General features: G+C 62.6%; 51 protein-coding genes and 3 tRNA genes (2 of these 54 cut by a window edge). 23 read left to right on the top strand and 31 right to left on the bottom strand.

Going from position 1 to position 56762, the window contains the following annotated elements; all coding sequences use genetic code 11:
• The 5 genes from glyA to NDI72_RS02115 all read right to left on the bottom strand — a co-directional run.
• Positions 1 to 1249: the 5' portion of a serine hydroxymethyltransferase gene (glyA, locus tag NDI72_RS02135; protein WP_113154888.1), read on the bottom strand. 68 nt of this gene lie to the left of the window's left edge; only the first 1249 of its 1317 coding nucleotides appear in the window; it begins with the start codon at positions 1247 to 1249; its stop codon lies beyond the left edge, outside the window.
• Positions 1250 to 1509: 260 nt separating this feature from the next.
• Complete coding sequence (locus NDI72_RS02130) at positions 1510 to 2763, bottom strand: L,D-transpeptidase family protein (RefSeq protein WP_113154887.1); 1254 nt, start codon at positions 2761 to 2763, stop codon at positions 1510 to 1512.
• A 280-nt stretch (positions 2764 to 3043) separates the two neighbouring features.
• Positions 3044 to 3559, bottom strand: coding sequence for a transcriptional regulator LdtR (ldtR, locus tag NDI72_RS02125; RefSeq protein WP_113154886.1), 516 nt, complete (start codon positions 3557 to 3559; stop codon positions 3044 to 3046).
• Between the two features lie 225 nt (positions 3560 to 3784).
• Positions 3785 to 4210, bottom strand: a complete 426-nt coding sequence (locus tag NDI72_RS02120) for a DUF6163 family protein (RefSeq protein WP_113154885.1) — start codon at positions 4208 to 4210, stop codon at positions 3785 to 3787.
• Complete coding sequence (locus NDI72_RS02115; RefSeq protein WP_283799396.1) at positions 4207 to 5250, bottom strand: enoyl-CoA hydratase/isomerase family protein; 1044 nt, start codon at positions 5248 to 5250, stop codon at positions 4207 to 4209. The genes NDI72_RS02120 and NDI72_RS02115 overlap by 4 nt, the downstream gene beginning before the upstream one ends.
• A 186-nt stretch (positions 5251 to 5436) precedes the next feature.
• Here NDI72_RS02115 and hemB point away from each other — a divergent pair, with 186 nt between their 5' ends.
• The 6 genes from hemB (at position 5437) to NDI72_RS02085 (ending at position 11531) form a co-directional block, all read left to right on the top strand.
• Complete coding sequence (hemB, locus tag NDI72_RS02110) at positions 5437 to 6447, top strand: porphobilinogen synthase (protein ID WP_210344103.1); 1011 nt, start codon at positions 5437 to 5439, stop codon at positions 6445 to 6447.
• Between the two features lie 78 nt (positions 6448 to 6525).
• Positions 6526 to 6996, top strand: coding sequence for an RDD family protein (locus NDI72_RS02105; RefSeq protein ID WP_206549223.1), 471 nt, complete (start codon positions 6526 to 6528; stop codon positions 6994 to 6996).
• 123 nt (positions 6997 to 7119) lie between these two features.
• Positions 7120 to 7659: an RDD family protein gene (locus tag NDI72_RS02100; protein WP_206549222.1), complete on the top strand. Its 540-nt coding sequence runs from the start codon at positions 7120 to 7122 to the stop codon at positions 7657 to 7659.
• A gap of 218 nt (positions 7660 to 7877) precedes the next feature.
• On the top strand, positions 7878 to 9683 hold the full coding sequence (locus tag NDI72_RS02095) for an SLC13 family permease (protein WP_113154881.1): 1806 nt from the start codon (positions 7878 to 7880) through the stop codon (positions 9681 to 9683).
• A 125-nt stretch (positions 9684 to 9808) separates the two neighbouring features.
• Positions 9809 to 10555 (top strand): arginyltransferase, encoded by a 747-nt coding sequence (locus NDI72_RS02090; protein WP_206546711.1) that lies wholly within the window; start codon positions 9809 to 9811, stop codon positions 10553 to 10555.
• Positions 10556 to 10685: 130 nt separating this feature from the next.
• Positions 10686 to 11531 (top strand): DMT family transporter, encoded by an 846-nt coding sequence (locus NDI72_RS02085; protein WP_210344102.1) that lies wholly within the window; start codon positions 10686 to 10688, stop codon positions 11529 to 11531.
• Between the two features lie 87 nt (positions 11532 to 11618).
• Here the strand turns inward: NDI72_RS02085 and NDI72_RS02080 are convergent, their stop codons facing one another.
• The 4 genes from NDI72_RS02080 to NDI72_RS02065 all read right to left on the bottom strand — a co-directional run bounded on the left by NDI72_RS02080 (position 11619) and on the right by NDI72_RS02065 (position 19014).
• Positions 11619 to 13958 carry a Tex family protein gene (locus NDI72_RS02080; protein ID WP_283799394.1) on the bottom strand — a complete coding sequence of 780 codons (2340 nt, stop codon included), beginning with the start codon at positions 13956 to 13958 and terminating at the stop codon, positions 11619 to 11621.
• A gap of 558 nt (positions 13959 to 14516) precedes the next feature.
• The gene (gene ampH / locus NDI72_RS02075; protein WP_283799393.1) at positions 14517 to 15671 is read right to left on the bottom strand and encodes a D-alanyl-D-alanine-carboxypeptidase/endopeptidase AmpH; all 1155 of its coding nucleotides are present in this window, start codon (positions 15669 to 15671) and stop codon (positions 14517 to 14519) included.
• Between the two features lie 50 nt (positions 15672 to 15721).
• The gene (gene parC / locus NDI72_RS02070; RefSeq protein WP_206546715.1) at positions 15722 to 17980 is read right to left on the bottom strand and encodes a DNA topoisomerase IV subunit A; all 2259 of its coding nucleotides are present in this window, start codon (positions 17978 to 17980) and stop codon (positions 15722 to 15724) included.
• A gap of 167 nt (positions 17981 to 18147) precedes the next feature.
• On the bottom strand, positions 18148 to 19014 hold the full coding sequence (locus NDI72_RS02065; RefSeq protein ID WP_113154875.1) for an alpha/beta hydrolase: 867 nt from the start codon (positions 19012 to 19014) through the stop codon (positions 18148 to 18150).
• Between the two features lie 175 nt (positions 19015 to 19189).
• Here NDI72_RS02065 and NDI72_RS02060 point away from each other — a divergent pair, with 175 nt between their 5' ends.
• A complete protein-coding gene (locus NDI72_RS02060; RefSeq protein ID WP_283799392.1) occupies positions 19190 to 20383 on the top strand; it encodes an aq_1923 C-terminal domain in 1194 nt (397 codons plus the stop codon).
• Positions 20384 to 20552: 169 nt separating this feature from the next.
• Here the strand turns inward: NDI72_RS02060 and aspS are convergent, their stop codons facing one another.
• The gene (gene aspS, locus NDI72_RS02055) at positions 20553 to 22340 is read right to left on the bottom strand and encodes an aspartate--tRNA ligase (protein ID WP_283799459.1); all 1788 of its coding nucleotides are present in this window, start codon (positions 22338 to 22340) and stop codon (positions 20553 to 20555) included.
• Positions 22341 to 22632: 292 nt separating this feature from the next.
• Here aspS and NDI72_RS02050 point away from each other — a divergent pair, with 292 nt between their 5' ends.
• A complete protein-coding gene (locus tag NDI72_RS02050; protein WP_206554496.1) occupies positions 22633 to 22959 on the top strand; it encodes a hypothetical protein in 327 nt (108 codons plus the stop codon).
• Here NDI72_RS02050 and NDI72_RS02045 read toward each other — a convergent pair.
• Positions 22956 to 23537, bottom strand: a complete 582-nt coding sequence (locus NDI72_RS02045) for a TetR/AcrR family transcriptional regulator (RefSeq protein ID WP_283799458.1) — start codon at positions 23535 to 23537, stop codon at positions 22956 to 22958. The two genes, NDI72_RS02050 and NDI72_RS02045, sit on opposite strands and share 4 nt — an antisense overlap.
• A 217-nt stretch (positions 23538 to 23754) precedes the next feature.
• On the opposite strand from NDI72_RS02045, the gene NDI72_RS02040 reads away from it, so the two are divergent.
• The 5 genes from NDI72_RS02040 (at position 23755) to rnd (ending at position 29315) form a co-directional block, all read left to right on the top strand.
• Positions 23755 to 24756 carry an efflux RND transporter periplasmic adaptor subunit gene (locus NDI72_RS02040; RefSeq protein ID WP_206993545.1) on the top strand — a complete coding sequence of 334 codons (1002 nt, stop codon included), beginning with the start codon at positions 23755 to 23757 and terminating at the stop codon, positions 24754 to 24756.
• A gap of 1 nt (position 24757) precedes the next feature.
• Complete coding sequence (locus tag NDI72_RS02035; protein WP_206546720.1) at positions 24758 to 25999, top strand: ABC transporter permease; 1242 nt, start codon at positions 24758 to 24760, stop codon at positions 25997 to 25999.
• Positions 25996 to 26682 carry an ABC transporter ATP-binding protein gene (locus tag NDI72_RS02030; protein ID WP_206554494.1) on the top strand — a complete coding sequence of 229 codons (687 nt, stop codon included), beginning with the start codon at positions 25996 to 25998 and terminating at the stop codon, positions 26680 to 26682. The genes NDI72_RS02035 and NDI72_RS02030 overlap by 4 nt, the downstream gene beginning before the upstream one ends.
• 150 nt (positions 26683 to 26832) lie before the next feature.
• On the top strand, positions 26833 to 28077 hold the full coding sequence (locus NDI72_RS02025; protein WP_206546742.1) for an MFS transporter: 1245 nt from the start codon (positions 26833 to 26835) through the stop codon (positions 28075 to 28077).
• Between the two features lie 56 nt (positions 28078 to 28133).
• Complete coding sequence (gene rnd / locus NDI72_RS02020; RefSeq protein ID WP_283799391.1) at positions 28134 to 29315, top strand: ribonuclease D; 1182 nt, start codon at positions 28134 to 28136, stop codon at positions 29313 to 29315.
• A gap of 131 nt (positions 29316 to 29446) precedes the next feature.
• Here the strand turns inward: rnd and ppx are convergent, their stop codons facing one another.
• Positions 29447 to 30964 (bottom strand): exopolyphosphatase, encoded by a 1518-nt coding sequence (gene ppx / locus NDI72_RS02015; protein ID WP_283799390.1) that lies wholly within the window; start codon positions 30962 to 30964, stop codon positions 29447 to 29449.
• A gap of 13 nt (positions 30965 to 30977) precedes the next feature.
• Positions 30978 to 33197, bottom strand: coding sequence for an RNA degradosome polyphosphate kinase (locus tag NDI72_RS02010; protein ID WP_206546723.1), 2220 nt, complete (start codon positions 33195 to 33197; stop codon positions 30978 to 30980).
• Between the two features lie 168 nt (positions 33198 to 33365).
• Here NDI72_RS02010 and NDI72_RS02005 point away from each other — a divergent pair, with 168 nt between their 5' ends.
• Positions 33366 to 33608 (top strand): zinc-finger domain-containing protein, encoded by a 243-nt coding sequence (locus NDI72_RS02005; protein WP_113156251.1) that lies wholly within the window; start codon positions 33366 to 33368, stop codon positions 33606 to 33608.
• 15 nt (positions 33609 to 33623) lie between these two features.
• Positions 33624 to 34844 carry an FAD-dependent monooxygenase gene (locus NDI72_RS02000; protein ID WP_283799389.1) on the top strand — a complete coding sequence of 407 codons (1221 nt, stop codon included), beginning with the start codon at positions 33624 to 33626 and terminating at the stop codon, positions 34842 to 34844.
• 114 nt (positions 34845 to 34958) lie between these two features.
• Here the strand turns inward: NDI72_RS02000 and NDI72_RS01995 are convergent, their stop codons facing one another.
• The 4 genes from NDI72_RS01995 to NDI72_RS01980 all read right to left on the bottom strand — a co-directional run bounded on the left by NDI72_RS01995 (position 34959) and on the right by NDI72_RS01980 (position 39350).
• A complete protein-coding gene (locus NDI72_RS01995) occupies positions 34959 to 35762 on the bottom strand; it encodes an amino acid ABC transporter ATP-binding protein (RefSeq protein ID WP_113154863.1) in 804 nt (267 codons plus the stop codon).
• 132 nt (positions 35763 to 35894) lie between these two features.
• Positions 35895 to 37052 (bottom strand): amino acid ABC transporter permease, encoded by a 1158-nt coding sequence (locus tag NDI72_RS01990; RefSeq protein WP_283799388.1) that lies wholly within the window; start codon positions 37050 to 37052, stop codon positions 35895 to 35897.
• 1 nt (position 37053) lies between these two features.
• Positions 37054 to 38244 carry an amino acid ABC transporter permease gene (locus NDI72_RS01985; protein ID WP_283799387.1) on the bottom strand — a complete coding sequence of 397 codons (1191 nt, stop codon included), beginning with the start codon at positions 38242 to 38244 and terminating at the stop codon, positions 37054 to 37056.
• Positions 38245 to 38321: 77 nt separating this feature from the next.
• Entirely contained in the window at positions 38322 to 39350 is a 1029-nt protein-coding gene (locus tag NDI72_RS01980; RefSeq protein WP_113154860.1) for an amino acid ABC transporter substrate-binding protein, read from the bottom strand.
• A gap of 347 nt (positions 39351 to 39697) precedes the next feature.
• On the opposite strand from NDI72_RS01980, the gene NDI72_RS01975 reads away from it, so the two are divergent.
• A complete protein-coding gene (locus NDI72_RS01975) occupies positions 39698 to 40870 on the top strand; it encodes a cystathionine beta-lyase (RefSeq protein ID WP_283799386.1) in 1173 nt (390 codons plus the stop codon).
• Positions 40871 to 40955: 85 nt separating this feature from the next.
• Here the strand turns inward: NDI72_RS01975 and NDI72_RS01970 are convergent, their stop codons facing one another.
• The 5 genes from NDI72_RS01970 to dctP are packed head-to-tail and all read right to left on the bottom strand — an operon-like array spanning position 40956 to position 45765.
• Positions 40956 to 41669 carry an arylmalonate decarboxylase gene (locus NDI72_RS01970; protein ID WP_283799385.1) on the bottom strand — a complete coding sequence of 238 codons (714 nt, stop codon included), beginning with the start codon at positions 41667 to 41669 and terminating at the stop codon, positions 40956 to 40958.
• Between the two features lie 4 nt (positions 41670 to 41673).
• The gene (locus NDI72_RS01965; protein WP_283799384.1) at positions 41674 to 42852 is read right to left on the bottom strand and encodes a mandelate racemase/muconate lactonizing enzyme family protein; all 1179 of its coding nucleotides are present in this window, start codon (positions 42850 to 42852) and stop codon (positions 41674 to 41676) included.
• A 2-nt stretch (positions 42853 to 42854) separates the two neighbouring features.
• Entirely contained in the window at positions 42855 to 44183 is a 1329-nt protein-coding gene (locus NDI72_RS01960; RefSeq protein WP_206546730.1) for a TRAP transporter large permease, read from the bottom strand.
• Entirely contained in the window at positions 44183 to 44779 is a 597-nt protein-coding gene (locus tag NDI72_RS01955; RefSeq protein ID WP_206546731.1) for a TRAP transporter small permease, read from the bottom strand. Before NDI72_RS01955 ends, NDI72_RS01960 begins: the two co-directional genes overlap by 1 nt.
• Positions 44776 to 45765, bottom strand: a complete 990-nt coding sequence (gene dctP, locus NDI72_RS01950) for a TRAP transporter substrate-binding protein DctP (protein ID WP_206546732.1) — start codon at positions 45763 to 45765, stop codon at positions 44776 to 44778. Before dctP ends, NDI72_RS01955 begins: the two co-directional genes overlap by 4 nt.
• A 167-nt stretch (positions 45766 to 45932) precedes the next feature.
• On the opposite strand from dctP, the gene NDI72_RS01945 reads away from it, so the two are divergent.
• Together NDI72_RS01945 and NDI72_RS01940 are read left to right on the top strand one after the other, a co-directional pair.
• Positions 45933 to 46610, top strand: coding sequence for a GntR family transcriptional regulator (locus NDI72_RS01945; protein ID WP_283799383.1), 678 nt, complete (start codon positions 45933 to 45935; stop codon positions 46608 to 46610).
• 303 nt (positions 46611 to 46913) lie between these two features.
• Positions 46914 to 46990, top strand: a tRNA-Arg gene (locus NDI72_RS01940).
• 90 nt (positions 46991 to 47080) lie between these two features.
• On the opposite strand, the gene NDI72_RS01935 is transcribed toward NDI72_RS01940, so the two are convergent.
• Positions 47081 to 48070: a GlxA family transcriptional regulator gene (locus NDI72_RS01935; RefSeq protein ID WP_283799382.1), complete on the bottom strand. Its 990-nt coding sequence runs from the start codon at positions 48068 to 48070 to the stop codon at positions 47081 to 47083.
• A 91-nt stretch (positions 48071 to 48161) separates the two neighbouring features.
• On the opposite strand from NDI72_RS01935, the gene NDI72_RS01930 reads away from it, so the two are divergent.
• The gene (locus tag NDI72_RS01930) at positions 48162 to 48797 is read left to right on the top strand and encodes an HD domain-containing protein (protein WP_283799381.1); all 636 of its coding nucleotides are present in this window, start codon (positions 48162 to 48164) and stop codon (positions 48795 to 48797) included.
• Between the two features lie 84 nt (positions 48798 to 48881).
• Here the strand turns inward: NDI72_RS01930 and NDI72_RS01925 are convergent.
• From NDI72_RS01925 to NDI72_RS01915, 3 genes are all read right to left on the bottom strand, one after another.
• Positions 48882 to 48958 (bottom strand) — tRNA-Arg (locus NDI72_RS01925).
• Between the two features lie 18 nt (positions 48959 to 48976).
• On the bottom strand, positions 48977 to 49282 hold the full coding sequence (locus NDI72_RS01920; RefSeq protein ID WP_113154809.1) for an ETC complex I subunit: 306 nt from the start codon (positions 49280 to 49282) through the stop codon (positions 48977 to 48979).
• A gap of 76 nt (positions 49283 to 49358) precedes the next feature.
• Positions 49359 to 49435, bottom strand: a tRNA-Pro gene (locus tag NDI72_RS01915).
• 166 nt (positions 49436 to 49601) lie between these two features.
• Between NDI72_RS01915 and NDI72_RS01910 the strand changes: the two genes are divergently transcribed.
• Positions 49602 to 50015 (top strand): universal stress protein, encoded by a 414-nt coding sequence (locus NDI72_RS01910; RefSeq protein WP_283799380.1) that lies wholly within the window; start codon positions 49602 to 49604, stop codon positions 50013 to 50015.
• A 57-nt stretch (positions 50016 to 50072) separates the two neighbouring features.
• Here the strand turns inward: NDI72_RS01910 and NDI72_RS01905 are convergent, their stop codons facing one another.
• From NDI72_RS01905 to NDI72_RS01890, 4 genes are all read right to left on the bottom strand, one after another.
• A complete protein-coding gene (locus NDI72_RS01905) occupies positions 50073 to 50288 on the bottom strand; it encodes a hypothetical protein (RefSeq protein WP_113154748.1) in 216 nt (71 codons plus the stop codon).
• 153 nt (positions 50289 to 50441) lie between these two features.
• Positions 50442 to 51119 carry a DnaA regulatory inactivator HdaA gene (gene hdaA / locus NDI72_RS01900; protein WP_113154747.1) on the bottom strand — a complete coding sequence of 226 codons (678 nt, stop codon included), beginning with the start codon at positions 51117 to 51119 and terminating at the stop codon, positions 50442 to 50444.
• Between the two features lie 11 nt (positions 51120 to 51130).
• On the bottom strand, positions 51131 to 52291 hold the full coding sequence (locus NDI72_RS01895; protein WP_328850064.1) for an AI-2E family transporter: 1161 nt from the start codon (positions 52289 to 52291) through the stop codon (positions 51131 to 51133).
• Positions 52257 to 52814 carry a CDP-alcohol phosphatidyltransferase family protein gene (locus tag NDI72_RS01890; RefSeq protein ID WP_113154745.1) on the bottom strand — a complete coding sequence of 186 codons (558 nt, stop codon included), beginning with the start codon at positions 52812 to 52814 and terminating at the stop codon, positions 52257 to 52259. Before NDI72_RS01890 ends, NDI72_RS01895 begins: the two co-directional genes overlap by 35 nt.
• 205 nt (positions 52815 to 53019) lie before the next feature.
• Between NDI72_RS01890 and purM the strand changes: the two genes are divergently transcribed.
• The 3 genes from purM to NDI72_RS01875 are packed head-to-tail and all read left to right on the top strand — an operon-like array spanning position 53020 to position 55191.
• Positions 53020 to 54087, top strand: a complete 1068-nt coding sequence (gene purM / locus NDI72_RS01885; protein ID WP_113154744.1) for a phosphoribosylformylglycinamidine cyclo-ligase — start codon at positions 53020 to 53022, stop codon at positions 54085 to 54087.
• Positions 54084 to 54758, top strand: a complete 675-nt coding sequence (purN, locus tag NDI72_RS01880; RefSeq protein ID WP_113154743.1) for a phosphoribosylglycinamide formyltransferase — start codon at positions 54084 to 54086, stop codon at positions 54756 to 54758. Before purM ends, purN begins: the two co-directional genes overlap by 4 nt.
• A gap of 10 nt (positions 54759 to 54768) precedes the next feature.
• Positions 54769 to 55191 carry a DUF1801 domain-containing protein gene (locus NDI72_RS01875; protein ID WP_283799379.1) on the top strand — a complete coding sequence of 141 codons (423 nt, stop codon included), beginning with the start codon at positions 54769 to 54771 and terminating at the stop codon, positions 55189 to 55191.
• Between the two features lie 253 nt (positions 55192 to 55444).
• On the opposite strand, the gene NDI72_RS01870 is transcribed toward NDI72_RS01875, so the two are convergent.
• Positions 55445 to 56762 carry the 3' portion of a molybdopterin-containing oxidoreductase family protein gene (locus tag NDI72_RS01870; RefSeq protein WP_283799378.1) on the bottom strand. It continues 785 nt past the right edge of the window, so the window shows 1318 of its 2103 coding nt (coding positions 786-2103); the start codon falls outside the window, past its right edge; it ends in the stop codon at positions 55445 to 55447.

Genomic DNA, 56762 nt, shown 5'->3' with positions numbered 1-56762 from the left:
CGACCTGAGCATTGCCTTCGTCGGAGTTGGCGACCTTGAGGCCGTCCAGAACCTCGGCGATCAGCTGGCCGATCTCGCGGAACTCGGCAGCGCCGAAACCGCGCGTCGTGCCGGCCGGCGTGCCAAGACGGATGCCGGAGGTGACGAAGGGCTTTTCAGGGTCGAACGGAATGCCGTTCTTGTTACAGGTGATGTTGGCGCGACCAAGAGCTGCCTCGGCGCGCTTGCCCGTGGCGTTCTTCGGGCGCAGATCGACCAGCATCAGGTGGTTGTCGGTGCCGCCGGACACGATGTCGAGGCCGGTGTCCTTCAGGCTCTCGGCCAGCGCACGGGCGTTGGTGACGACGTTGCGCGCATAGGTCTTGAACTCAGGTTCAAGCGCCTCGCCCAGAGCAACTGCCTTGGCTGCGATGACGTGCATCAGGGGGCCGCCCTGAAGACCAGGGAAGACGGCGGAGTTGAACTTTTTCGCCAGCGCCTCGTCATTGGTCAGGATCATGCCGCCACGCGGGCCGCGCAGCGATTTGTGCGTGGTGGTCGTGACCACATGGGCGTGCGGCAGCGGCGACGGATGCTCGCCAGCGGCCACGAGACCTGCAATGTGGGCCATGTCGACCATGAGCCATGCGCCAACCTCGTCAGCGATCTCGCGGAAACGCTTCCAGTCCCACACGCGCGAATAGGCCGTGCCGCCGGCAAGGATCAGCTTCGGCTTGTGTTCCTTTGCAAGACGCTCCACCTCGTCCATGTCGAGCAGGTGGTCGTCCTTGCGAACGCCGTAGGAGATCGGGTTGAACCACTTGCCGGACATGTTGACCGGGGAACCGTGCGTCAGGTGTCCACCGGAATTCAGGTCGAGGCCCATGAAGCTGTCGCCCGGCTGCAGAAGCGCGAGGAAGACAGCCTGGTTCATCTGCGAACCGGAATTCGGCTGAACGTTGGCGAAGGCGCAGCCGAACAGCTTCTTGGCGCGCTCGATCGCCAGTTCCTCGACGATATCGACATACTGGCAACCGCCATAATACCGCTTGCCCGGATAACCTTCCGCGTATTTGTTCGTCAGCACCGTACCCTGCGCTTCCATCACAGCGCGCGAAACGATGTTTTCCGAGGCGATCAGCTCGATTTCGTGACGCTGACGGCCCAGTTCCTGACGGATTGCGGCAAAGATTTCCTGGTCGCTGTCTTCGAGCGGGCGGGTGAAGAAGGCATCGGCCTCGCTTGAAGCGGCGGCGGTCGCAAGTGCCATGGCGGTTTATTCCCTTCGATGATGGATCAAATGCGGAAGACGGGCATCTAGCATTTTTCCCTCGCCGCCACCACGCCCGCAGACGAAAATTTATCCTCCAAAAACGAAGCAACCGCCCGGTTTCGGGCGGCTGCGGCAATTGACCGTAGGATATTGCGCTCGGGCCGAGCCGCCGTTTTCCGCAGACTCGCATCGGCCCGTCTTCGTTTCAGAAGACACCCTCATGCGCCCGTCAGGCAATGCAGCCCGACGACGACACGCTAAAGCGCCGTCGAGATCTGCAGCTCGCTCGCCCCGTCGCGGGCATAGATGTCGTCGCGCAGATGCACGGCGCCATCGCCGGTCGACCAGGCGGAAATATAGGTGAAATAGACCGGCACCGGATTGGACAGCGCGACGCGCACATCCTCTTCGGTCTGAATGGTCTGCTCGATGCGGCGACGGCCCCAGCCATCGGTCTCGCTCAGGAGCCAGGTCACCAGGTCGCGCACATTCTGCACGCGAACACAGCCCGACGAATAGAACCGGTCGAGATCGCGGAACATGCCCTGCTGGGGCGTGTCATGCATGTAGACCGCATGCGGGTTCGGGAAGTTGATCTTGATCGACGCCATGGCGTTGATCCGGCCCGGATCCTGCCGGAAGCGGTATTTTGCGGCATCATCCGTCGACCAGTCGACCGTCAGCGGATCCACTTCGCTGCCATTGGGCGCGATCAGGCGGATATTGTTGTCGGTCAGGTAACTGGGGTTCTTGCGCATCAGCGGAATGATGTCCTTGCGGACAATCGACACCGGCGCATTCCAGTAGGGATTGATGATGATTTCGTTGATCTTCGAATTCAGGATCGGCGTCTGGCGGTCCACCTTGCCGACAATGGCGGTGTGGCGCAGCACGACGCGGCCCGTATCCACGGCCTCGATCTCGGCGGCGGGAATGTTCACCACCACATAGCGATTGCCCATGGAGCCCGACATGGAGGTGAGCCGGCCCAGATTGGTCTGAAGCTGGCCAAGGCGAATGGCCGCCGGAACATTGAGCGCCGCAAAGGTGTGCGGTCCGGTAACGCCGTCGGCAGGAAGGCCATGGCGGGTCTGGAAGCGCTTGACCGCCGCTTCAACATAGGAATCGAACGACTGCGACATGCCCGCACGCGGCGAGAGATCGCCGGACACCATCAGTCTGCGGCGCAGGACCTCCACATTGGGATCGACCACACCGACCTGAAGCTTTTTGTTGTCGGGAACGCGCGGCCACCCGCCCTGTGACACGATGTTGGAATATTCCATGATCGCGCGCTGAAGGTAGGAAACGGTTTCCTGACTGAAGATGGGAAGATTGGTCGCAACCTTGCCGCCGGCGCTGGCGCGAGCATCAAACTGATCGTTCCAGGCGCCACGCCTTGGCGAACGGATGATCGCGTCAAGAAAGTCCTGGGCGTTGGCGGCTCCGGTCATCGCTGCCGTAGCGGCAGCACCGGCACCGGTTAAAAACATACGGCGGTTCGTCTTCATACGCGTGTCCGAGCTCTCTGTGGCTAGCACCCCTCCGGGAGGGCTGCGGGCAGTGTTGCGGCCTGACCATGCCGCGACTGCGTTAAGAATCCGCGAACCTTATTCAAAAATGGCGCTCGCACGCCAAGCGGCTCCTGCGCCTTAGGTTCCACCGGATTATGACCTTAACGTGACCAGCAGTCACCTATCGCAAAATAACGGATGCGTGAAGGCCGGCGTCCCGCCACGCCGGCCTTCGAATGACTGCACACCGGCGCGCAGTCAGTTTATCAAGGCGAGACTACATACGGTAGGCGATGGAATCGTTCCAGAAGCGATCAAGGCGCTGGAGGGCACGATTCATCTGGCTGAACTCATCGGCGCTGATGCCGCCGACCTGCTCGATGGAGCCGATATGACGGTTGTAGAGACCTTCGACAACCTTTGCCACCTGGACACCCTTCGGCGTCAGGCTGATGCGCACCGAACGACGGTCGACGCGCGAGCGCTGATGGTTGACGAAGCCGAGATCAACCAGCTTCTTGAGGTTGTAGGAAACATTGGAGCCGAGATAGTAGCCACGCGAGCGCAGCTCGCCTGCCGTCAGTTCCGTGTCACCGATGTTGAAGAGCAGCAGCGCCTGAATGGCGTTGATGTCGCTGCGGCCGTTGCGCTCGAACTCGTCCTTGATGACGTCGAGCAGACGGCGGTGCAGGCGCTCCACAAGCTGAAGGGATTCAAGATAAAGAGAACGCAGTGCATCCGAGCGTTCTTCATTCGAAGCGGCAGGTTTCGCCGCGGGTCGCGAAGTATTCATAACTAAAGCCTCTCGTTTGACGCCGGTGATTTTTGTTTTTTGTCTCACCTTGACCCGAACCTAGCGAAGGCATCTAAAATTCGACTTAAACACTAGCCTTAACAACGCCTTACAAAAGCCAACGCTGCTAATACGGCTAACAGGCAGTAAACCCGCCTGTGGACATTCGATGAAAGCTTTAGAGATTAAGGGGATGCGGCTTGTGGCCTGAAACCGGGCCTGCCCCTAAAGCATCGCCTGCCGCTTGCGGCGGTAGCGCGCAATGCGCAAACCGGCATAGGTAATCGCCACGAGAAGGTGAAAACCCAACAGCGGATAATTGTGCCCGAACATCTCTGGCATGAAGCCGTACATGGCCACTTCCGTGCCGGCGCACAGAAACCAGATGACCGCTCCCCATGGCGCGACCAGCCAGAGACCGACGGACGCAAACGGATAAAGCACGGCCAGAACGATGCTCGCCACCTGCCAGTGGATCGGCATCAGGTCGAACCGCCACATGAGCCCGGGATAAAAACCGAGCAGCCGCACCCAGTACACAAGCCCCATGACGAGGCAGACGAGCGCGACAATACGGTGGAACGCGTAATAGGCTGCTTCAAGCTGGGAGGGCCGCGCCGAAGGCAGACCCGAGAGCGTTTCAACTTTCACAGCGCCAGCTCCTTGCCCGGCAGGGGCGCGAAATAGGCGTCAATGTCTTCATCCTTCACGCCGTCGAGCGTATCGGGCTTCCAGTGGGGCGTGCTCCCCTTCTCCACCAGAACAGCGCGGATGCCTTCATAGAAGTCGTGCCCGGTGAGCATGCGGTTCAGGATGCGGAATTCCATATGCATGCACTCGTCCATGGTCAGCATCGCGCCGGCGCGGACCTGACGAAACGCGACGTGAAGACTGGTGGGCGAGCGCCTGGCGATGGTCGCAGCCGTCTTCTGCACCCATTCGTCCTGATCCACGCCAAGCGACTGCAGGACCTCCGCAAGCGTGCCGAAAGAAAAATGGCTGGCAATCGCATGCAGCGCGCCGTCATCCATTTCGCGTTCCGCAGTTCCGGCAAATGCTGCCAGCGTCGCATCCACATCACCGCCCTCGCACAGGGCCTGGGTCAATGCCGGCAGTTCCGCCGCATCGACCGCGTGCGTGGCAAGCCCCGTGGCGCAGGCGTCACCCCTGCGAATGCGGTTTCCGGTGAGCGCCAGATACATGCCGAATTCGCCCGGCGGGCGCGAAAGCAGGAAACTGCCGCCGACATCGGGGAAAAACCCGATACCGACTTCGGGCATGGCGAAGATGGCGTTTTCCGTCATCACGCGATGCGAACCATGGAAGGAGACGCCAACGCCGCCGCCCATGACAATGCCGTCGATCAGCGCCACATAGGGTTTGGGGAAACGGGCAATTGCCGCATTGAGCCGATACTCGTCTGCAAAGAAATCCGGCTTTGCCTCGCCGGCAAGCCCGGCTTTGTAAACATCGAGAATGTCGCCGCCGGCGGAGAAGGCGCGCCCCTCCCCGCGAATGATCACGAGCTTGACCGTGTCGTCCGTCTCCCAGGCGGAAAGCGCGCGGGCGAGCGCCCGAACCATGCCGTGATTGACCGCATTGAGGGAAGAAGGCCGGTTGAGCGTCACGATCCCGGCACATCCGACCTGTTCGAACAGGATTTCCTCAGCGCCACCGAAATCGACTTTCACAGCCACCCCCCAGAACGTTGCAACCACGCGCAGGCCTTTCTAGCTGATTATTAGCCGCTTTTCGCCCCGTCAATGCTATAAGGAACTGCGACCACAGGACACCGGACCCGCACTTGGACCCACAGGGCCTGCATGATAGAGAGGCGCCACACTGGAGTCGAAGCCGTGAACAAGTTTTCCCGCACCATGAACAGCCCCGCCACACGCCGCACCGTCGATGAGATCACCGGCAGCCGCCGCCTGCGCCGCACGCGCAAGGCCGACTGGTCGCGCCGCCTCGTGCGCGAGAACCATCTGACGGTCGACGACCTGATCTGGCCGCTGTTCCTCATGGAGGGCGAGAACCGGCAGGAGCCGCTTTCCGCCATGCCCGGCGTCATGCGCCATACGGTCGACCATGCGGTCCGGCAGGCCGAATACGCCGCAAAGCTCGGCATTCCGGCCATCGCCACCTTTCCCAATATCGACCCGGCGCGCCGCGACGAGACCGGCTCCCACAGCCTCGACCCGGACAATCTGATCAACCGCGCCACCCGCGCCATCAAGGAAGCGGTGCCGGAAATCGGCATCATCACGGATGTGGCGCTCGACCCCTTCACCAGCCATGGTCATGACGGCATCCTGCGCGATGGCGAGATCATCAATGATGAAACGGTCGCCCAGATCGCGGCTGCGGCCGTCGGCCAGGCCGAAGCCGGCGCGGACATCATCGCCCCCTCCGATATGATGGACGGGCGCATCGGCGCCATTCGCGACGCGCTCGACCAGAACGGCTTCCAGAACGTGGCGATCATGTCCTACGCGACGAAATTCGCCTCCGCCTTCTATGGCCCCTATCGCGAGGCCATCGGCACGGGCGGTCTGCTGAAGGGCGACAAGAAGACCTATTACATCGATCCGGCCAATTCCGACGAAGCGCTGCGCGAAGCCGAGCAGGATCTTCAGGAAGGTGCGGACATGCTGATCGTGAAGCCCGGCCTTCCCTATATCGACATTGTCCGCCAGCTGAAGGACACGTTCTCCGTGCCGACCTTCGCCTATCAGGTGTCCGGCGAATACGCGATGATCCGCGCGGCAGCCGCCAATGGCTGGATCGACGGCGAGCGCGCCATGCTGGAAAGCCTGCTTTCCTTCAAGCGCGCGGGCTGCGACGGAATTCTCACCTATTTTGCCGCCGAAGTCGCTGAATTGCTCTGATTTTGCTCGGAAAATCTTGAAGCGCCGTGTGAACGCACCCATTTTTCATTTGTTCGACAAACCAATGAAGGAACGTTCATGACGGCCACAAGGCCCCTCGACGGCGAAATCATCGATCCCGCACGGGATGACTGGCATCTTTACCGCGGCGTTCGCACGCGGCGCATTTTCGCGTTCTGCATCGACTACCTGTTGATCGGGCTGATGATGGTTCCCGTCGCAATCATCGTGGCCCTTCTGGGCGTGATGACGCTGGGACTGGGCTGGCTTCTGTTCGGCATCCTCGCCCCGCTGACCGCCCTTCTCTACGTCGCGATGACCCTTGGCGGTCGCAGACAGGCGACGCTCGGCATGCAATTCATGGACGTCAAACTTGTCCGCCTCGACGGCGGGCGCGTCGATTCCATGCTGGCCGTGGTTCACACGGTTCTGTTCTGGGCCGGCAATGCGGTTCTGACGCCGCTGATCCTGCTCGCAAGCCTGTTCCTCGATTACAAGCGCACCGTCCATGATCTGCTTCTGGGCACGGTTGTGGTGCGAACGAGCTGATAATCGAAATTATCGCAAAAGTTGCATCTTTAACGACGCTATACACTTCTGATTTATCAAAACAAGATCGCTCGCTATCGTGAGGCGTTTTCGAACCCTTCATTGATTATGCGAGCGACTTTGATGACCAATACATTTGACCTTAGCCCCCAGCTGACCGCACCGCCCGGAGACCGGCAACCAGATTTCATCGTGCGACAGGGCACGTGGCTGCATTTGCGGCGATGCCTTGCCTTCCTGTTGGATTACGCCCTGTATGCATTGCTGGCCGTTATTCTGTCCGTTCTGGCAACAATGCTCATGGAGTATGTCGTGTTGCACTGGATTGCACCCGACCGGACGCCGGGAGACATACCGACTGCTCTTTATACGCTTTCCAAGGCCGCGGCCGGAATGGCAACGCTGGTCGCCGTCATTCTCTACATCAGGGCGACACTCGGGGGGCGCTACCAGGCGACCCTCGGCATGCGCGTGTTCAGTCTGCGACTGGAACGGCTCGACAGCGTCGAGATCACACCCCGCTACGCAACCGCACATACCCTGCTAGCAGTCGCTCTCTGCACGCTCTTCAGCCCGCTGATTCTGCTGGCCGCATTCTTTCTTTCGCACAGGCAGACCGTGCATGACCGGCTGCTCGATACGGTGATGGTGAGAACCGACTGACGACGGCTTTTTGAAACGCGGCGCATGCCGCGCTTCGGCCCTCCTGCGACAAGCAAATTCCTTTCCCGTCGGAAGACGCGAAAGCCTTTCCTTTGCCCGCCTTTTGCCGGCATCGGCAAATCCATGCTTGCGGCGCGACCGCTCGTGCTTATTCTCCTGACCTTGCAGGCAGGCATTGGGTATGGCCTGCGGGGACAGTTTCAAGCGGCGGGAGCTGAATGGCCGATTTCCATCTCTGGGCGACCTACGCGATCATTTTCGCCACGGTCGCCGCCTATATCAGCGAACGCTTCACGCTCGAGCTTGTCGCCCTTGGCAGCCTCGTGGCGTTCCTCGCGCTTTTCGCCTTCATTCCCTACGAGAACGCATCCGGCGGCCTGCCGCCCGAAGAACTTCTTTCAGGATTCGCCAATCCGGCGCTCGCGACGGTTCTCGCGCTCCTGATCGTCGGTCAGGGACTGTTTGCCACCGATGCTCTGGACAAGCCCGCGCGCATTCTCGCCAGATCGGCCGGCGGGTCGAGCACCCGCACGATCATCATCACGCTTGTGACAGCGGCCCTGCTCAGCGCCATTTTGAACAACACGCCGGTGGTGGTGATCTTCATTCCAGTGCTGATCGTCTTTGCCGCGCAGCGCAATTTCCCGGTTTCCAAGGCGCTGATGCCGCTTTCCTTCATGACCATTCTGGGGGGCATGACAACGCTGATCGGCTCGTCCACCAACCTTTTGGTTGCCGGTGTTGCCGCCAAGGCGGGCATCGGGATCGGATTCTTCGACATCACCCTGCCGGGCTTTATGCTGGCCGCAGCCGGCGCGCTTTATGTCTTCTTTCTCATGCCGCGCATCCTGCGCGATTCGAGCAATGAGAAGACCTTCCGGCAGGTGCAGTCGGGCACGCAGTTCATCGGTGAAATCCGCATCGTGCCCGGCCACCCCTTCATCGGCAAGGAATCGAAAGCCGGTCTCTTTCAGGGGCTCGGCGATCTGACCCCGCGCCTCATCATACGGCGCGGCATGAGCTTTCATCCGCCGTTCGAGAATGTGGTGCTTTCCGAAGGCGACCGGCTGATGGTGACGGCCACCCGCCGCGCCTTCACCCAGGCGCTTTCGCATGGGGCGGCCGGCCACATGGCCGAGGGGCAGACCGAGGCGGCGCGGGTCGGCCCGGACTATCATATCGCAGAGGCGGTGATCCCGCCGGGTTCGCGCCATGCAGGACGCACCATCCGCAATGCCGGCATTGAGACCGAGCACGGCGTTCACATGCTCGGCGTCCAGCGCAAGAGCCGCATGGGCCGCACGCCTGTCTCCGACATCCGGCTGGAGCCCGGCGATACGATCCTTGTCGGCGGCACCGACCGCGCCTTCGAGGATCTGCGCGAAAGCCATGACCTGCTCGTTCTCGAATGGTCGGCAGAACCCGTGCCGCAGCGTCGCAAGGCCTGGATCTCCTTTGTCATCTTTGCCGGCATCGTGGTGACCGCCGCTCTGGACATCGCGCCGATCGTCGCCACGGCAATCGCCGGCGCCTTCGCCATGATCGCGACCGGCTGCCTGACGCTGGCGCAGGCCGGCCGCGCCTTTGACCGGCAGATATTCCTTCTGGTGGGCTCGGCCATTGCCGCCGCCACGGCGCTGGAACGCACGGGCGGCGCAAACCTGATCGCCGACAGCGCGGTCGCGCTCCTCGACGGTCAGAGCCCCGCCATCATCCTGTCGGGCTATTTCGCCGTCGTGGCCGTGCTGACCAATTTCCTGTCCAACAATGCAACGGCGGTGCTGTTCACACCCATCGGGCTTGGCATCGCGGCCGCCATTGGCGCGCCGGCGGAAGCCTTCATCGCGGCCACGATCTTCGCCGCCAACTGCTCTTTCGCCACCCCCATCGGCTACCAGACCAACCTGATGGTCATGGGGCCGGGTCACTACTCCTTCCGCGACTTCATGAAGGCCGGCATGCCGCTGGTGGCGATAATTTGGTTGACGTTTTCGTTTGTCGGGCCATGGTATTATGGGCTTTAGATCGTGTGCGCCCATTCTGACGCACAAAGGACGATCTGAATTATTGATGGAGCATCGGACTATCCCGAAAACCGGCTTCCGCTTTTCGGTCCGATGCTTCAGGACAGGAGTGACGCCCTACCGACATGACGCAGCAACCCGCCCAATCGCCGCAGTTCTTTCTGACCGCGCCTTCGCCCTGCCCTTATCTGGAAGGGCAGTTCGAGCGTAAGGTCTTCACCCATCTGGTCGGGGACAAGGCGCCCGAACTGAACGATTTGCTGACCCAGGGCGGTTTCCGCCGCTCTCAGAACATCGCCTATCGGCCTGCCTGCGAAACCTGCCGCGCCTGTGTTTCCGTGCGCATTCTGGCGCAGGAGTTTCAGCCGACGAAGAACATGAAACGCATTCTGAGGCAGAATGCGGACCTGATCGGAACGGCCCAGGCGGCCGAGCCCTCCACGGAGCAGTACACGCTGTTCCGCAGCTATCTGGATGCCCGCCACAAGAAGGGCGGCATGTCGGACATGACCGTGCTCGACTATGCGATGATGGTGGAGGACACCCATGTGGGCACGCAGGTGATCGAGTATCGCCGCCGCGGGCCGGACAGCTTCATCACCGGCAAGGGCGAAGGCGAGCTCATGGCCGTGGCCCTGACCGACCTGATGGGTGACGGGCTGTCGATGGTTTATTCCTTCTTCAATCCCGCGCTGACCGAGCGCTCGCTCGGCACATTCATGATTCTCGACCACATCAACCGCGCCGTGGCTGCCGGTCTGCCGCATGTCTATCTGGGCTACTGGGTCAATGGATCGCGCAAAATGGCCTATAAGGTACGCTTCAAGCCGCAGGAACATCTCGGCCCGCAGGGGTGGGAGCGCGTGGACTAGCGCGCGCCACCCGGACAGGGTCTGCCAAGACGGCACATCTTCATTCCCCTTTCTCAGAGGATTGCCGCCCGTGTCCGACCCAGCCTCCTCCTCGCATGCAAAAGGCCTCGCACTGACCGCCTTTGGCGGCATGGCGCTGACCATCGACATTCCTTTGATTCGGCTGGCCGATGGCGATCCCTGGCCGATCCTGATGGTGCGCAGCGCGCTGACGGTTGCCGTGGCGCTTGCCGTCTGGTTCGTCTGGCGTCTCTTCTCACGCAATGTGCCGCCGCTCATGCCCGGTCGTGTAGGCCTCGTCGTGGCGGCGCTCTACGCGCTTTCCGCACTCTGCTTCATCACCGCCGTCTACAACACTTCAACGGCCAATCTGGTGTTCATCCTCGCCTTCAATTCCATGTTCGCAGCGCTGCTCTCCTGGCTATTCCTGAAGGAGCGACCGAAACCGGCCACACTGATTGCCATGGGGGTGATGCTGATCGGCGTGCTGATCATTGTCGGTGGCGGCATCGGGGCTGGAAATCTGTTCGGCGACGTGATGGCGCTGAGCGCGGCCTTCCTGCTGGCGACCGCCATCACCATCACGCGCGGCAGCGGGCGCGACATGGGCTTTACGGCGCTGGTCGCCGTCATATTACCCTTCATCGTCGCCGTGATCATGACCGCCAAGACCGGCTACCGCATCGAGGCTCCCTGGTGGATCATCCTCAACGGCGCGGTGATCATGCCGATATCGTTCTTCTGCCTCTCCAACGGCCCGAAATACATTTCGGGCCCGGAGGTGGCGATGTTCTATCTTCTGGAAACCGTGCTTGCGCCCGTCTGGGTGTGGCTGATTTTCTCGGAAGTGCCGAGCCGCGCGACGCTGATCGGCGGCACGATCCTGATCGTCACGCTGGTCGCCCACTCGCTCTGGCAGCTTCATTCCGGGCGCAGGCGGCGGCGCGCGCAGGCCGCACTGCGCCATCCGGTGTAGGGTGAGAAGCGCACGTCATCACCGCCCCCGTGGTTCGCCCTTCGACAAGCTCAGGCGCTCACCATGGCGGCTGGGTAAAGAACGCGCCTATTTCTTCTTCATGGCCTGAGCCAGCGCGGCGGCGAGTGCGCCCTGCGGTTCGCTGCTGCGCCCGCCCGGCTTGCCACCGCCACTGCGCTGCTGCCCGCCACGGAACGGCTTGCCGCCATCGCGCGGCCGGCCAGCGCCCGCACCGGAATCTGCGCCACCGCTGGCTCCGCCGGCGTCCTTGCGCATGGAGAGGCTGATGCGCTTGCGCTTGATATCAACCTCAAGCACCCGCACCTTCACCACATCGCCGGCCTTCACCACCTCATGCGCGTCCTTCACGAAGCGGTCGGCAAGCTGGGAGACATGCACCAGCCCGTCCTGATGAACGCCGATATCCACGAACGCGCCGAAGGCGGCGACATTGGTCACCGTGCCTTCAAGGCTCATGCCCGGCTTCAGGTCCTTGATGTCGTCGATGCCCTCGGCAAAGGTGGCCGTACGGAAGGCCGGGCGCGGGTCGCGACCCGGCTTTTCGAGCTCGGCAATGATGTCGCGCACCGTGGGCAGACCAAAACGCTCATCCACGAAGACGCGCGGGTCGAGCGCCTTGAGCGCGCCGGCATCGCCCATCAGCGACCGCACATCGCGCCCGCAGGACGAGACGATCTTGCGCGCCACGCCATAGGCCTCCGGGTGAACTGACGACGCGTCCAGCGGCTCCGTGCCGTTCGGGATGCGCAGGAAGCCGGCGCACTGCTCGAAGGTGCGCTGGCCAAGCCGCGCCACCTCCAGAAGCTGCTTGCGGCTGGAGAACGCGCCATTGGCGTCGCGATGCGCCACAATGGCCTCGGCAATCGACGCGCCAAGGCCCGAAACGCGCGCCAGAAGCGATGAGGATGCCGTGTTCAGGTCCACGCCGACCGCGTTCACCGCGTCTTCCACCACGGCGTCGAGCGCCTTTGCCAGACGGTATTGATCCACATCGTGCTGATACTGGCCGACGCCGATGGACTTCGGCTCGATCTTCACCAGCTCCGCCAGCGGGTCCTGCAGGCGGCGCGCGATGGAGACGGCCCCGCGCAGCGAGACGTCAAGATTGGGGAATTCGGCCGCCGCCGTGGGCGACGCCGAATAGACCGATGCGCCGGCCTCGGAAACCACGACCTTGAGCGGCTTGGGCGCCGGCATATCCGACAGCATGTTGGCCACGAGCTTTTCGGTCTCGCGGCTTCCCGTGCCGTTGCCGATGGCGATCAGCTCGACGCCGTGCTTGCGGATCAGCGCCGCCAGCTCGGCCTGGCTGCCACGCAGATCGTTGCGCGGCGGGAACGGATACACCGTTGATGTGTCGAGCAGCTTGCCCGTGGCGTCGACCACGGCCACCTTGACGCCGGTGCGAATGCCCGGATCGAGCCCGAGCGTTGCCCGCGTGCCGGCGGGTGCCGCCAGAAGCAGATCCTTCAGATTGCGCGCGAACACATTGATCGCTTCTTCCTCGGCCCGCTCGCGCAGATCGCGCATCAGATCGAGGTTGAGGTGCAGGAAGAGCTTTACGCGCCATGTCCAGCCGGCAACCTCCATCAGCCACTGGTCACCGGGACGCTGGCCGCCGATCTCATAGGCAGCCGCGATCATGCGCACCGCGGGCTTGAGCGGGCTGGTGTCGTCCGCATCCACTTCCAGGTCGAGCGCCAGCACGTCCTCGTTGCGGCCGCGCAGCATGGCAAGCGCGCGATGGCTCGGAACGCCCGACCACTGCTCGGAGTGGTCGAAATAGTCGGAGAACTTCGCGCCTGCCTCCTCCTTGCCCTCGACAACGCGGGCGCGCAGGACGGCGCGTTCCTTCATGTGATTGCGCAGTTTTCCGACCAGATCGGCGTTTTCGGCGAACTGCTCGGCGAGAATGTCGCGCGCGCCGTCGAGCGCGGCCTTCTCGTCTGCGACTTCTTCGCCGAGATAATCCTTCGCCAGATCGGCCGGCACTTTGGAGCGATCCGCCAGAATAGCCTCGGCCAGCGGCCCGAGCCCGCGCTCACGGGCGATCTGCGCCTTGGTGCGCCGCTTGGGCTTGTAGGGCAGGTAGATGTCTTCCAGCTCCGCCTTGGTGGCGGCGGTGACGATCTTGGTCTCCAGATCCGGCGTGAGCTTGCCCTGCTCGCGGATCGAACCGAGGATCGTGTCACGGCGCTGATCGAGCTCGCGCAGATAGGAGAGCCGCTCGGCGAGCGTGCGCAACTGCGTGTCATCGAGGCCGCCGGTGACTTCCTTGCGGTAGCGCGCGATGAACGGAACGGTCGCCCCTTCATCCAGAAGACCAATGGCCGCCTGAGCCTGCTCCGGCCGGGCGGTGATCTCGGTGGCAATAAGGGCGGCGATGCGTTTGACGTCAGCTGACATGCGAATTCCTGAATCTGTGAACCCGGCGAAGATAGTGTCATTCGCCGCCCCCTGCCGCTCACAAGAGTGGCTTTTCCACAGTCGCGGGCGTGAGGCGGGGATCGGCGGATGAGACGTGGTGCGTCCTTCGCCTTTCGGCAAGCTCAAGAGGCTCAGGATGAGGGACGTGGGGCTCGGGCAGTTGAGACCTGGTGCGTCCTTCGACAAGCTCAGGATGAGGAAGGTAGGTAGCCGGATTTCGGGTCAGGTGTATGGGATAGAGTGTCTGGGTGCTCGGGAGAACGCACATGCGCTCACTGCAAGGAAGGCAGCTTCTCAGAGTGGGGAGATGCGCGCAGATCTCAGCGAAGCAGGCAAAAAAGCCTACAACCAACCCTTCAAGGCCGAGGAGAGCGAGCGTAACTCTCGCGTGCCCTCCCCGTCATTCTCAACATCCCTCATCCTGTGCCTAACACCCCTCATCCTGAGCTTGTCGAAGGACGCACAGCGCTCCCGCGCGCCGCACAAGACCAAGGGGCAAATGCAGCGCGCACCCTGCACCGACAGCCCCCTCGCCCCTTAACGCGGAGCGAGGTCGGAGATCAGGCCATTCACCACTTCGGCCATCAGCATGGAAGCCGAGAAGTCGAACTCGTTGATGGCGACGAACACGCCAACGCCGCGTGTCGGGGCAAAGGCGTGGTAGACGAACATGCCCTGCAGGCCGCCGGCCTTCTGCAGGATCAGCGGACGGTCACCCTCGGGCTGCATGACGATCCAGCCAAGCCCCATGGAATCCATATGACCGGATTCGTCAAAGCCATAAGTGGGATCGAGCGCATCGCGCTGCACATAGGAGGCGTGGTCGAGGAGCCGCATCTCGGCCATGTCCGGCGAGAAGCGGTCAAGATGCCATTGCAGCCAGGTCACCATGTCGTTGGCGGTGGAATAAAGCCCGCTCGCGCCCGACATGACTGGCGTGTTGGGCACGTCTGGCAGCGGCGATCCATCGAAACTGTGGCCCTGCATCAGCCGGTCGCGGTCGGCCTCGGCAGGCGCAAATGTCGTGTCCTTGAGGCCGATCGGCTCAAGAACCCGCTCGGCAAGCAGTGCGTCATAGGGTTTGCCTGCGGCAGAGCCCAGCGCAACGGCCAGCATGTCGAAGCCGAAATTGGAGTAGAGCCCGCCCGTGCCCGCCGGGAAGAGCTGCACATCGCTGGTGAAGGCCTTCGCGTAGGTCTCTTTCGTGAGCGTGGAGAACGGATCATTCTCCGGGCCCGGCTCGCGGTCGACCTCGCGCGGCAGCCCGGACGTGTGCGTGGCGAGGTCAATCAGCCGGATTGGCTTGCCGTCCAGCGCCGGAACGGTCACATCCCAGCCAATGCGCTCCTGCAGATGATCTGTGAACTTCACCGAGCCATCGGCGACGAGGCTCGCCAGAACCGCTCCGGTGAACACCTTGGTCACGGAGCCGACCCGCATCAGCGTGTCGCCGTCAGGCGTCTTGCCGCTTCCCTTGGCGGTTTCGCCAAAGCCGAAAACGGCGGTCTCGCCATTGCGCACCGCGCCGATCACAAGACCGGGCACATCGGTCTGCAGATAGAGGATCTGACCGGAAAACTCGACCGCGTCGCTCAACAGCCGGTCTTCAGCCGAAGACGGCTGCGCCAGCCCGACAAATCCGGCCAGCGCCAGCGTTGCGGCCCGAAGGCCCGTTCCATTCCAGTGCAGCATATCACCCCTCCTCTGCTTGCACCCTGGCCTTCACGCCTGTGTTGCGGCGCTTACCCAAATTTTCCGGTGCGTGGAAATCCTTTCGGCGCCATACGACCCGCGGCCGCGCGGTTGCCCATCCATTCAAGCAGCTCTTCGCGCGATTTGACGAAGGTGCGATCAGCGGAATCCTTCCACGAAAGCCCCTCCTCCATGGCGAAGGTCTTGATGTCGGAAACGCCGCCATCCTTGTAGCGCTGCAGGCGCACGCCCTTGCCGCGTGTCATCTCCGGCACTTCGGAAAGCGGGAAGACGAGCAGCTTGCGGTTCTGGCCGACCACGGCCACGTGATCGCCCGAAACCGGCAGGCAGAGCTTCATCTCGTCCGGAGCCTTCACATTCATCACCTGCTTGCCCTTGCGGGTGTTGGCGATGATTTCCTTCTCGGCGACCACGAAGCCATTGCCCGCATGCGATGCGACCAGGAGCCTGCGCTCGGGATCATGCGCGAAGGCGGTGACGATGGCCTGATCATTGTCCATGTCGACCATGATGCGCACCGGCTCGCCATGGCCGCGCCCGCCGGGCAGACGGTCCGCGCCAAGCGTGAAGACCTTGCCGCCCGTGGTGAAGAGCAGGATCTTGTCGGTCGTCTGGGCGTGGAAGGCGATCTTGAGGCTGTCCCCCTCCTTGAAGGAGAGCGAGGAGAAGTCGGCCAGATGCCCCTTCATGGCGCGCAGCCAGCCCTTTTCGGACAGGACCACCGTGATGGGTTCGCGCTCGATCAGCGCCTCGTGGACGTCTTCCAGATCGTGCTCTGGCGCTTCGGCAAAGGTGGTGCGGCGCGCGCCAAGACCCGGGTTCTTCTCCGGGTCGAAGGTCTGGCGCACCTTGGCGACTTCCCAGCGCACGGTCTTCCACTGGCGCTCGGTGGAGGCGAGCAGCGCTTCGATGCCGTCCTTTTCCTCGGAAAGCTTGTCGAACTCCTTGCGGATCTCAAATTCCTCGAGCTTGCGCAGGGCGCGCAGCCGCATGTTGAGGATCGCCTCGGCCTGCGTGTCCGTCAGCTCGAAGCGCGCGATCATCACCTTCTTCGGCTCATCCTCCTCGCGGATGATGCGGATGACCTCGTCGATGTTCAGATAGGCGACGAGATAGCCGGCGAGGATCTCCAGCCGCTTCTCGATTTCCGCCAGCCGGTGGCGCGAGCGGCGCAGGAGCACATCGCGGCGATGGTCGAGCCATTCGCGCAGAACCTGCTTGAGCGACAGGACGCCCGGCACCTTGCCGCGCGACAGCACGTTCATGTTGAGCGGGAAACGGCTCTCCAGATCGGTCAGCTTGAAGACCGATTCCATCAGCAGTTCCGGCGCGACGGCGCGGCTCTTGGGCACCAGAACGACGCGGATATCCTCCGCGCTTTCGTCGCGAATGTCTTCCAGAAGCGGCAGGCGGCGCGAGATGATCAGTTCGGCGATCTTCTCGATCAGCCGCGATTTCTGCACGCCATAGGGAATTTCGGTGACCACGGCCGTCCATGCGCCGCGGCTCTGTTCTTCCTTGTGCCAGCGGGCGCGAACGCGGAAACCGCCGCGTCCGGTCGCATAGGCCTCGCGGATCGAATCCGGCCCCTCGACGATGATGCCGCCGGTCGGGAAATCCGGCCCCTTGACGAAATCGAGCAGACGTTCCGGATCGACATCCGGATTGTCGATGATGGCGAGCGCCGCATCGCAGACCTCTGCCGCATTGTGCGGCGGGATCGAGGTCGCCATGCCCACGGCGATGCCCGAAGAACCATTGCAGAGCAGGTTCGGGAACGCGCCGGGGAGCACGATGGGCTCCTCGTCTTCCTCATTGTAGGTCAGACGGAAATCGACGGCATCCTCGGTGATGCCCGTCAGGATCTCCGAGGCAACCTCGGTCATGCGCGCTTCGGTGTAGCGCATGGCAGCCGCGTTATCGCCGTCGATATTGCCGAAATTGCCCTGCCCGTCGACCAGCGGATAACGCATGGCGAAAGGCTGCGCGAGACGCACCAGCGCGTCGTAGATCGACTGGTCGCCATGCGGATGGAACTTGCCCATCACGTCACCGACGATGCGGGCGCATTTGGCGAAACCCTGATCGGGACTGAGGCGCAGAAGACGCATGGTGTGGACGATGCGCCGATGCACGGGCTTCAGCCCGTCGCGCACATCCGGCAGCGCACGATGCATGATCGTCGACAGCGCATAGGCGAGGTAGCGCTCTTCGAGCGCTTTTTTCAGATCGACCGGCTCTACGGCATCACCACCGTCGCCACCGGGCGGAAGCATATCTTTTCCCATGGTTTCCGGTTAGACCAGCGGGTGATTCGCGGCAAGCCTTTATGGCAAAAGGGCTGTGGCTAGAGCACAGGACAGAAAAGTGGAAACCGGTTTTCGGTCTGTTCCGGTGCTCCATTAAAAGCGCAGGTCTTCCTTATGCATGCTGGGCGACCTGGTTTTTGCGTCTGTCAGCGCGTGACCTGCGCCAGGAAGCGCTCGATCGTCACCGTCGCCGGATCGCCCTGACCGCCAAGCTTGCGTGCAATCGACCCGTGCGTGTAGCGCCCGCCGTCGAAAACCGCCGCCCGCGCCCCGCGCGCCTTGAGCAGATTGGCGTAACCATTGGTCAGCGCCCTGCGTCTTTCACCATTGGAACCCGAGTGAAGGAAGAGATGCGGTGGAAAGCCCGAGCCGCGGCGCGCATAGGTGACCGGAGACCAGCGCACCCAGTCATTCGGGTCCGAGCCGAAGGCATTGATATAGGGATAGCCGAGCGAACCGCGCATGCCGGCATAGGCCACCATGTCATAGGCCTGCACGTCGTTGGGAATCACACCGCGCACATCGCCGGCGACATTGCGCGCCGCCGCCATCGCCACCAGGTGCGCACCGGCCGAATGGCCCATGAGCACGATGCGCGACGGATCGCCGCCATAGCGCGAGATGTTGGAGCGCACCCAGGAGATGGCCGCCGACAGATCGTTGACCTGCCCGTCAATGGTGGTCTGCGGCACTTTTCGATAATCGATGGCGACCAGCATGTAGCCGCGCTGGGTGAGCCATTCGGGAAGCGAATAGACCTTCTTGCGCGATCCCTTCACCCAGCCGCCGCCATGGGCGTAGATCACCACGGGAACCTTGGGGCTGCCGAAGGAGAACAGGTTCATGCGCACCACGCCGGCCTGGGAGGTCCGGCCGGGCGTGTCGGGTGCGTGAATGTCGAGTTTCAGGCCACTTCGATAGGTGATGCCTTCATGCAGCTCCACCGCCTGCGCTGCGAACGAGAAGAGAATCAAAAGAAAGGCGCTCGCCCCAAAATGCCCGAATGCCCGCATTCCCAACCTCTCTCCCGTTTTCCAAGGGTTCAGCAACCATAGCGTCATGGATAACACGCAATACTGGCCTGTGAAAATTGACACAGGTTTACCCAAAGGCCATCCTCCGACCGTAATTCTCGGCCTCCATGCCAGCAGATAACCGTTATCTTACGTTACTTTAAGGAAATTGCCCATGCTCAGCCATGCAACCAAGCTGAAGACCCTCTCGCTCGCCGCCCTGCTTTCGGCCACGGCGCTGCAGTCCGCCCAGGCCTGGGAAGCGGATGAGGTTGCCGCGCGCTACAAGACGCTGCTCGGCGATCAGGGCGTCGAGGCGGAATGGACCGCCGCACGCAAGGACGGCGATTCGATTGTGCTTGAGGGCGCGTCGTTCGGTGTCGCCGACGTCGACAAAAAGGCGAACCTTGGCGATCTGGTTCTTGAAGACGTCAGCGAAACCGACAGCGTCTATGAGATCGGCCGCGTCGCCGTTGATAATTTCCAGCAGTCCGAGGATGATTTCGACATCGCTCTGAAGGGCGTGTCCATCGAGGGGCTGATTCTGCCCAAGGAAGCGGAAGACGCTCCCTATGGCGGCCTGATGCAGTATCGCCGCTTCGTGCTGGAAAGCGCCCGCGTGGGCAAGAATGGCGATGAACCGATCTTCACGCTCGGCAATCTGGTGGCCGACACGGATCTCGGCGACGGCGCCAACAAAATGTCGTTCGAGGGCTCGGCAGAAAGCTTCTCGCTTGATCTGTCGAAACTCACCGACAGCAGGGAAGCCCACGAGCAGCTCAAGGAATATGGCTACGAGCAGCTTTCCGGCCGCGTCGACATGGCTGGCAGCTGGACGCTGGACGACGGCCGCATGCAGGTCAGCCGCTACGACCTGAAGCTCGACAATGCCGGCACACTGGCCATCACCGCCGACATCAGCGGCTACACGCCGCAATTCCTGCGCGCACTGCAGGAAATGCAAGAGAAGATGGAGAACGGCACGGAAGAGCAGCAGCAGGCGCAGGGCCTCGCAATGCTCGGCCTCATGCAGCAGCTCAACCTGCATGGCGCGTCCATCCGCTTTTCCGATGCATCGCTGACCGGCAAGCTGATCGCCTATGTGGCCGCCCAGCAGGGCGTCAAGCCGGAGGACGTGGCCAATCAGGCAAAGGCCATCGTGCCGCTCATGGCCGGCCAGTATCTCGGCCCGGACCTGACCCAGAGCCTCGCGAAAGCGGTCACCACCTATCTTGATGACCCGCGCAACCTCACGATCAGCATCGCGCCGGAAGAGCCGATGCCGTTCGCCGTTCTGATGGGCACCGCCATGGGCTCACCGGAAGCACTCGCCAGGCAGGTTGGCCTGCAGGTTCTGGCGAACCAGTAAGAGGCGTCTCACCGCCTGGCGCATCGGCGCTCCAACGGGTCAGGCAGCGCAAGCTGCCTGGCTTTTTTTTCCCCTTCAGCCGAAGCAGGGCGGAAACGAAAACGGCCCCGCCAGTGAAGGCGAGGCCGTTTTCAAGATGTTTGGGAGACGCGGTTTAGCGCCCTGCGCGTCAGTCCTTCTTGACCGGAGCGAGACGCAGGTTCAGCTCGCGCAGCTGCGCCGGCGTTGCCTCGGAAGGCGCGCCCATCAGGAGATCCTGCGCCTGCTGGTTCATCGGGAACATGGTGATCTCACGCAGGTTCTTCGCGCCCAGAAGCAGCATCACGATGCGGTCGATGCCGGCGGCCATGCCGCCATGGGGCGGCGCGCCATACTGGAACGCGCGGTAGAGACCGCCAAAGCGCTCCTCCACTTCCAGCTGATCGAAACCGACCTTCTCGAACGCCTTGACCATGACTTCCGGCAGATGGTTGCGGATGCCGCCCGATGCGATCTCGAAGCCGTTGCAGACGAGGTCGTACTGCCAGGCCTTGAGCGACAGCGGGTCATCGCCTTCCAGCCCCTCAAGGCCGCCCTGCGGCATGGTGAAGGGGTTGTGGCCGAAGTCGAGCTTGTCCTCGTCTTCGTTCCATTCGTAGAAGGGGAAATCCACGATCCATGCAAGGGCGAAACGCTCGCGGTCGACCAGATCGAGCTCCTCACCGGCGCGCGTACGCGCAGCGCCCGCAAAGCCGGCGAATTTGCGCGGATCGCCAGCGGCGAAGAAGCAGGCGTCACCGTCTTCCAGACCAAGCTGGGTGCGGATCGCCTCGGTGCGCTCCGGGCCGATGTTCTTGGCAATCGGACCAGCGCCTTCAAGGCCCTCGCCTTCCTTGCGCCAGAAGATGTAGCCCAGACCCGGCTGGCCCTCGCCCTGCGCCCAGGAGTTCATGCGGTCGCAGAAAGCGCGGCTACCGCCGGTCTTGGCCGGAATGGCCCACACTTCGGCCTTTTCGTCATTGGCCAGAATGTTGGCGAACACCTTGAAGCCCGATCCGCGGAAATGCTCGGAAACGTCTTCCATCTCGATGGGGTTGCGCAGGTCCGGCTTGTCGGAACCATATTTGCGCATGGCCTCGTCGTAGGGAATGCGCGGGAAGACATCCGTGACCGGCTTGCCATTGGCAAACGTCTCGAAGATGCCGCGCATGACGGGCTCCATCGTCTGGAACACATCTTCCTGCTCGACAAAGCTCATCTCCAGGTCGAGCTGGTAGAACTCGCCCGGCAGGCGGTCGGCGCGCGGGTCCTCATCGCGGAAGCACGGCGCGATCTGGAAATAGCGGTCGAAGCCCGACATCATGATGAGCTGCTTGTACTGCTGCGGCGCCTGCGGCAGCGCGTAGAACTGGCCCTCATGCAGACGCGACGGCACGAGGAAGTCGCGCGCGCCTTCCGGCGAGGATGCCGTCAGGATCGGCGTCGAATATTCGGTGAAGCCGACCTCGCCCATGGCGCGGCGCATCTCGGCGATGATCTTCGTGCGCTGCACAATGTTCCTGTGCAGCGTTTCGCGGCGCAGATCGAGGAAGCGGTATTTGAGGCGGATATCTTCCGGATAGTCCGGCTCGCCGAAAACCGGCAGTGGCAGTTCCTTGGCCGAGGACAGAATCTCGATCTCACGGGCGAAGATTTCGACTTCACCGGTGGGAAGATTCGCGTTGATGGTCTCGTCCGTGCGGGCCTTCACCTCGCCGTCGACGCGAATGACCCACTCGCCACGCACGGTCTCGGCCACCTGGAAAGACGGAGAATCGGGATCGGCGACGATCTGGGTGATGCCGTAATGGTCGCGCAGGTCGATGAACAGCAGGCCGCCATGGTCGCGCACACGATGGACCCAGCCGGACAGGCGCACATTGGCGCCGACATCGGATTTTCTCAGTTGGGCGCAGGAATGGCTGCGGTAGCGATGCATGGTCATATCATCCGTGTCTTGGAATTCTTGCTCAGGCCCCGTGGAAAAAGGGCCAGAAGGTCGGCGGGAAAAGCGCATGGGAGGTGCGATTTGTCAAGGTGTCGCGCCCGCGCGGGCACTGCGCCGGCCAAAAACCCGCCCGTAAAACCTCTGCCGCCCGCGCCATTCCGCTTCCCCGCCGGAGCCTGCATCCTACGAATGCAGGAATTGCCGGTCCCCTGCCCCCATGCGACACTTGCCCCCGTGTCCTTGAGGAGAGACTTCAATAACAAGCGATGAAGGGACCGGGACAATGCACGCACTCCAAAGAGTAGCCGCGCTCGCAGCACTGGCTGCCGGGCTCGCCGGATGCAACCAGACGACACAATCCGAAAGCACATCAATGTCGGGCAGCACGGCTGCGGCCATGCGCACCGGCAGCCCGCAGGACGAGCAGGCCTGCCTCGCCGCCGTGGCTCAACAGACCAACAACACGGTGACGGTGCTGAGCTCGGAATTCTCCGAAGCGAACACGCTGGTCATGGTCGGCGTCGGCCCCAATCGCGCGCCATGGCGCTGTCTGGTGTCGCGCGGCATCGTCTCCGAGGTCATGTCGATGGTGAATGAGGGTGCGCTTTAGGCACTTTGTGCGTTCGCCAGATGGCGGGCGACCGCATCGCCCAGACCGAGTTCCTTGAGAAGGCGGGTGAAGTAGCTTCGCAGCCCCTCCTCCGTCTTCGCCCCGGGCTTCAAGAGAAGCTCATACATCAGTGCGCCGCTGAACATGTCCTGAAACATGTCCACATCCGTGTCGGCCGGCAGCGCGCCTTCGGCACGTGCGCGCTCCACGATCACATTGAAGGCGGCGCGGCGTGGCGCGAGATAAACCTCCCAGAAGACGCCGAGCAGGTCGGGCGCATCCGGCACGGAACCGATGATGCGGGCGAGAAGCCGACGCGCATCGTGCTCCACCCACCCCTTCGGCCCGTAATCGATCATCATGCCGACCAGCACCTCCAGCGGCAGCGCCCGCCATTCGCCAAAATCCTGCTCGGCATTTTCCTTCAGCCGCCCCAGCGCATCGGCGATCAGCGTTTCGCGCGTCGACCAGCGCCGATAGATGGTGGCGCGGGTTACACCGGCCTTGCGCGCGATCTTCTCAAAACTCGCGCCATCGAGCCCGTTGGCCACGAAAAGCCCGAGCGCGGCATCGAGTATGGCCGCGTCGGTCTGCGGATCGCGGGGGCGGCCCGGGCCGCGTGCCTTACCCTGCGAATTTTGCGTGTCGCCGGACAGGGTTCTTCTCCATCGTTGCGTCAGATCAAAGCGAAGCCTCTCTCAGCATGAGAAAGGCAATTGTACGACCGAAATAATTTCGATACAGATATGCATCGTATTTATTTTGCCGCCTCCTGCGGCTGTCAGGGAGAACGACGTGACATTCCTCCGCCTCTTTCTAGCAGCCATTCTGCTTGCCGCGGCTGCCGGTGCGGCTTTCTGGTATCACAACCAGCCCGCCCCTGTCGCAGTGACCGGTCCTGAAAGGGGCAGCGCCGCCGACATCGTGTTCGCTTCCGGCGTGGTGGAGCCACGCAACTGGGCCAAGGTAACCTCGCTGGTGCGCGAACGCATCGTCGAAGTCTGCAATTGCGAGGGCGAGCGCGTTGAGACCGGCGACATTCTGGCGCGGCTCGACGCCACCGAGGCCGAAGCTATCCTCACCGAACTGAAGGCCCGCTACAAGCTGGCGGTGGATGAGCGCGACCGGCTGACCCTGCTCGTGGAACGCAATGTCACCAGCGTGACGGCGCTGGAACGCGCCAGCGCGGAAGTAAGTCAGGTGGAAGCTCTGATTGCCGGCCAGACCGCGCGTCTTGAGGACTACACGCTGCGCGCACCAAGCAACGGCATGGTTCTGCGTCAGGACGTGGAAATCGGCGAGATTGCCGAGCCCGGTCATGTCCTGTTCTGGGTCGGACGGCTCACGCCGCGCATTGTGGTGGCCGAGGTCAATGAGGAGGATATTCCGAGCATCGAGCCCGATCAGGACGTGCTGATCCGCTCGGACGCCTTTCCGGGCCGCGAACTGGAAGCGATAGTCGACAGCATTACCCCCAAGGGCGATCCTGTTACCCGCACCTATCGCGTGCGCCTCGCCCTGCCGGACGACACGCCGCTCATGATCGGCATGTCCGTCGACGCCAACATCATCACCCGCGTGGTGAAGGACACGCTCCTCGTGCCGGCGCTGACGCTCCATGGCAATGACCTTTTCGTCGTCGAGAATGACGCAGCGAAGCGGGTGACGGTCGAGACCGGCATTCGCGGGACCGAGCGGATCGAGATCCTCTCCGGCCTCGATGCCGGGGCGCAGATCATCACCCCCTACCCCGACACGCTGGAAGACGGAACGCCCGTCGCCATAGAGGCCGAATAACATGCGCCTCATCCTCGACATCGCGATGACCCACATCGTCGGTCGCGGGCGACAGACGCTCGTGGCGGTGATCGGTGTGGCGGTCGGTGTCGGCTTTTCCATCGCCATGGCGGCGCTCATGCAGGGTGGCCAGGACGATTTCGTCGAACAGCTCATCGACACCATGCCGCATGTGCAGATCACCGACGAGCGCCGCAGCGCCCGCCGCCAGCCGGCCGAAGATGCGTTCGATGCGGCCGCGATATCCGGCCTGCGTCCACCCGACGACCGGCGCGGCATCATCAACCCCACTGCGGCGCTGGCCTGGCTGGAAGGCTGGGTGCCCGGCAATGTCGCGCAGAGCCTCAGAACACAGGGCGTGGTGCGCTATCAGGGCCGCGAGGCGGGCGCCGCCCTTGTCGGGGTAGAACCGGAAACGGAACGCACCATCTCGCCCATTGTCGAGGATTTCACCCGTGGCAGCTTCGCCACCCTGTCCGAAGGCGGCAACAACATCGTCATGGGCGACCGCATGGCCGACAAGCTGGGGGCGGATCTCGGCGACACGGTCACGGCGGTTTCGTCTTCAGGACTGACGCGCAATTTCCGCATCACCGGCCTGTTTCACACCGGCACCACGGCCCGCGACGAGGGCGAGGCCTATCTCCTCCTGAAGAATGCGCAGATCCTTTCCGAGCGGACCAACGCCATCAACGACATTCGCATCAAACTGCGCGATCCCTACGCCGCAACGACAGCCGCCCAGCGCATTGAGGCGGAACTCGGCTACAAGGCCGTTTCCTGGCAGGAGGCGAACGAGGCCATCATGGAGGCTTTCGTGGTGCGCAATGTCATCATGTATGCGGTGGTGGCGGCAATCCTGCTGGTGGCCGGTTTCGGCATCTTCAACATCGTCTCCACCATCACCCATGAGAAGGCGCGCGACATCGCCATCATGAAATCCCTCGGCTTCAGCCGCAGCGACATGCAGCGCATGTTCGTGATCGAGGGCATCGCCATTGGCGCTGCCGGTTCCATTCTGGGCTGGGTTCTGGGCTTCGCCCTCACCTACGCTCTCTCCTCCATTCGCTTCGAACTTGATGCCGGCGGTCAGGAGATGACCGAGCTGCCGATAGCCTGGAGCGCCCTGCACTATGCCATCGCCTCGGCCTTCGCGCTGGGCTCGGCTGCGATTGCCGGCTATCTGCCAGCGCGCAAGGCGGCAAGGCTTCATCCGGTCGACATCATTCGGGGGGCCTCATGACCGCGCTTCTGGAAGCCCGCAATCTGACCCGCATCCTGCCGGAAACCATCCCGGTGACGCTGGTCAGGGATGTCTCGCTAACCGTTGCCGAGCGCGAATTCGTGGCCATTACCGGCCCCTCCGGCTCTGGCAAATCCTCGCTTCTCTATCTGCTTGGCCTGCTCGACCGGCCAACCAGCGGCACGCTCACCATCGAGGGCCGCGACACCGGTCCCATGAACGATGCCGAGCTTGCCCGCACACGGCTGGAGATGCTCGGTTTCGTCTTCCAGTTCCACTTCCTTCTGCCCGAGTTCACCGCCCGTCAGAATGTCGAGATCCCGATGCGCAAGCTCGGCAGGCTCTCGCGGCGGCAGATGCGCGACCGCGCCGGCGATCTGCTTGCCATGCTCGGCCTTGCCGATCATTGCGACAAGAAACCCTACCAGCTCTCCGGCGGCCAGCGGCAGCGTGTCGCCGTCGCCCGGGCACTCGCCAATGATCCGCCCATGGTTTTCGCCGACGAACCGACAGGCAGCCTCGATTCGAAAAGCTCCGAACAGGTGTTCCAGACCCTGCGCGACCTCGTTTCCGAGCGCGGCAAGACGGTCGTGGCTGTAACGCACGATCTGGACATGGCGGCGCGCATGGACCGGCGCATCCATCTGGTGGACGGCATGCTGGCGGAAGCCGACGACGACTGACGCCCGACGACGCACGGCGACGTTTGACGCGAATGAGGCGGCTGGGATGATCGGCCCACCCGCCTGGCTCAAGAGAATTGGTACAGCCCGGCCTATAGCTCGATCATGAAGGGCGCGACCGGCCGCGCCGCCAATACCGGGCCTTCCGCCATGTCCAGCCTTCGCCCGCTGATCCCGCTTCTCATCGCTGCAGGCATCCTGCTGGCGGGCAACGGGCTTCAGGGCACTTTGATCGCGCTGCGCGGAGCGGAAGAAGGTTTTTCCGAAACGCTGATCGGCCTTATGGGCAGCGCCTATTTCGCCGGTTTCCTGATTGGCTGCCTGTGCGTGCCGCGCCTGTTGCGGGCCGTCGGCCATATCCGCGCCTTTGCGGCGCTCGCGGCGATGGGAGCGGCAGGCTCCCTGCTTCTCATTCTGTTCGTCGATCCCATCGCGTGGATCGCCATACGTTTTCTCTCGGGGATCTGCTTTTCGAGCCTTTTCACCACCATCGAGAGCTGGCTCAACTCGGCTGCGAGCAACAGCAACCGCGCCCGCCTTCTGGCCGTCTATCGCATCATCGACATCGGTGCTGTGACCGGCTCGCAATACATGCTTCCCGCGCTCGGCATTGAGGGGTTCACGGTCTTCGCGGTGATGGCCATGATGATCACCCTTTCGCTGGTGCCGGTCTCCATGGCCGACCGCTCCAACCCCAAGCCCCCGGCCGAGTTCAGCCTGAACCTGCCGGCCGTCTGGCGCATCTCGCCCCTGGCCGCCTTTGGCTGCCTTTCCGTCGGTCTCACCAACAGCGCCTTCCGCATCGTCGGCCCGATTTACGGCCAGTCCATCGGCCTGAGCGTGTCGGAGATCGCCACTTTCATGAGCGCGGGCATCATCGGCGGCGCGGTGATGCAATATCCGCTGGGTGCGCTCTCAGACCGGCGCGACCGGCGGCAGATCCTGCTGGGCACCACCATTGGCGCGCTGATCTCCGCGCTCATCATCGTCTGGTTTGCGGGCGATGACCGCACGGCGAACATGCTGCTCGTCTTCCTGTTCGGCGCGTTCGCCATGTCGCTCTATTCGCTGTCCGTGGCCCATGCCAACGATCACGCCAAGAAGGACCAGTTCGTGCAGCTGGCGGCCGGACTGCTCTTCTTCTATTCGGTCGGCGCCATGGCCGGCCCGCTGCTCGCCTCGCTTCTCATGCAGCGTTTCGGCCCGCATGCATTGTTTGCCTATACCGCCCTCATCTATGCGGTTCTCATCGCCGTCACGATCTACCGGATGCGCGCCCGCCCGGCCGTGCCGAGAGCGCATCGCCCGCGCTTTGCAGCGCTCCTGCGCACCTCGCCCGTTTTCATGCGCATGGCCCGGCGCAGCCGGAACTCCCGCCCTGCGAACGACGGATAAGCCGTGTTGCACAGCGTTTTCTTTCCTTTTTCCTCCGCATGACCTAAAGAAGCAGAATGCAGCTGATTACTACGCAAAAAGACCTCGAAGCCGCGATCACCGCGCTCAAGCAGTCCGATTTCGTCACCGTCGACACCGAATTCATTCGCGAATCGACTTTCTGGCCAGAGCTTTGCCTGATCCAGATGGCCGCACCCGGTGTCACGGCGCTGGTGGATCCGCTTGCCGACGGGCTGGATCTGAAACCCTTCTTCGAGCTGATGGCCGACGAGAACATCGTCAAGGTGTTCCACGCCGCGCGTCAGGATGTGGAGATCGTCTACCATCTGGGCAAGCTGATCCCGCACCCGCTGTTCGACACGCAGGTGGCGGCATCCGTCTGCGGTTTCGGCGACAGCGTTTCCTACGATCAGCTCGTCGCCAAGATCACCGGTGCGCGCATCGACAAGTCGTCGCGCTTCACCGACTGGCGTCGGCGCCCCCTCTCCGACAAGCAGCTCAGCTATGCGCTGGCCGACGTCACGCATCTGATTGATGTCTATCAGCACCTCAAGGGGCAGCTGGAGCGCGAGGGCCGCGCCCACTGGCTCAATGAGGAGATGGCCGTATTGACCGCCCGCGAGACCTATGATCCGCATCCGGACGACGCCTGGCGTCGCCTGAAGCTGCGCGTCAAGAAACCCATCGAGCTGGCCATTCTCCAGCACGTTGCGGCCTGGCGCGAACGCGAAGCGCGCGAACGCAATGTGCCGCGCGGCCGTGTCGTGAAGGACGATGCGCTCTACGAAGTGGCACAGCAGCAGCCGCGTGATGTGGAAGCGCTCGGCCGGCTTCGCACGATCCCCAGAGGCTGGGAGCGCTCGGGCGCTGCCGCCGGTCTTCTGGGCGCGGTCGCCAAGGCCATGGCGCTGCCGAAGGAAGACCTTCCCCGCCTGCCGCGCCCGCCACAGGCGCCGGAAGGCGCCGCAGCCGCAGCAGAGCTCTTAAAGGTCTTCCTGAAGCTTGTCGCCGACCGTCAGGGCGTTGCCGCCAAGATGCTGGCCTCCAGCGATGATATCGACCGCATTGCCGCTGACGGCGAGGATGCCGACGTTCCGGCCATGTCCGGCTGGCGGCGCGAAGTGTTCGGCGATGAAGCACTGAAACTGGTGCGCGGCGAACTCGCCCTGCGCTTCAACAGGCGCAAGATCGAGATCTTCGAGCCTGCGGCGGGGGCTCAGCGCGAACCGGCTGAATAGTCCAGGCACCTCAACGGACGTCCTGTCCCAAGGAATATTGCGAGCGGAGAGTTGATTCAGCTCTCCGCTCTATCTTTTTGATTTTCCGGATTTATGCAGGTTTCAGGCAAAACCGTCTGACTGCAAAAACTCTAGCTTTCGGCCACTTCCAGCGCGAGCTTGAGCCCCGTCACCCTGGCCAGATGCGCCATGCGGCCGACCGGGCGCTCACCCATCAGCGCCCTGTGCGAATGCGGGATGAGAAGCACGGTCGTGCCATCATCGCGCTTTTCCCATTTCAGCTTGGGCATGATGCCCGGCATCGAGGCCGTGAGCAGATAGACCACCCGCAGCAGGCCGCCCAGAATGCGCGCACGCTCCACATAAAGCGGCGTTGCAAGCTGGCGCATGCGCGGTGACAGCGCATCGTCAAACAGCCCCTCATGCCGGAACAGATTGGCGAGCGCGATGAAGGCCCGGCCCGGATGATCGATGCCGATGAAGGAGCCGTGCGCGATGATGTTCAGCGACTGCGTGCCACGATATTCGGGGTGCGCCCGCCAGCCAATATCGGCCAGAAGACAGGCGGCCCTGCGGTAGCGCGCCTCTTCCTCGGTTTCTTCGATGCCGAGCGCCTTCATCGCCGGTCCGCTCCACTCCGCCAGCTCCCGTGCATGGGTGACAGAGCGCGAACGCAGCACCGCCAGCTCCTCGGCCGCCGAAAGCAGCGGATCGCGCTTGCGGTCTTCCTTTTCGAGAAGCGAATAGAGATACCCCTCGCGCACGCCGAGCGCGGAGAAAACGATTTTGGAAGGCTGCGAGGACCGGATGATCTCCTGCAACACCGTTGCGCCATAAGGCAGAAGCGCGCGGCGGTTCTTGGAGATGTGGCTGATGCCGGCAAAACGGTCCACACCGCCGGCAACGCGTTTGAGGAAATCGACCGACTGCTCGATGTCCATCTCGTAGTGGTGCATCACCTCGAGCGGATAGCCGGTCTCCAGCATGTGCAGGCGGGCGAGATTTCGCCAGGTGCCGCCCACGCAGTAGAAGGGTCGCCCGGCCCCGTCTTTCATCCACGGGGCGCGGGCCAGTTCATCGCGGGCGATGCGCGCCGCTTTGGCGACGGAGTTGTCGGACATCTCCTTGAGCCGGAGGCCGCCCAGCGGCAATGTGATGCCGTCTTCCAGGTCATAGCCCTCGACATCCACCAGTTCGAGACTGCCGCCGCCCAGATCGCCGACAATGCCGCTTGGCTTGTGGAAGCCTGACATGATGCCATAGGCGGAGTATTTCGCCTCTTCGCGGCCCGTGAGCACGCGAATGTCCGTGCCCAGGATTTCTTCGGCCCGATGAATGAAGTCCGGACCGTTCTTCGCCTCACGCGCAGCCGCGGTGGCGAGCACATGGAGAGACTGCGCGCCGGCCTGCTCGGACAGCGCGCGAAAGCGGCGGAATTCGCCAACAGCCCTTGTCACACCTTCGGGATCCAGTTCCCCGGTCGTGACGATGCTCTTGCCGAGGCCGGCAAGCATTTTTTCGTTGAACAACACACTCGGAGAGCGCGCGATTCCCTCATAGATCACGAGGCGAATCGAGTTTGACCCGATATCGATGACCGAAACGGGACGCCGGTCCTGAAGCCGGCCCTGAGAATTAGCTATGCCCAAGAGTTAGCGCTCGTCAGTCCGTTGGTGAACCGGGCCCGACGTCCGCTTTCCTGCGCTTTCTGAAAGCGGTGATCCGCTTCGGCGCATGGGACTTCAAGGCATTGCCGCGACCGGATAGGCTCGGATTCGTCATGAAATATTCCTGAGCGTTGAACGGTTCTTCTCCCTCGTCGGGCATAATGCGCCGCGAAGTTCCATCCGGCAATACTTCAAAGCTTTGCTGATTGTCCATGATGTTTCCGAGCATAATTTGCCCGATGACCTGCTCATGCACGGTGGGGTTGGTGATCGGCACCATGGTTTCTACCCGCCGATCCAGATTGCGGGGCATGATGTCGGCGGACGAGATGTAGACGATCGCCTCATCCGACGGCAGGCCGTGGCCGTTGCCGAAACAGTAGATCCGGCTGTGCTCCAGAAAGCGGCCGACAATGGATTTCACGCGAATGCGCTCGGACAGCCCCGGCACCTGCGGGCGCAGGCAGCAAATGCCGCGCACCACGAGATCCACCTCGACACCCGCCTGCCCTGCTTCATAGAGCGCATCGATCACCAGCGGATCAACCAGCGAGTTCATCTTCATCCAGATCTGCGCCGGACGGCCCGACCGGGCATGCTCGATCTCTGCCTGAATGTGGTCCAGTAATCGGTTGCGCAGCGAGAATGGCGACACGGCAATGCGCATTTCGCCATCGGGCTCGGCGTAGCCGGTGATGAAATTGAACACCTGCGCCACGTCGCGCGCGATTTCCGGATCATCCGTGAAATAGGACAGATCCGTATAGATGCGCGCGGTGATCGGGTGGTAGTTGCCGGTGCCCAGATGGCAGTAATTGCGCAGCTTGCCTTCCTCGCGGCGCACCACGAGCGACATCTTGGCGTGGGTCTTGAGTTCGAGGAAGCCGAACACGACCTGCACGCCGGCACGCTCCAGATCGCGCGCCCAGCGGATGTTTGCTTCCTCGTCGAAGCGGGCTTTTAACTCCACCAGCGCCGTGACCGACTTGCCGGCCTCCGACGCCTCGATGAGCGCCCGCACGATGGGGCTGTCATTGGAGGTGCGGTAAAGCGTCTGCTTGATGGCCACCACTTCCGGGTCCAGCGACGCCTGGCGTAGGAACTGCACCACGACATCGAAGGATTCATACGGGTGGTGGACGATAAGGTCCTTCTCGCGGATGGCGGCGAAACAGTCGCCATTATGCTCGCGAATGCGCTCCGGGAAACGCGGATTGTAGGGCGAGAAGAGCAGGTCTTCGCGCGGCACTTTCACGATCTCGGAAATCTGGTTGATCGCCAGCGGCCGCTCCAGAACCGTGATGCGGTTTTCGGCAACGCCCAGCTCGCTGGCGACGAAGTCGCGCAGGCCTTCGGGCATCTCGTCATCGAACTCAATGCGGATCACCGAGCCGCGGCGGCGGCGCTTGAGCGCCGATTCGAAGAGGCGCACCAGATCCTCGGCCTCTTCCTCCACCTCGATATCGCTGTCGCGAATGAGGCGGAACGTGCCCGAACCGATAACCTTGTAACGCGGGAACAGCTTGCCGATGAAAAGGTTGACCACATCTTCCAGCGTGATGAAACGCACCGTGCCATTGTGCACCGGAAGCTGGATGAAGCGCTTGAGCGCCACCGGCAGGCGCAGAAGCGCCGTCATCGGCTCCAGTTCGCCCTCATGCTGGAGTTCGAGCGCAATGGAGAAGCCGAGATTCGGGATGAACGGGAACGGGTGCGCCGGGTCGATGGAAAGCGGCGTCAGAACCGGGAAAATCGCTTCCATGAAGTGATCTTCGAGCCATTGCATGTCGACTGGGTTCAGCGCATCGGCGCGCACCAGCTCAATGCCTTCCTTGCGCAGAAGGTCCAGCAGTGCATTCAGGCTTGCGTGCTGGTCGTTCTGCAGTCCGGCCACCTCGCGCAGCACATGCTCAAGCTGCTCTTCCGGCGTGCGGCCATCGGCGCTGCGCGTGGCGATGTGCTCGCGCACCTGACCGGCAAGACCGGCGACGCGCACCATGAAGAACTCATCGAGATTGTCGGCCGAGATCGACAGGAAACGCAGCCGCTCGAGCAGCGGATGGTTTTCGTTCTGCGCCTCGCCGAGAACACGGCGATTGAACTGCAGCCAGGAGAATTCGCGATTGACGAAACGGTCCGGCCCCACGGCGGCGATCTGCCCAGTCGGTCCGCCATCAACGGAGAATTCTTTCGTGACCGGCTTCAACTGGTTCATGATCCTGCCTGCGCCCCTTGATTTCCACAGCACGGGCCGTTGTCTACTGGTGGCCCAGTGTACCTCGTGACATGGTTTTATGACAGTTTCATATCAGAGGCTTGCAAAGACGCAGTTTATGCTACAAACGCAAGCGACTTTCCAACGCATTCCAAGCGGGAGAAGATGATGGCCGGATCAGCCATTCCCCATTTCCAGAACACCAACGGACACCAGGCAATCGAAATCGGCGTGAAGGAATTCATGTGCGTCGGTGCGAATCCGCCCTTCGATCATCCGCATGTGTTCATCGACATGGGCGATGAGAACGAGCGGGTCTGCCCCTATTGCTCGACGCTTTACCGCTACAATCCGGCGCTGAAGGCGACGGACACGAAGCCCGAGGGCTGCATTTACGACGAAGCGGCCTGATCGGCCCGCAGGCCGATGACGGACGAACCAGCAGCAATCATCGTCGGCGCAGGCGTTGCCGGGCTGACGGCAGCACTTGCCCTGGCGCGGCATGGTCTTGCCTCGCGCATCTATGAGCGTGCGCCGGAACTCCACGAAGTGGGGGCCGGCCTTCAGCTTTCGCCCAACGCAACCCGCCTGCTCGACAGGCTGGGCGTGCTTGAGGAACTGCGCGCTTCGGCCGTGGAGCCGCAGGCCGTCGTTCTCAAGAAGGCTGCGACACTCGCCCCCCTCACCCATGTTCCGCTCGGTGCGGCCGCACAGGCCCGCTGGGGCGCACCTTATCTTGTGGTGCACCGCGCCGATCTGCAGGCAGCCCTTCTGAACCGTGCGCGCCAGCAACCGCTGATCGAGATCGTCACCGGCGCGCTGGCCGAGAAAGCCGATTTCCACGCCGGTCGTCCACGCCTTCAGATCCTGCGGGACGGCGAAAGCGAAGAGGTGCACACGCCCCTCCTGATCGCGGCAGACGGGGTCTGGTCGCATCTGCGCCGCCTCGCCCGCACCGCCGTGCGCAGCCGCTTTACCGGTTACGTCGCCTGGCGCGCGACAGTCCCCGTCGAAGAGGCGCTGGCTGCCGGCGACGGTGCGATCCAGCCCGACCGGGTGACGGCCTTCATGCACCCCAAATTCCATCTGGTCGCCTATCCGATCAGTGGTGGCAAGGCGATCAATCTGGTTGCGATTGTGCCGGGCGAAGTGCCGCTCAACGCCTGGGCGCAGGATGCTGACGACGCGCCGCTGAAAAAGACGCTCGCCAGCGCCAATCCCGCCCTTGCCAGGCTGGCCGCCAGCAGACATGCCTCCTGGACCGTCTGGCCCATCCATCAGGTGGACCCGGCCGATGCCTGGACAAAGCCCGAGGGCCTCGCGTTGATCGGTGATGCCGCCCATGCGGTGCCGCCCTTTGCGGCGCAGGGCGCCGGCATGGCGATTGAAGATGCGACCGTGCTTGTCAATCTTGTCGCGAAGCACCGCGATGCGCCTTCTGTGGCGCTTGCGGCCTATGAGGCGCAGCGCAAACCGCGCGTGAGCCGCGTCGCCCGACGCGGCGCGTTCAACCGCTTCACCTGGCACGCCAGCGGTCCCGTGGCGCTTGTGCGCGATGCCGTGCTCAAGACACGCAGCCAGGAAGCGCTGATGGCGGATTTCGACTGGCTCTACGGTTTCGACGCAGAAGCGGCTCCTGAAAGCTGAGGCGGGCTGACAGCCCCTGCCCGCCGCTCTCTTCCCGGTTCATCCCCCAAATGCAAAACGCCGCGCTCCCGTGAGGAAACGCGGCGTTTGGTGTCTGCGCCGGAGCGCCTGTGGTCAGTGCAGGATCTGCGACAGGAACAGTTTTGTGCGCTCGTGCTGCGGGTTGTCGAAGAACTCCGCCGGGGTGTTCTGCTCGACGATCTGCCCCTGATCCATGAAGATCACGCGGTTCGCCACCTGACGGGCAAAGCCCATTTCGTGGGTCACGCAGATCATCGTCATGCCTTCTTCGGCGAGATCGACCATGGTGTCGAGCACCTCCTTGATCATCTCGGGATCAAGTGCTGAGGTCGGCTCATCGAACAGCATGATGCGCGGGTTCATGCACAGCGCGCGGGCAATCGCCACGCGCTGCTGCTGGCCGCCCGAAAGCTGGCCCGGATACTTGTTCGCCTGTTCCGGGATCTTGACCCGCTCCAGAAAGTGCATCGCGGTCGCCTCGGCCTCTTTTTTGGGCGTCTTGCGCACCCAGATCGGGGCGAGCGTGCAGTTTTCCAGAATGGTCAGATGCGGAAACAGGTTGAAGTGCTGGAACACCATGCCGACTTCGCGCCGCACCTCATCGATCTTTTTCAGATCGTTGGTGAGCTCGATACCGTCCACGACGATCTTGCCCTTCTGATGCTCCTCCAGACGGTTGATGCAGCGGATCATGGTCGACTTGCCAGACCCCGAAGGACCGCATACGACGATGCGCTCACCGCGCATGACGCGCAGATTGATGTCCTTGAGAACGTGGAAATCGCCATACCATTTGTGCATGCCCACAATATCGATTGCGACGTCGGTATCGGAGATCTGCATCTTGCTCCGGTCAGCATGGAGCTCGTCTGCTTTAACGGCGTTTTCTGATGCCATTTTGTTCAATTCCCCTTGGCTCTCGGCCCAGAGCGTTTCCGCTTTTTATTGAATCGCGAAAACGCTCCAATTTATTGGTCCTTGCGCAATTCCGGACGGGAAACCGGTTCCCGCTTTTCCCGGAATTGCTCTCTAGCGTTTGTGACCGGTATCGAGCCGGCGTTCCATAAAGATAGAGTAGCGCGACATGCCGAAGCAGAACAGCCAGAACACGAAACCGGCAAATACCAGACCGGTAATCGGCGTCTGGGGCGACGCCCAGTTCGCATCCGAGAAGTTCTGACGCACCGCCCCCAGAAGGTCGAACATGCCGATGATGTAGACCAGGCTCGTATCCTTGAACAGGCCGATGAACGTGTTGACGATGCCGGGAATGACCAGCTTGATCGCCTGTGGAAGAACGACGAGGTTCATCTTCTTCCAGAAGCTGAGACCCAGCGCATCCGCACCTTCATACTGCCCTTTCGGGATTGCCTGCAGGCCACCGCGGATCACCTCGGCCATATAGGCGGAAGCAAACAGCGCCACGCCGACCAGTGCGCGAAGCAGCTTGTCGAACGAGGTGCCCGGCGGCAGGAAGAGCGGCAGCATGACACTCGCCATGAACAGGATGGTGATCAGCGGCACGCCGCGAATGGTCTCGATGAAGACCACGCAGACAAGCTTCACCACCGGCATTTTCGACCGTCGCCCGAGCGCCAGCAGAATGCCGAGCGGGAAGGAAACGGCGATGCCCACATAGGCCAGCACCAGCGTCACCAGAAGCCCGCCCCACAGCGGCGTCGGCACGGGCGTCAGCCCGAAGATGCCGCCCGAAAGCAGGAAGAAGCCCACAATCGGGAACGCCACGAAAAGCAGCAGCGCATTCAGCCCCTTGCGCGGCACGCTGGGAAGCAGAAGGGGCGTCAGGAGCGAGATGAAGATCGCGCCCGTCAGATAAACGCGCCAGCGCTCATCCACCGGATAGCGGCCAAACATGAACTGCTTGAACTTGGCGTCAACGAAAGCCCAGCAGGCCCCCCTCCAGCCATCCGGCTGGACGCCGCCCTGCGCCACCGTGGCGCAGACGGAACGGTCCGAACCCGTCCATTGTGCGTTGATGAACGCCCACTGGATGATCGGTGGCACGATCAACAGGACCAGGATGATGCCGATGAGCGTGAAAATCGTGTCAACGGGGTTGGCGAACAGGTTCTTGCGCAGCCACGAGCCCAACCCGTGATTGGAGGCAGGCGGCGGCTGGCTGGCCGCCATTTCGGCGCGGACGAAGGAAAGATCGTGTTCTTGCATCTTACCGCTCCACCAGCGCCATGCGCGCATTGTACCAGTTCATCAGACCTGCCGTTCCCAGACTGAGCCCGAGATAGACAATCAGCCAGATCGCGACGACCTCGATGGCCTGACCTGTCTGGTTGAGCGTGGTGCCGCCCGTTGCAACCAGATCCGGATAGCCGATGGCCACCGCCAGCGAAGAGTTCTTCGTCAGGTTGAGATACTGGCTCGTGAGCGGCGGGATGATGATCCTCAGCGCCTGCGGAATGATGACCAGCCGCATTGTCTGGCCGGAGCGCAGGCCCAGCGCATGCGACGCCTCGCTTTGCCCCCGGTTCACGCCGACCACGCCGGCGCGCACGATCTCCGCGATGAAAGCCGCGGTGTAGAACGACAGCGCCAGATAGAGAGACAGGAACTCAGGCCTTATCTGCATGCCGCCACGCAGATTGAAGGTCGAAAGCTGGGGGAACTCGAAGCTCAGCGGGAAACCGGTGACGATGAACGCCAGCGCCGGAAGCCCGATGATCAGGCCGACACTCGTCCAGAGCACCGGAAACTGCTCGCCGGTTGCCATCTGTTTCTTGTACGCCCAGCGGCGCATGAAGAAGATCGTGACAAGCGCCGCCGCGAAAGCCACAAGAACGAGCCATGCGCCCGGCCCCCACTGGAAGGCAGGCACGAAGAGACCACGTGCGTTGATGTAGGATCCGAGCGGCAGGTCGATGCTCTCACGCGGCAGCGGCAGCACCGAAAGAACGCCAAAATACCAGAAGAAGATGACGAGAAGCGGCGGAATGTTGCGGAAAACCTCGACATAGACGAGGCAGATCCGGTTGATCAGCCAGTTTTTCGAAAGACGCCCGATACCGATGATGAAACCGATCACGGTCGCTGTAATAATGCCCACAATCGCAACACGCAGCGTGTTGAGAAAGCCGACGAACAGCGCGCGGCCATAAGTGGAATCGGATGAATACTCGATCAGGCTGTCGCCGATATCGAAGCCGGCGCGTCCCTTGAGGAAATCGAAACCGGAAGCGATGTTGGCGCGTTGAAGATTGGCTGTCGTGTTGCCGACGATCCAGTAGACCAGGGCAAACAGGCCGACGAACACCAGGACTTGATAGGCAATTCCTCGAACGCGCGGATCATAGAGCAGCGGCACACGAGGCGCCGCGCCCTCCGCAGTTGAGTGCTGGGTGGCCATGGCTATCCTCACCAGGAATGGTGAAAGGCGGTGCGTACCGCCTTTCACGCATTATGTTGACGGAATCCGATCTGCGATCAGCGGATCGGCATGCCGTACTGGAGGCCACCCTTGGTCCAAAGGGCGTTGATGCCGCGCGAAATCTTGAGCGGGCTTTCCGCACCAACATTGCGCTCGAAGATGTCGCCATAGTTGCCGACATGCTTGACGATCCGGACAGCGAAGTCGTTCGTCAGGCCGAGATCCGTGCCGAGCTTGCCACCTTCTTCGGTGCCCAGAAGACGACGCAGTTCCGGATTGTCGGACTGCATCTTCTCTTCGAGATTGTCCTTGTTCACGCCCAGCTCTTCAGCATTGACGAGCGCATAGTAGGTCCACTTGACGATATCGAGCCACTGATCGTCGCCATGGCGCACTGCCGGGCCAAGCGGCTCCTTGGAGATGATCTCGGGAAGCACGATGTGATCACCCGGGCTGGCCAGGTTCAGGCGCACGGCATAGAGGCCGGACTGGTCGGTCGTGTAGACGTCGCAGCGCCCTGCATCATAGGCCGAATTCACCTCTTCGAACTTCTCGAACACAACAGGATTGTATTCCATGTTGTTGGCCTTGAAGTAGTCGGCGAGGTTCAGCTCCGTCGTGGTGCCGGCCTGCACGCAGACCGTCGCGCCGGAAAGCTGCAGCGCGGACTTGATGTCGGGCAGGTTCTTGGCGTTCACCATGAAACCCTGACCGTCATAATAGGTGACGCCGGCAAAGTTGAGACCCAGCGCGGTGTCGCGGCTGATGGTCCAGGTCGTGTTGCGCGAAAGAACGTCCACCTCACCCGACTGGAGCGCGGTGAAACGGTCCTTTGCGGAGAGCGGCGAGAACTGAACGGCGTCCGGATCGTCGAAGATGGCCGCAGCCAGCGCACGGCAGAAATCGACATCGAGGCCGGTCCAGTTGCCATCATCATCGGGCGCGCTGAAGCCGATCAGACCGGTGTTCACACCGCACTGCACATGGCCCTTCGCCTTCACATCGTCGAGCGTAGCGGCAGAAGCCGGCGCGGCCATGACTGCGACCACGGCAGAGCCGAGCAACGCTTTGACTAATTTCTTCATGATTCAGAACCCTTTTTCTGTTTTTGGGCTTATCCCCTGACACTTTTCAGTGCGGAAGCAGGCGAATGCCGAACACCGGGCTCTTCGGGCAGCATACTCCAGAAGTGGAGCTTCAATACCCAAAAGGCGAACGGACACGCGCTTCCTCTCCCACGCACTGCAGCCATCGAATGCGATAAATTCTTTTGGGTCAAGTGTGAAAGAGGCTTGTTCCAGAAGCAAAGGAGACGCCCGTTTGCGGTTGACGTGCAGCGCACAATCGCGTTCCATCCGCCCGCCTTTTCCGGCGCATTTCAACGCTCCTGGCCTTCCGGCAAGCGCCGCAGACAATCAAGCGACAGGGTTCCATGAACGACAAGACTAATACTAAAGTCGGAGACAACACGCGCCTTGCCCATATGGGCAACAATCCGCGCGACTTCCACGGCTTCGTCAATCCGCCGGTGGTGCACGCCTCCACCGTGCTCTTCCCCGACGCACACACCATGGCGACGCGGAACCAGAAATACACCTATGGAACCCGCGGCACCCCGACGAGCGACGCGCTTGCAGCGGCCATGAACGAGCTTGAAGGATCTGCCGGAACCATCATCGTGCCCACGGGGCTTGCGGCCGTAACGGTACCCATGCTCGCCTTCCTTTCGGCGGGCGACCATGTGCTGATTGTCGATTCGGTCTATCACCCGACCCGCTATTTCGCCGACACGATGCTGGCGCGGCTTGGCGTGGAAGTCACCTATTACGATCCGCATCTGGGGGCCGACATCACTTCGGTCATGCAGTCGAACACCAAGGTGGTTCTGACGGAAGCGCCCGGCTCCGGCACGTTCGAGATGCAGGACATCCCGGCAATCGTCGAGGCAGCGCACAAGGGTGGCGCCATCGTCATGATGGACAACACCTGGGCCACCCCCCTCTTCTTCCGTCCGCTCGATCACGGCGTCGATATTTCGATCCAGGCAGCGACCAAATATCCGGGCGGCCATTCGGATATTCTGCTCGGCACGGTTTCGGCCAATGAAGCCTGCTGGGAGCAGCTTCTGGACACGCATGGGGCGCTCGGCATGTGTGCTGCGCCCGACGATGTCTATCAGGTGCTGCGCGGCCTGCGCACCATGGGCGTGCGCCTTGAACGCCACCAGAAAAGCGCGCTCACGCTCGCCCGCTGGCTGGAAGGCCAGAAAGGCGTGGCGCGCGTGCTGCATCCGGGCCTCGAATCGCATCCGGGCCATGAAATCTGGAAGCGCGACTTCACCGGCGCGAGCGGCCTCTTCTCCATCGTGCTCGATGGCGGGGGCGAGAAGGAAGCCCATGCCTTCCTCGACGCGCTGCAATATTTCGGTCTCGGCTATTCCTGGGGCGGCTATGAGAGCCTCGCCGTGCATGTGCAGCTCAACGACCGCACCGTGGCGCATGCGCCCAAGGAAGGCCCGGTCATGCGCCTGCAAATCGGGCTCGAGGATGTCGAGGACCTGCAGGCCGACCTCGCCCGCGCCCTTGAAGCGGTGAACGCACTCTAGAGTCAGGACCCTGGGCACAGGCCTTTTCAGACTGCAAACCGCCCGCGTGGTCGAGCCTCGCGGGCGGTTTTCGTTTCTGCAAAAACTAGACCTGGAACAGACGCCCGGCCCCGTCGGCGCGCCGGTCAAGGCCAAGAAGCCCCATCGCGCCCCAGGCCCCGGCCAGAGCGCTCGAGACGACCGGCAGGCCACAACGCTGCTCGACCGGCTCCGTCACCGGAAGCGTTTGCAGACCGCCGCATGAAATGAAGAGCGCCTCTGCGTCTTTCGCCGCCCGGCAGGTTTCCGCTCCCAGATCGATCAGCGTTTCGCTGGTCACGGATGCAATCGCGTCCACATCCTCGATGTCGAGTGAGCACAGAACCGTCACCTCGAATCCGGCGGCCTCCAGATAGGCCTTCAGGCGGTCATTGACGGCGCTGCGATAGGCAGTCGCCACCGCGAGCCGGCGCACGCCAAGGGCCGCAAGCGCTTCGAGCACGCTATCGGTCATCGTTGTTGCGGGCAATCCCGACGCTTTCTCCATCGTCGCGATCAGCTCCGCATTGAATGCAGCGCCACGATAAAAGCTCAGCGATGTGCCCATCAGCGAAATTGCCTGCGCGCCCCGCTCCGCCAGACGCGCGGACAATTCCTCCACCCGCTCGATCACCGCATCATAGCCTTCCGGCGAGAGCGCCTTCAGCGCCAGCCCCTCGGCGATGAATTCAGCCCGTCCCGCATAAAGCGCCAGCGGTTCCGGCGGCACAGCGCCCGCCGCCGGTGGAACGATCATGCCGATTACCGGTTTGCCGCCCATCCCCTCACCCCTTGCCATGACCGGCAGCCGACGGTCTCGCAGCGAACGCCTCGACGGCCTCCATGTTCAGATCGAAGCCGAGGCCCGGGCGTTCCGAAAGGCTCATCCTGCCGCGTTCCGGCTTCTGCAGCCCGGTGAAGATCTTCTCGCACACATTGACCGCCGGCACGTGATACTCGACCAGCCCGCCATTCGACACACCGGCATGCAGATGCGCATTGTGGAACGGCCAGCCACCGCCATTGGCGATGGGCGTTGCGAAGGCGTCGGCCATCGCCGCGATTTTCTGGGCCTGCGTAAAGCCTCCGCCGATCACCACGTTCGGCTGCAAGACATCGACGCATTTCTCGACCAGCAGATCGCGGAAACGGTAGGAAAGCCCCTCATTCTGCCCCCCTGCCAGCGGCACCGGGCAGCGCCGGCGCAGATCCGCCAGCCAGCCAATGTCGTTTTTCAAAAGCGGCTCCTCGAAGAAGTCGACCCTGTAGGGCGCAACCGCCTGCGCCAGTTTGAACGCGCTGTGCGGATCGAGATTGCAGTTTGCGTCGATGAAGAGCTGCACTTCCGGGCCGACCGCTTCGCGCACTGCGGCCACCCGGCGCGCATCCTCCGCAATCATTTCGGCAACGTCGATCACATCGCGGCGGCGGGTCGCCTCGGGCGCTACCGTCATCTTGAGACGCTTGAAGCCGGCATCCACCCAGAACTGCGCCGATTGCACCAGCTGGTCGATGGTGAGGAAATTGAAGCCACAGGTCACATAGACCGGCACGTCCCGGCGCGCGCCGCCCAGAAGCCGCCACACCGGCTGGCCGAGGACCTTTCCCTTCAGATCCCACAGCGCCGTGTCGACGGCGGAGATCGCATGCGCTGCATAGCCAGTCTGGCCGCGCGGGCTCATGAGCCAGAAGAGCTTTTCCCAGATCGCCTCCGTCGCCAGCGGGTCCATGCCCTCCAGCGCGGGCGCCGCCACTTCGCGAATGGCCTCGGCGACGGTGCGTTCCTCGGTGATGGCCGTAAAACCGTGCCCCACATGGCCATCGGCGGTTTCCACCGTGCAGACCACGGCGGAGAGATCGAGACTGCGGGTCACGCCCGCCGCCGTGATCTCGGCTGGTATGTTGAGAGCGTAGCTCTGGATGCGCGTGATGGCGCGCGCTTGTGCCGAAGGCGACTGCAACATGGTTATCTCATCATCTGCGAAGGTAGGAAAAGGACGATCTCTGGAAACAGGGTGATCAGCAGCGTGCCGATGCCCAGGATCGCCAGGAAGGGCAGCGAACCCATCATGATCTCGCGCATGTCGACCTTGCGGGCGATGGCCTTGACCACGAAAAGATTGATGCCCAGAGGCGGTGTGATGCAACCCATCTCCATGTTCAGGGTCACGAAGACGCCGAACCAGACCGGGTCGAAACCGGCACTGAGCACGAAGGGCAGGAACATGGGCGCCACGATCACGACGATGGCAAAGGGCGGCAGGAAGCAGCCCAGAACCAGCATCACGCACCACAGGGCAAACAGCGTCACCCAGCGATTGTCGAACGCATCGACCAGCAGGCTGGTGATCGCGGAAACGACATCGTGGAAGGCGAGAAACTGCGAGAACGTGTAGGCGAAGGCGGCGATGATGAGGATCATCGACGTGTCCTGCACCGTCTTGAGCAACAGCTCGCGCCATACCGACCAGCTCGTGATCCGGTAGATCACCAGAACCAGGAGGATGGAGGCGGTGGCCCCCACGGCGGCGATTTCGGAAGGCGTGGCCCAGCCGCCATAGAGCGCCAGCATGATGCCGGCCATCAGCGCGAAGAACGGAACGACACGCCCAAAGCTGCCATTCCCGCCATTCGCCGCGCGCTCTGCGCCCAGTGCTTCGAATTCTGCACGCTGCCCGGGCGTCAGCCGCTTCAGGTGCCGCCACATGACGAACCAGGTGTAGAGCGAGAACAGCGCCACCAGCATCAGCCCCGGCAGAATGCCGGCGAGAAAGAGCTGACCAATGGATGTTTTCGTCACCACGCCATAAAGCAGAAGGACGATGGATGGCGGGATGAGGATGCCCAGCGTTCCGCCACCGACGACGATGCCGCAGGCGAGCCCCGGCGGATAGCGCCGCGCCAGCATTTCCGGCACGCCCGACGAGCCCATTGCCGCCACCGTGGCCGGTGACGACCCGGAAATGGCCGAGAACATGGCGCAGCCGGCAATGGTCGACATGCCAAGACCGCCTGGCACGGGCAGAAGCCTGCTCAGGGCGGAATAGATGTCCGCGCCGGCCGGACTGACCGCCACCACCGCGCCCATGAAGATGAACATGGGCAATGCCACCAGCTCGATGGAATCGAGCGACTGGAAGGCGGTTTCCGCGATGTAGAGCAGTTCGCGCGGCTCTCCCACCATAACGGAGGAAGCCACCATAGCGCCCAGCAGCGCATAGCCGATGGGCAGCCCTGCCAGAATGAGAAGAAGAAGAATGCCAACCGAGACGAAGGCAAGCGTGACCGGATCCATCAGTGATGCCCTCCCTGCGGCACATCAAGCCGCCCGCCGCACAGCCGGATCGTCAGATCCACTGCAAGCGACAGGACCAGAAGCGTTCCGCCGAGCGGGATCGCCAGATGCGGCACCCAGAGCGGCGGCCCCCACAGGGTTTCCGAGCGCCAGCCGGTTTCCCAGGAATGGAGAAACATGTTCCAGCCGGAATAGGTGACCAGCACGAAAAGACAGAGCGCCAGGAACTCAAGCAGGGCGGTGTGCGCCCGCGCGGCGCGACCCTTCAGATATCCGGCAAGAATCTGGACGCTGATCTGACCGCCGCTGCGATCGGTAAAGGCGGCCGACAGGAAGGCCGCATAGATCAGGAGGTAGACGCTGAATTCCAGCTCCCAGATCGTGTTGACGCCAAGCAGGCCGCGCGCAAACACGGCCCAGGTAATGACCACGGACGCCACCACGACGCCGACCGCCGACACCATGGCTGCGGCGGCCGACACGCGCTGCAGCACTGCACGCACCCTGAAAAGCAGCTTCAGGAACGGCGACTGCGCTGCGGGCGCCCCTTCGGGCGCACCGCCATAATCTGACTTTGCTTCATCGAGCGCGTTCATTGCCGCGGCTGGTCCACCGCCTTCAGAACGGCATCGCCATTGGGCACGCTTTCCCGGAAATAGGCCCAGGCGTGCTCACGCGCCGCATCATGCCACTGCGCCACCTGCTCTTCCGTGAGCTCGTGCACGCTGACACCGGCCTCCCGGAAGGCATCGGCAATCTGCCTGTTGTCCGCGATTGTCTGGTCGGCGAACCAGGCCTCGGATTCGGCAATCGCCTCAAGAAGGGCTGCGTAATGCGTCTCGCCGATCTTTTCTTCCACGCCCGGCGACAGAAGCACCGAATGCATCGCGCCCACAAAACCCGGCCCGACCATCAGGTGATCGATCACCTCCTGCAGATTGTACCCTTCAAAGGACGCATAGATCGTCAGCACCCCGCTCAGAACACCGGTCTGCAGCGACTGGTAGATTTCGGACGCGGGCAGCGATGTAATCGTCGCGCCATAGCCGTTCATCATGATCTCGGTGGCCTTGCCAAGTCCCCTCACCTTGTGGCCCTTCAGATCCTCGGGCAGGACGATCGCCTCGCCCTTGTTGCCAATCGTGCCCATGGCCCAGCCACCGCCGGCGAACACCAGACCTGCTTCCGACACTGCCTCCTCCAGCATCGGCCAGATCGCCCGCTCGCGCCACACCAGCCCGTCCTGCGGGGAAGCGACGAGGCCCGGAAGTGCGCCGATTTCCGCCATCGGCACTTTTCCCGAGAGCCAGGGCAGCGGGTAGATCGCCATATCGATCCGGTCGCGCGCCACGAAATCGGCCTGCGCCCGCGCCTTGCCGAGCTGCTGGTTGGGATAGACCTCAACCTTCACCTCGCCACCGGTCTTCTCGGCCACGATTTCGGCGATTCGATCGGCCCACAGATCGCGTGTGTCGCCATCGGTGTAGGAATGGCTGAGCCGCAGAACGGTTTCGGCCGACGCCGCCTCCACGGCGATGACCGAAGCGGCGCAGGCAAGCGCTGCCGCCATGAATCTGTTCATAAATCTCCTCCCGCCGGTTTCCCGGCTCTCGCTCCCATTTGAACACCAGATATTAAATCTGGTATACCAAAACGTAGTTTGGGGCGCTCCGGCTTGTCAATAGCCGGAAGAAGGGCCAAGAGATTCGAAACCGGGTATGGATGCGGGTGCAAGGTGGCGGGTGCAAGGTGACGGCAAGGCACAGGACTGTTTCCGACGACAAGCCGCTGGCCGAGGGGCTGGCGCGGCAACTTGAACAGGAAATCATCGACGGCGTTATCAGGCCGGGCGACGAGCTGGACGAGCGCCGGCTTGCGGAGCGTTTTGGCGTGTCGCGCACGCCGATCCGCGAAGCGCTGCGCAGGCTTGGCGTGGAGCGTCTGATCGAGCTTCGCCCGCGCCGCAGCGCCATCGTGCGCTCGCTGACGGCGCAGAACCTGGCGCAGATGTTCGAGGTTTTGTCCGGGCTCGAATCCTTCGCCGTCGAATGCGCGGCGCGGCGCATGAACCAGCAGCAGATCGAGCAGCTGCGCTCCATACACGAGGAAACGACGGCCATCGTGGATGCCGGCGACCGGGATGGTTTCGACCGGCTGAACTTCCAGTTCCACCAGGCGATCTATCGAGGCGCGGGCAATCCCTATCTGCTGGAGCAGCTGGAGGGGCTTCGCACCAAGCTCGCCCCCTACCGCCGCTGGCTTCTGCGCCGTCTCGACCGCATGCGCCAGTCGCATAACGAGCATGCGGTGATCCTTGAAGCAATCGAGGCCGGCGACGGCGCCCGCGCAGCCACCGAAATGCGCCGCCACATCTGCGACCCCGACCGGCTGGTTGACTTCATGATGATGGAACAGGCCGAGCGCTAGATCGCCACCGTCCGTTTGGGCGCGCCAAGGGTAAGTTGAACGATCAACCGGACACCGGAATGCCCGAAAACCGGCTTCCGTTTCTTGGTCAACGCTCAAACGCCCGAACAGGAATGCTGACACTGCTTCCTGCATCGAGGAAACGACTGTCGGTCAGCCCGTCCCACGCGGATTGAGAAAACCCACGCGCCCTGCCCCGACTTTTCAATCGGATTACCGGAACATTCATTTCATCGTTGATGCATGCGAATGCTTCGGCTATGAAAGCGACGCGCTGGCGCTTCGCCGCCTCCGCCACGGCCAGCACCCGTAGCTCAGCTGGATAGAGCGCTGCCCTCCGAAGGCAGAGGTCACAGGTTCGAATCCTGTCGGGTGCGCCATCTTTCATGGCATCTCCGGATAGTTTTTGCGGTTCGCAGTTCGCAGCGGCCGGGCTTCCCGAAACGCGCCCTTGGCCTAGGGTCAGGACCCTAGCCAAATCCTGGCGCCTCGTAACGCCGTCGATACTCCGCAGGGCTTATGCCCGCATGACGCTGGAACACGCGCCGAAAAGTGTCCACATTGCTGAAACCGCAGGCCGCAGCGACCTGCTTCGGGCGATCTCCGTCTTCCAGCATGCGCCGCGCAATGTCGACACGAACCGCCTCAACCCATGCCGCCGGGGTTTGGCCGATCTCGTGCTGGAAAAGACGGACAAAATGCCGGGGACTCAGGCCCGCACGACGCGCCAGGGTTCCGGTCCTGGCATCCTGTGCAGGGTTCGCCAGAACCCAACGCTGAACCTCCTGAAGCGCAGAGCGACCGGAAACGCTGCTTTCGCCTCGCCTGCTGAACTGAAGCTGACCGCCCGGTCGCTTGAAGAACATGACCAGCTGCGCGGCAACACGCTTCGCGACCTCGCTTCCAAGATCCTCCTCCACAAGCGCCAGCGCAAGATCAAGCCCCGCCGTCACGCCGGCGGCCGTCCTCACCCTGCCATCCCGCACATGCAGGGCATCAATCTCTACCGTGATTTCGGGAAATCGCCGCTCAAGCGTGGCAGCGACGGACCAGTGCGTGGTCACGCGCCTGCCCTCCAGCAGCCCGGTCTCGGCCAAAAGCAACGCGCCGCTGCACACCGAGCCGAACCGGCGACAGGCAGGCGCGCTGTGCCTGATCCAGTCGACCATCGCAGGGTCGGACGCCGTTTCCGCCATATGCGGCGCTCCGGCGACCAGCAATGTGTCAAAGCGGCTGCAGCGCTCGGTTTCGAAAACCATATCGGCCAGTATTCGAAGCCCGGAAGACGCCGAAATCGGCCCTGACACACCGGAGATCACGCTTGTTCTGTAGACCTCAGCGCCCGACTGGGCGTTGGCCTCGGCAAAGACATCCAGCGGACCGGCAACATCAAGCATCTGTACACCCGGGACAGCGAGGATGCCGATCGTCAGAGGTCGAGCCGGGTGTCTTGCAGGCATGTCAAATGTCCAGATTCGTCGTCTCACGACGATAGTAGACGAATCTAAGATTTTCTAGGCTCTCCCTGTCTTTGAAGGAGATCCATCAATCATGGCTATCAGCTCAGTAAAAATTCCGGACAGCAGCATGGCGCGCGAGGTTACGGAGATCGTCCGCGACACCGCGGGCGAACTCCTGTTCAACCATTCAAGCCGCGTCTATCTGTTCGGCGCGATGGCGGGCGAGCGTCGCGGCCTCATCTATGACGCCGAGCTGCTCTACACCGCCGCCATGTTCCACGACATGGGGCTGACCGAGCCGCATCGCAGCAAAACAGCCCGCTTCGAAGTCGACGGAGCAAATGCAGCCCGCGCCTTCCTGCAACGGCAGGGCATTTCGCAACACGATGTGGACACGGTCTGGACGGCGATTGCCCTGCACACCACACCCGGCATCCCTGAACACATGCATCCGGTCATCGCCCTGGTCACCACCGGCGTGGAGATGGATGTTCTGGGCATCGGCTATGAAGCCTATAGCGATGTGGAGCGGGAAACGATCGTCGGCGCTTTCCCGCGACCTGCGCACTTCAAGGAAGAGATCATTCAGGCCTTTTACGAAGGCATCAGGCACAAGCCGGAGACGACATTCGGCAATGTGAAGGCTGATGTTCTCGCGGACAAGGAACCCGGCTTCCATTGCGGAAATTTCTGCAGCATCATCCGCAACTCGCCATGGAAAGGCTAGTCTCTTGGGCCTGTCGGCCGGTGGATCAACTGCCAAGCCGCACCCTGCAGGGCCAGCGCCGGGGTCACTAAAAAACTGAAAATATGGCGATCCCGGCAGGATTCGAACCTGCGACCATCGGCTTAGAAGGCCGGTGCTCTATCCAACTGAGCTACGGGACCACGATGTGGAAGCAGAAATCAGTGCGTCCACGGGGTCTTGCGGTCATAGCGGAAATTGTCAGAGTAGGAAACCTGACGGCGCTTGGGCTGATGCGGTTCTTCCACACGGAAAGGAATGCCGTTACGCTCCGCATAGGCGACCGCCTCTTCCCGGCTCTCGAAAGTCAGGCGAACCTGGCTCTTCATGTCGGACGAAGAAGTGTAGCCCATCAGCGGATCGATCTTGCGCGGTACTGCCGGATCGAATTCGAGAACCCAACGGCCGGTTTTGGCCTTGCCGGACTGCATGGCCGTCTTGGCCGGGCTGAAAATGCGCGCAGACACGTCTTGAACCTCGTTCCCTGCAGGCGTCGAAACGCCGAAACAAGCAACATGCCACACGGGGCAGCATGCGAAAAGATGGTCGGAGCGGCAGGATTCGAACCTGCGACCCTCTGGTCCCAAACCAGATGCGCTACCAGGCTGCGCTACGCTCCGAACGTTCGGCTTCATTAGGGTCTGCAGATATCGAAAGCAAGGGGGTGCAGCGCAAAATCGATAATTTGCCTCAGGTCAATGCGCCCTGCCCCCGAACTGTCAGGGTTCAGACATTCGAAGTGTTGGAGAAACCGGGCGTCTTGCCCTGAAACGAGGAGGAAAATCGATGTTCAAGAGAATCATGGTTCCCGTCGACCTCGCACATGCCGACAAGCTGGACAAAGCGCTTGATGCCGCATCCGGCCTCGCAAAACTCTACGGCGCGTCGCTGTACTATGTGGGTGTGACGACCGCGCTGCCCAGCTCGGTGGCCCATGGCGAAGCGGATTTCGCGGCCAAGCTCACCCAATTTGCAGAAGCCCGCAGCAATGACGATGGCGTTGGCATAGAGGTCAAGACAGCGGTTAGCCACGATCCCGTGCGCGATCTCGATGACGTTCTGGGGCGCACCGTGGGAGAAATTGGCGCCGACCTTGTCGTGATGGCGTCGCACGTGCCGACATTTGCAGATCACATATTCGCGTCAAACGCCGGTTATCTTGCCTCCCACACGCCGGTTTCGGTCTTTATCGTGCGCTGAGCCTCTGTAGAGCGGGCAGCTCCGGAGCAAGCCCCGGGGCCGCCCGCGCGCAGTTCATCATTCGGCAGGCTTGGGCGTCTCGATGGTCACCTTTTCGGGCACATCGATGTTGATGCCGCCATTTCCGCCGCCGCCGATAAAGCCGCCGAAGAAGAGGAAACCGCCCAGAATCAGCGCCACGATCAGGCCACCGGCGATAAACCAGCCTGCCCCGCCGCCACCGCCGCCTCCGGTGGTCACAACGGTCGTGCGTTCTTTCTGTTCATGGTCCATCTGGCGCTCCTTCGCGTGTTGGTTCGCTTCGGGGAAACAAACCGACAGAGACGCAAATGGTTCCGACGCCTGCTGTGCGGCGCGCAAAGCCATTGATGGAACAGCGCTGTCACCAGGAGGCCGATTTTCACGTGGGGCGCAAATGGTCCGGCTTCAGGAAGCCTTTGCCTCAAGCGCGTTGATCACCTCGGCTGCCAGCGGCCTTGTGATGCGCGTCTTGCGCTCCAGTGCGGCGCGGTCGATGGCGTCGACGGCGCTGATCGCGCTCGAAAGCGAGCGCTCGATGCGGCGCACCAGAAACTGCACCACATGCGGCTCCACATCCACCTGCCGGTCGGCGAAAAGCTTGGTGATGACGCCGGCAAGCAGCATGTCGTCGGGCTCGTCGATCTCGACGGTCGCCGCCGCCTTGAGACGCGACAGAAGATCCGGCAGCTTCACGCCCCACGCACCAGGAAAGCTGCGCGCGGTGAGAAGCATGGGCTGTCCGCCGGCGCGCGCCGCATTGATCAGGTGAAAAAGACCGTTCTCGTCCACCGGGCCACGATCGGCGTTGTCGATCAGGATCGGCCGCTCCCCGGCCAGCTCGATGGCCTCCGCGCCAATGCCATCGGACGCGATGACGGCGGCATCCGCTTCCTCGCACCAGATGGCCGCCAGATGCGATTTTCCGCTGCCGGCGGGGCCTGCAAGGATCACCACCGGCGCGGGCCAGGACGGCCAGTTCTCGATCAGCGCCGCCGCGCGCGCATTGGCGGGCGTCACCACGAGATCATCGCGTGTCAGCGCTTCTCCGGAAGGCAGGTCTAGCGGAAGCTGGCGGGAAGGCATTTCTTGTCGTCCTAGGATTCGGGCGTATTGCCCGGCTTCTGATGCCCGCTATAGAGCGGCGAAGCGAGATATTGCTTGATCGCAAAACGCACGAGCACGGCCACCGCCGCAGCCGCAGGAACGGCGATCAGAAGGCCTGCAAAGCCGAACAGATAACCAAAGGCGAACAGCGCGAACATCAGCCAGACAGGATGCAGGCCCACGCTCTTGCCCACCAGTTTGGGCTGCAGGATGTTGCCTTCGAGAAACTGGCCGGAGAAGAAGATCGCGGCCACCGCCAGCACCCACCACCATTCCGGCCAGAACTGCACCACGGCAATGCCGATGGACAGGCCGAAGCCGACCAGCGAGCCGACATAGGGAATGAAGCTGATAAGGCCGGCGAACAGACCGATCAGCAGGCCGAAATTGAGCCCGACCAGCGAAAGGCCGACCGCATAGAAGACGCCGAGGATAAGGCACAGCGTGCCCTGCCCGCGCACGAACCCTGCCGTCGCCACATTGATGTCGCGGGCGATCTGGCGCACCGTCTCCACATGGTCGCGCGGCACCCAGCTGTCCACCTTTTCCACCATGCGGTCCCAGTCGAGCAGCATGTAGAAGGCAACCACCGGCGTGACCACGAAAAGGCTCGCCACGTTGACGATGGCGACACCCGAACTCCATACGGATTTGAACAGTGTGCCCAGGAAGCTTGTGCCCTGCGCCAGGATGGAGGTCAGGTTTTCGCGCAGCGCTTCCGTCTCGCCGTTCAGCAGGCTGTCGACCCATTTCGGCTCCAGCCGGATCATCAGCTCATGAAGGCGTGTGAGATATTCCGGCAGGCGGCTGGCGAAATCCGCAAGCTGCTTGCCAAGCACCGGCACCACAATCATCAGCCCGACCGCCAAAACGACCACGAAGCCGATCAGGATCACCACCGTGGCCGAGGTGCGCGACAGGCCCATGCGCTCCAGCCGGTCGGCGACCGGGTCCAGAAAATAGGCCAGAACCATGCCGGCGAGGAAAGGCAGCAGGATCGAGCTGAACACGTAGAGGAACAGCACAAGCGCCAGCGCCGCCAACAGCCAGAAGGCAATGTTGCGTATCAATGGCGGGCGTTGGGGCGAGCGGGCGACCGCAGGCCCAGCGTTGCTGTCAGTGTCCTTCGGCGTCACTTTCTGCGTATCCACTCATGTGCTTGATCCAGGCGATGAGATAGGCCGCTCCGGAAGCCACGGTCAAGAGGCCGGTGGCCACGATCAGCCACAGTCGCACGGCACCGGAACTATATCCAAAGGCAAGTTCGGCCAGCACGAGAAGCGCCAGCAATATCTGCGCCAGCGTGTTGGCCTTGGAGACGAACAGCGGCTTCATGGCCACGGGATGCCCCATCACATTGGCCAACAGCACGCCGCCAATGATGAGCGCATCGCGCGACACCACGGCGATCACCAGCCACAGGGGCAGTTCCATCATGTAGCCCAGCACGACAAAGACGCTGACCAGCAGCAGCTTGTCGGCAATCGGGTCCAGATAAGCACCCAGTTCCGTGCGCTGGTTGAAATGGCGCGCAATGAAACCGTCCACGCCATCGGAAATGCCGGCGATCAGGAACCCGGCAAACGCCCAGCCATTGTCACCGGTCAGAAGCGCAAACACCACGCCCGGCACCAGAATAAAGCGCATCAATGTTATGACGTTGGGTATCGTCATGGTTCCTACTCCAGCCTCGCGCCCGTCTCGCGCCTCCTATCGGACCATTGCGGCCAGACCACTTTTCGGCGCACACTTATCGCAGGCTTTCTCAGATTGTGGGAGAGCCCCGCGCTTTCAATAGGCCGGCTTGTTGATATCTCGCGCCTTGCGGAAGCGCCGCCTTCATGCAAGAAGCCCAGAAAAACGCGGCGGCGAGAACGATATGGCTCAGGAACCCAAGAACGGCCTTACCTACGCGGATGCGGGCGTCGACATCGATGCGGGCAGCCGGCTGGTGGACAAGATCAAGCCCATGGTGCGCGCGACGCGCCGTCCGGGCGCTGACAGCGAGATCGGCGGCTTTGGCGGCCTGTTCGACCTCAAGGCGGCGGGCTTCACCGACCCGGTGCTGGTGGCTGCCAATGATGGCGTCGGCACCAAGCTCAAGATTGCCATCGAAGCGGACAAGCACGATACGGTCGGCATCGACCTTGTGGCCATGTGCGTGAACGATCTGGTCGTTCAGGGCGCAGAACCCCTCTTCTTCCTCGACTATTTCGCCACCGGCAAGCTCGATCCCGATCAGGGCGCGGCCATCGTTTCGGGCATTGCGGAAGGCTGCAAGCAGGCCGGCTGTGCGCTGATCGGCGGTGAAACGGCGGAAATGCCCGGCATGTATCACGGTGATGATTACGATCTCGCCGGCTTCGCCGTGGGCGCGGCCGAGCGTGGCAGGCTTCTGCCCACCGGCGACATTGCCGAGGGCGACGTTCTGCTCGGCCTCGCCTCCTCCGGCGTCCATTCCAACGGTTTCTCGCTTGTGCGCCGCATCGTTTCCGACGCCGGGCTCGAATGGAGCGACAAGGCCCCCTTCGCCCCCGGTCAGACGCTCGGCGAGGCGCTGCTGGAGCCGACGCGCATCTACGTCAAATCCCTGCTCGCGACGCTGAAAGCCGCCTGGGGCATCAAGGCGCTTGCCCATATCACCGGTGGCGGATTCCCTGAAAACCTGCCGCGCGTTCTGCCTGATCATCTGGCAGCGGAGATCGACCTCGATGCGATCGACGTGCCGCCGGTCTTCTCCTGGCTTGCCGGGACGGGCGGCGTTGCCGAGCGCGAGATGCTTTCCACCTTCAACTGCGGCATCGGCATGGTTGTTGCCGTGGCTGCCGATGAGGCCGCCCAGATCGCAGCCCTGCTTCAGGAAGCGGGCGAGAGCGTCACCATGCTCGGCCAGATCGTGCCGCGTCAGGCAGCCGGCGTCACCTATCGCGGTGAACTCGACCTATGACCAGGCGCGCGCGCAAACGGGTTGCGATCCTCATCTCCGGCCGTGGTTCGAACATGGCGGCGCTGGTTGCCGCTGCCATCGACCCTGCCTTTCCAGCCGAGATCGTTGGTGTCATCTCCAACCGCGCCGATGCGCGCGGCCTGGAGATCGCCGAGACCCACAGCATCCCCACCAGGGTTGTGCCTTCGCGCGAGTATGACGGTCGTGCAGCGCATGACGCGGCAATCCACGAGGCGCTGACCGAACTGAAGGCCGAAATCGTCTGCCTTGCCGGTTACATGCGCCTTCTGACACCGGAATTCGTTCAGAAGTGGAAAGGCCGGATGATCAACATCCACCCGGCCCTTCTGCCCAGTTTCCGCGGGCTCGACACCCATGCCCGCGCGCTGGCAAATGGCGTGCGCGTTCATGGCTGCACCGTTCATTTCGTCACGCCGGAAATGGATGAGGGACCGATCATCGCGCAGGCAGCCGTGCCGGTTCTGAGCAACGACACCGAGGAAACGCTGGGCGCGCGCGTGCTCAAGGTGGAGCACCGTCTCTATCCGCTGGCGCTTCGCTACCTCGTTGAAGGCAAGGTGCGCATGTCCGGCGGCGCAGCCGTATTCTCCGGCGTCGACGAGGAACGCGGCGATCTCGCCATCGTTTCACCCGGCCAGCGCCGGGACTAAGGGCGGCAGGTTGAGCGCAACCGAGCCTCCCTTCCCTTCGCCTGCCATCGCGGCTGCCTTTGCAGCCTTTCCCGATGCCGTTCGGCCGCAATTGCTTCGCGTCCGTGAACTGATCTTCGAGACGGCCCGCCGCACCGCAGGCATTGGCCGGATCGAGGAAACGCTGAAATGGGGCCAGCCCGCCTATCTGACGCCGGAGTCCAGGTCCGGCAGCACGATCCGGCTGGGCATTCCCAAATCTCCGTCAGATGGCTGGGCGCTTTTCGTCCACTGCCAGACATCGCTCATCCGGCAATTCCGCGAGCACTATCCCGACCGCTTCACTTTCGAAGGCAACCGCGCACTGCTATTCCGGCCTGACGAAGTGATTCCGGAAGACGCCCTAAGCCATTGTCTTGCCTTGGCATTGACCTATCACCAGAAGCGCTCCTGACGTTCAAGCTGTGCGTGGTTCGACAGGCTCACCATGAGGGTGGCCGTGGCTGGCGAGAAGCCCTGAACAAAGGCACTGCGCCGCGTTTGACGACCAACGCCCTCCCTCATGGTGAGCCTGTCGAACCACGCACCGCGTTAATGCAATGCGGTGTCATGCATCGTCGCGTCTGGGCAGGCGCTGCCACCCAGAAACACGGACGAAGCCAGTGCATTGAGCGGCTTCGTCCTTTCTGACAGGTCTGAAAAACGCTTCAGACGGCCCGCACCCAGACCTTCGTGTCATGGAACGCGGCGCCGCCGTAAGGTGCGATGGAATCGGCTCCCGTCAGCACGTTGATGCCCTCACCGCGTTCATGAGCGGTGTTCGGCCAGATGCCTTCGGCGATCACCACGCCGCGCCGGACGCCATCAAACAGCTTGACGTGAAGCACAACCTCGCCGCGCTGATTGCCGATTTCCACACGGTCTCCGACAGAAAGCCCAAGCCCGGCAGCGTCGTCGGGATGCAGCATCAGTTCCGGGCGTCCTTCCCGTTTGATCGAGCCCGGCGTCTCCGTAAAGCTCGAATTCAGGAAGGTGCGCGCGGGCGAGGTGGCGAGCCTGAAGGGATGCCCGGGATCGGCCGTCTCAATGAAATCCATATGGTCAGGGAATTCCGGCATACGCTGATGCGGCCCCTGCAATCCGATGGATGCGGGTGGACGATTGGGCGCGGGCGTGCCGGTCCAGTCCGGGCGGAAACGGAACTTGCCATCCGGATGACCGAACCCGTTGACGAAATGCGCCGTGTCGAAATCCGGCTGCACATCGGCCCAGCGCTCTTGCTTGAGACTGTCGAAATCACCGAGGCCACGGCGCTCCAGCATCCAGTCCACATGCGCACGCGCGGAGAGCCCGAAGCCGGGCTGATCGGCAACGCCGAGGCGTTTTGCCAGTTCTTCGATGACAAAGATGTTCTCGCGCGCCTCGCCCGGCGCATCCACCAGTTTGGGGCCGAGCACGATGTGCTGGTGGCCGCCGCCGCGATAAATGTCGTCATGCTCCAGGAACATGGTGGCCGGCAGAACCACATCGGCAAGCTTCGCCGTGTCGGTCATGAATTGCTCGTGCACACAGGTGAAGAGATCTTCGCGCAGGAAGCCCTCTTTCACCAGCCGTTGCTCCGGCGCGATGTTGGCCGGATTGGTGTTCTGGATCAGAAGCGCGGTGACCGGCGGGCCGCCACGCAGCGCCTCTTCATCATTGGTGAGAATGCGGCCGATCTGCGATTGATCGAGCGAGCGGATCGCGGGATCGCGCAGCGCCTCGCCCTCGATCAGCGACTTGTCCAGCCGAAAGATCGATGAATTGGAGTGAAACGCGCCACCACCCTCATATTGCCAGCAGCCGGTGACGGCGGCGACAGACAGGGCAGCGTGCATGTTCACCACGCCGTTGCGATTGCGCGTAAAGCCGTAGCCGAGGCGGAAGAAGGTGCGCTTCGTCTCGCCCACCAGCCGTGCGAAGGTCTCGATTTCCGCCACCGAAAGGCCGGTGATGGCGGACGCCCATTCGGGCGTGCGCGTTGCA

The sequence above is a fragment of the Nitratireductor sp. GZWM139 genome (genome assembly GCF_030068685.1).
Taxonomy (GTDB): Bacteria; Pseudomonadota; Alphaproteobacteria; order Rhizobiales; family Rhizobiaceae; genus Nitratireductor; species Nitratireductor aquimarinus.
This window is presented reverse-complemented; position numbering and strand designations above follow the sequence as displayed.

Coding starts and splice junctions, on each gene's coding strand:
- NDI72_RS02130 (WP_113154887.1), bottom strand. CDS start 2,763: ATGAAGACGAACCGCCGTATGTTTTTAACCGGTGCCGGTGCTGCCGCT.
- ldtR (WP_113154886.1), bottom strand. CDS start 3,559: ATGAATACTTCGCGACCCGCGGCGAAACCTGCCGCTTCGAATGAAGAA.
- hemB (WP_210344103.1), top strand. CDS start 5,437: ATGAACAGCCCCGCCACACGCCGCACCGTCGATGAGATCACCGGCAGC.
- NDI72_RS02105 (WP_206549223.1), top strand. CDS start 6,526: ATGACGGCCACAAGGCCCCTCGACGGCGAAATCATCGATCCCGCACGG.
- NDI72_RS02100 (WP_206549222.1), top strand. CDS start 7,120: ATGACCAATACATTTGACCTTAGCCCCCAGCTGACCGCACCGCCCGGA.
- NDI72_RS02095 (WP_113154881.1), top strand. CDS start 7,878: ATGGCCGATTTCCATCTCTGGGCGACCTACGCGATCATTTTCGCCACG.
- NDI72_RS02090 (WP_206546711.1), top strand. CDS start 9,809: ATGACGCAGCAACCCGCCCAATCGCCGCAGTTCTTTCTGACCGCGCCT.
- NDI72_RS02085 (WP_210344102.1), top strand. CDS start 10,686: ATGGCGCTGACCATCGACATTCCTTTGATTCGGCTGGCCGATGGCGAT.
- NDI72_RS02080 (WP_283799394.1), bottom strand. CDS start 13,958: ATGTCAGCTGACGTCAAACGCATCGCCGCCCTTATTGCCACCGAGATC.
- ampH (WP_283799393.1), bottom strand. CDS start 15,671: ATGCTGCACTGGAATGGAACGGGCCTTCGGGCCGCAACGCTGGCGCTG.
- parC (WP_206546715.1), bottom strand. CDS start 17,980: ATGGGAAAAGATATGCTTCCGCCCGGTGGCGACGGTGGTGATGCCGTA.
- NDI72_RS02065 (WP_113154875.1), bottom strand. CDS start 19,014: ATGCGGGCATTCGGGCATTTTGGGGCGAGCGCCTTTCTTTTGATTCTC.
- NDI72_RS02060 (WP_283799392.1), top strand. CDS start 19,190: ATGCTCAGCCATGCAACCAAGCTGAAGACCCTCTCGCTCGCCGCCCTG.
- aspS (WP_283799459.1), bottom strand. CDS start 22,340: ATGCATCGCTACCGCAGCCATTCCTGCGCCCAACTGAGAAAATCCGAT.
- NDI72_RS02050 (WP_206554496.1), top strand. CDS start 22,633: ATGCACGCACTCCAAAGAGTAGCCGCGCTCGCAGCACTGGCTGCCGGG.
- NDI72_RS02035 (WP_206546720.1), top strand. CDS start 24,758: ATGCGCCTCATCCTCGACATCGCGATGACCCACATCGTCGGTCGCGGG.
- NDI72_RS02030 (WP_206554494.1), top strand. CDS start 25,996: ATGACCGCGCTTCTGGAAGCCCGCAATCTGACCCGCATCCTGCCGGAA.
- NDI72_RS02025 (WP_206546742.1), top strand. CDS start 26,833: ATGTCCAGCCTTCGCCCGCTGATCCCGCTTCTCATCGCTGCAGGCATC.
- rnd (WP_283799391.1), top strand. CDS start 28,134: ATGCAGCTGATTACTACGCAAAAAGACCTCGAAGCCGCGATCACCGCG.
- NDI72_RS02010 (WP_206546723.1), bottom strand. CDS start 33,197: ATGAACCAGTTGAAGCCGGTCACGAAAGAATTCTCCGTTGATGGCGGA.
- NDI72_RS02005 (WP_113156251.1), top strand. CDS start 33,366: ATGGCCGGATCAGCCATTCCCCATTTCCAGAACACCAACGGACACCAG.
- NDI72_RS02000 (WP_283799389.1), top strand. CDS start 33,624: ATGACGGACGAACCAGCAGCAATCATCGTCGGCGCAGGCGTTGCCGGG.
- NDI72_RS01995 (WP_113154863.1), bottom strand. CDS start 35,762: ATGGCATCAGAAAACGCCGTTAAAGCAGACGAGCTCCATGCTGACCGG.
- NDI72_RS01990 (WP_283799388.1), bottom strand. CDS start 37,052: ATGCAAGAACACGATCTTTCCTTCGTCCGCGCCGAAATGGCGGCCAGC.
- NDI72_RS01985 (WP_283799387.1), bottom strand. CDS start 38,244: ATGGCCACCCAGCACTCAACTGCGGAGGGCGCGGCGCCTCGTGTGCCG.
- NDI72_RS01980 (WP_113154860.1), bottom strand. CDS start 39,350: ATGAAGAAATTAGTCAAAGCGTTGCTCGGCTCTGCCGTGGTCGCAGTC.
- NDI72_RS01975 (WP_283799386.1), top strand. CDS start 39,698: ATGAACGACAAGACTAATACTAAAGTCGGAGACAACACGCGCCTTGCC.
- NDI72_RS01970 (WP_283799385.1), bottom strand. CDS start 41,669: ATGGGCGGCAAACCGGTAATCGGCATGATCGTTCCACCGGCGGCGGGC.
- NDI72_RS01965 (WP_283799384.1), bottom strand. CDS start 42,852: ATGTTGCAGTCGCCTTCGGCACAAGCGCGCGCCATCACGCGCATCCAG.
- NDI72_RS01960 (WP_206546730.1), bottom strand. CDS start 44,183: ATGGATCCGGTCACGCTTGCCTTCGTCTCGGTTGGCATTCTTCTTCTT.
- NDI72_RS01955 (WP_206546731.1), bottom strand. CDS start 44,779: ATGAACGCGCTCGATGAAGCAAAGTCAGATTATGGCGGTGCGCCCGAA.
- dctP (WP_206546732.1), bottom strand. CDS start 45,765: ATGAACAGATTCATGGCGGCAGCGCTTGCCTGCGCCGCTTCGGTCATC.
- NDI72_RS01935 (WP_283799382.1), bottom strand. CDS start 48,070: ATGCCTGCAAGACACCCGGCTCGACCTCTGACGATCGGCATCCTCGCT.
- NDI72_RS01930 (WP_283799381.1), top strand. CDS start 48,162: ATGGCTATCAGCTCAGTAAAAATTCCGGACAGCAGCATGGCGCGCGAG.
- NDI72_RS01910 (WP_283799380.1), top strand. CDS start 49,602: ATGTTCAAGAGAATCATGGTTCCCGTCGACCTCGCACATGCCGACAAG.
- NDI72_RS01905 (WP_113154748.1), bottom strand. CDS start 50,288: ATGGACCATGAACAGAAAGAACGCACGACCGTTGTGACCACCGGAGGC.
- hdaA (WP_113154747.1), bottom strand. CDS start 51,119: ATGCCTTCCCGCCAGCTTCCGCTAGACCTGCCTTCCGGAGAAGCGCTG.
- NDI72_RS01890 (WP_113154745.1), bottom strand. CDS start 52,814: ATGACGATACCCAACGTCATAACATTGATGCGCTTTATTCTGGTGCCG.
- purM (WP_113154744.1), top strand. CDS start 53,020: ATGGCTCAGGAACCCAAGAACGGCCTTACCTACGCGGATGCGGGCGTC.
- purN (WP_113154743.1), top strand. CDS start 54,084: ATGACCAGGCGCGCGCGCAAACGGGTTGCGATCCTCATCTCCGGCCGT.